The 57671-nt window shown below is 63.6% G+C and carries 48 protein-coding genes and 2 pseudogenes (1 of these 50 running past the window's edge); 33 read left to right on the plus strand and 17 right to left on the minus strand.

Going from position 1 to position 57671, the window contains the following annotated elements; genetic code table 11:
* Positions 1–693: 693 nt before the first annotated feature.
* Both K6T50_RS16590 and K6T50_RS16595 read left to right on the plus strand, forming a co-directional pair.
* Complete coding sequence (locus K6T50_RS16590) at positions 694–1584, plus strand: ParA family protein (RefSeq protein WP_222609358.1); 891 nt, start codon at positions 694–696, stop codon at positions 1582–1584.
* The gene (locus K6T50_RS16595) at positions 1584–2048 is read left to right on the plus strand and encodes a DUF7970 domain-containing protein (RefSeq protein ID WP_222609359.1); all 465 of its coding nucleotides are present in this window, start codon (positions 1584–1586) and stop codon (positions 2046–2048) included. The genes K6T50_RS16590 and K6T50_RS16595 overlap by 1 nt, the downstream gene beginning before the upstream one ends.
* A 111-nt stretch (positions 2049–2159) precedes the next feature.
* Here the strand turns inward: K6T50_RS16595 and K6T50_RS16600 are convergent, their stop codons facing one another.
* Positions 2160–2516 carry a YbjQ family protein gene (locus tag K6T50_RS16600; RefSeq protein ID WP_222609360.1) on the minus strand — a complete coding sequence of 119 codons (357 nt, stop codon included), beginning with the start codon at positions 2514–2516 and terminating at the stop codon, positions 2160–2162.
* Between the two features lie 148 nt (positions 2517–2664).
* Between K6T50_RS16600 and K6T50_RS16605 the strand changes: the two genes are divergently transcribed.
* The 4 genes from K6T50_RS16605 (at position 2665) to K6T50_RS16620 (ending at position 6038) form a co-directional block, all read left to right on the plus strand.
* Complete coding sequence (locus K6T50_RS16605) at positions 2665–3129, plus strand: alpha/beta fold hydrolase (protein WP_222609361.1); 465 nt, start codon at positions 2665–2667, stop codon at positions 3127–3129.
* Positions 3130–3748: 619 nt separating this feature from the next.
* A complete protein-coding gene (locus K6T50_RS16610) occupies positions 3749–4570 on the plus strand; it encodes a CPBP family intramembrane glutamic endopeptidase (protein WP_222609362.1) in 822 nt (273 codons plus the stop codon).
* Positions 4571–4602: 32 nt separating this feature from the next.
* A complete protein-coding gene (locus K6T50_RS16615; protein ID WP_222609363.1) occupies positions 4603–5256 on the plus strand; it encodes a sensor domain-containing protein in 654 nt (217 codons plus the stop codon).
* 122 nt (positions 5257–5378) lie between these two features.
* Positions 5379–6038 (plus strand): helix-turn-helix domain-containing protein, encoded by a 660-nt coding sequence (locus tag K6T50_RS16620; protein WP_222609364.1) that lies wholly within the window; start codon positions 5379–5381, stop codon positions 6036–6038.
* A gap of 61 nt (positions 6039–6099) precedes the next feature.
* Here K6T50_RS16620 and K6T50_RS16625 read toward each other — a convergent pair whose 3' ends face one another.
* Entirely contained in the window at positions 6100–6522 is a 423-nt protein-coding gene (locus tag K6T50_RS16625; RefSeq protein ID WP_222609365.1) for a rhodanese-like domain-containing protein, read from the minus strand.
* A gap of 352 nt (positions 6523–6874) precedes the next feature.
* Here K6T50_RS16625 and K6T50_RS16630 point away from each other — a divergent pair, with 352 nt between their 5' ends.
* Complete coding sequence (locus K6T50_RS16630; protein WP_222609366.1) at positions 6875–7897, plus strand: ABC transporter ATP-binding protein; 1023 nt, start codon at positions 6875–6877, stop codon at positions 7895–7897.
* Positions 7894–8748, plus strand: a complete 855-nt coding sequence (locus K6T50_RS16635; protein WP_222609367.1) for an ABC transporter permease subunit — start codon at positions 7894–7896, stop codon at positions 8746–8748. Before K6T50_RS16630 ends, K6T50_RS16635 begins: the two co-directional genes overlap by 4 nt.
* Before the next feature lie 133 nt (positions 8749–8881).
* Here K6T50_RS16635 and K6T50_RS16640 read toward each other — a convergent pair whose 3' ends face one another.
* On the minus strand, positions 8882–9265 hold the full coding sequence (locus tag K6T50_RS16640) for a DUF4260 domain-containing protein (RefSeq protein WP_222609368.1): 384 nt from the start codon (positions 9263–9265) through the stop codon (positions 8882–8884).
* A 298-nt stretch (positions 9266–9563) separates the two neighbouring features.
* On the opposite strand from K6T50_RS16640, the gene K6T50_RS16645 reads away from it, so the two are divergent.
* The 6 genes from K6T50_RS16645 (at position 9564) to K6T50_RS16670 (ending at position 15892) form a co-directional block, all read left to right on the plus strand.
* Positions 9564–10337 (plus strand): CPBP family intramembrane glutamic endopeptidase, encoded by a 774-nt coding sequence (locus K6T50_RS16645; protein WP_222609369.1) that lies wholly within the window; start codon positions 9564–9566, stop codon positions 10335–10337.
* 91 nt (positions 10338–10428) lie between these two features.
* Positions 10429–11238: a CPBP family intramembrane glutamic endopeptidase gene (locus K6T50_RS16650; protein ID WP_222609370.1), complete on the plus strand. Its 810-nt coding sequence runs from the start codon at positions 10429–10431 to the stop codon at positions 11236–11238.
* A gap of 36 nt (positions 11239–11274) precedes the next feature.
* Positions 11275–11697: a hypothetical protein gene (locus tag K6T50_RS16655; RefSeq protein ID WP_222609371.1), complete on the plus strand. Its 423-nt coding sequence runs from the start codon at positions 11275–11277 to the stop codon at positions 11695–11697.
* Between the two features lie 74 nt (positions 11698–11771).
* Entirely contained in the window at positions 11772–12323 is a 552-nt protein-coding gene (locus K6T50_RS16660) for a hypothetical protein (protein WP_222609372.1), read from the plus strand.
* Between the two features lie 222 nt (positions 12324–12545).
* A complete protein-coding gene (locus K6T50_RS16665; RefSeq protein WP_225935476.1) occupies positions 12546–13403 on the plus strand; it encodes an alpha/beta fold hydrolase in 858 nt (285 codons plus the stop codon).
* 47 nt (positions 13404–13450) lie between these two features.
* Complete coding sequence (locus K6T50_RS16670) at positions 13451–15892, plus strand: amino acid permease (RefSeq protein WP_222609374.1); 2442 nt, start codon at positions 13451–13453, stop codon at positions 15890–15892.
* A gap of 315 nt (positions 15893–16207) precedes the next feature.
* Here the strand turns inward: K6T50_RS16670 and K6T50_RS16680 are convergent, their stop codons facing one another.
* Complete coding sequence (locus tag K6T50_RS16680) at positions 16208–16642, minus strand: DUF488 domain-containing protein (protein WP_222609375.1); 435 nt, start codon at positions 16640–16642, stop codon at positions 16208–16210.
* Positions 16643–16956: 314 nt separating this feature from the next.
* Positions 16957–17664: a hypothetical protein gene (locus K6T50_RS16685; RefSeq protein WP_222609376.1), complete on the minus strand. Its 708-nt coding sequence runs from the start codon at positions 17662–17664 to the stop codon at positions 16957–16959.
* Positions 17665–18012: 348 nt separating this feature from the next.
* Between K6T50_RS16685 and K6T50_RS16690 the strand changes: the two genes are divergently transcribed.
* From K6T50_RS16690 to K6T50_RS16705, 4 genes are all read left to right on the plus strand, one after another.
* Complete coding sequence (locus K6T50_RS16690; protein ID WP_222609377.1) at positions 18013–18819, plus strand: DUF7847 domain-containing protein; 807 nt, start codon at positions 18013–18015, stop codon at positions 18817–18819.
* Positions 18820–18908: 89 nt separating this feature from the next.
* Complete coding sequence (locus K6T50_RS16695; RefSeq protein ID WP_222609378.1) at positions 18909–19361, plus strand: ArsR/SmtB family transcription factor; 453 nt, start codon at positions 18909–18911, stop codon at positions 19359–19361.
* The gene (locus K6T50_RS16700; protein ID WP_225935477.1) at positions 19358–20263 is read left to right on the plus strand and encodes a DUF7847 domain-containing protein; all 906 of its coding nucleotides are present in this window, start codon (positions 19358–19360) and stop codon (positions 20261–20263) included. Before K6T50_RS16695 ends, K6T50_RS16700 begins: the two co-directional genes overlap by 4 nt.
* A gap of 299 nt (positions 20264–20562) precedes the next feature.
* The gene (locus tag K6T50_RS16705) at positions 20563–21636 is read left to right on the plus strand and encodes a DUF2249 domain-containing protein (RefSeq protein WP_222609379.1); all 1074 of its coding nucleotides are present in this window, start codon (positions 20563–20565) and stop codon (positions 21634–21636) included.
* A gap of 108 nt (positions 21637–21744) precedes the next feature.
* On the opposite strand, the gene K6T50_RS16710 is transcribed toward K6T50_RS16705, so the two are convergent.
* Both K6T50_RS16710 and K6T50_RS16715 read right to left on the minus strand, forming a co-directional pair.
* A complete protein-coding gene (locus tag K6T50_RS16710) occupies positions 21745–22053 on the minus strand; it encodes a hypothetical protein (protein ID WP_222609380.1) in 309 nt (102 codons plus the stop codon).
* 504 nt (positions 22054–22557) lie between these two features.
* Positions 22558–23781, minus strand: a complete 1224-nt coding sequence (locus tag K6T50_RS16715; RefSeq protein ID WP_222609381.1) for an RNA-guided endonuclease TnpB family protein — start codon at positions 23779–23781, stop codon at positions 22558–22560.
* A gap of 269 nt (positions 23782–24050) precedes the next feature.
* On the opposite strand from K6T50_RS16715, the gene K6T50_RS16720 reads away from it, so the two are divergent.
* Complete coding sequence (locus tag K6T50_RS16720) at positions 24051–25094, plus strand: hypothetical protein (protein WP_222609382.1); 1044 nt, start codon at positions 24051–24053, stop codon at positions 25092–25094.
* A 44-nt stretch (positions 25095–25138) separates the two neighbouring features.
* Here the strand turns inward: K6T50_RS16720 and K6T50_RS16725 are convergent, their stop codons facing one another.
* Positions 25139–26881, minus strand: coding sequence for a cytochrome c oxidase subunit I (locus K6T50_RS16725; RefSeq protein ID WP_222609550.1), 1743 nt, complete (start codon positions 26879–26881; stop codon positions 25139–25141).
* A gap of 731 nt (positions 26882–27612) precedes the next feature.
* On the opposite strand from K6T50_RS16725, the pseudogene K6T50_RS16730 reads away from it, so the two are divergent.
* Positions 27613–27934 (plus strand): annotated as a pseudogene (locus K6T50_RS16730) (type II toxin-antitoxin system death-on-curing family toxin); the annotation flags it as partial.
* A pseudogene (locus K6T50_RS16735) lies at positions 27932–28165 on the plus strand (hypothetical protein); the annotation flags it as partial. The pseudogenes K6T50_RS16730 and K6T50_RS16735, both read left to right, overlap by 3 nt.
* A 562-nt stretch (positions 28166–28727) precedes the next feature.
* On the opposite strand, the gene K6T50_RS16740 reads toward K6T50_RS16735, so the two are convergent.
* Positions 28728–29984 (minus strand): RNA-guided endonuclease InsQ/TnpB family protein, encoded by a 1257-nt coding sequence (locus K6T50_RS16740; protein WP_222609383.1) that lies wholly within the window; start codon positions 29982–29984, stop codon positions 28728–28730.
* A 436-nt stretch (positions 29985–30420) separates the two neighbouring features.
* Here K6T50_RS16740 and K6T50_RS16745 point away from each other — a divergent pair, with 436 nt between their 5' ends.
* From K6T50_RS16745 to K6T50_RS16755, 3 genes are all read left to right on the plus strand, one after another.
* Complete coding sequence (locus K6T50_RS16745) at positions 30421–31482, plus strand: TAXI family TRAP transporter solute-binding subunit (protein ID WP_222609384.1); 1062 nt, start codon at positions 30421–30423, stop codon at positions 31480–31482.
* A 244-nt stretch (positions 31483–31726) separates the two neighbouring features.
* The gene (locus tag K6T50_RS16750) at positions 31727–32188 is read left to right on the plus strand and encodes a DUF1850 domain-containing protein (RefSeq protein ID WP_222609385.1); all 462 of its coding nucleotides are present in this window, start codon (positions 31727–31729) and stop codon (positions 32186–32188) included.
* 19 nt (positions 32189–32207) lie between these two features.
* Positions 32208–34946, plus strand: a complete 2739-nt coding sequence (locus tag K6T50_RS16755) for a TRAP transporter permease (protein WP_222609386.1) — start codon at positions 32208–32210, stop codon at positions 34944–34946.
* 70 nt (positions 34947–35016) lie between these two features.
* On the opposite strand, the gene K6T50_RS16760 is transcribed toward K6T50_RS16755, so the two are convergent.
* The 4 genes from K6T50_RS16760 to K6T50_RS16775 form a co-directional block, all read right to left on the minus strand.
* Positions 35017–36099 carry a sugar ABC transporter permease gene (locus K6T50_RS16760; protein WP_222609387.1) on the minus strand — a complete coding sequence of 361 codons (1083 nt, stop codon included), beginning with the start codon at positions 36097–36099 and terminating at the stop codon, positions 35017–35019.
* On the minus strand, positions 36096–37052 hold the full coding sequence (locus K6T50_RS16765; protein ID WP_222609388.1) for a carbohydrate ABC transporter permease: 957 nt from the start codon (positions 37050–37052) through the stop codon (positions 36096–36098). Before K6T50_RS16765 ends, K6T50_RS16760 begins: the two co-directional genes overlap by 4 nt.
* Positions 37053–37055: 3 nt before the next feature.
* A complete protein-coding gene (locus K6T50_RS16770; RefSeq protein ID WP_222609389.1) occupies positions 37056–38351 on the minus strand; it encodes an extracellular solute-binding protein in 1296 nt (431 codons plus the stop codon).
* Positions 38352–38462: 111 nt separating this feature from the next.
* Entirely contained in the window at positions 38463–41192 is a 2730-nt protein-coding gene (locus K6T50_RS16775; RefSeq protein ID WP_222609390.1) for a glycoside hydrolase family 15 protein, read from the minus strand.
* A gap of 104 nt (positions 41193–41296) precedes the next feature.
* Here K6T50_RS16775 and K6T50_RS16780 point away from each other — a divergent pair, with 104 nt between their 5' ends.
* Together K6T50_RS16780 and K6T50_RS16785 are read left to right on the plus strand one after the other, a co-directional pair.
* Positions 41297–42451 (plus strand): ABC transporter ATP-binding protein, encoded by a 1155-nt coding sequence (locus tag K6T50_RS16780; RefSeq protein WP_222609391.1) that lies wholly within the window; start codon positions 41297–41299, stop codon positions 42449–42451.
* Between the two features lie 126 nt (positions 42452–42577).
* Entirely contained in the window at positions 42578–43234 is a 657-nt protein-coding gene (locus tag K6T50_RS16785) for a lactate utilization protein (protein ID WP_222609392.1), read from the plus strand.
* Positions 43235–43365: 131 nt separating this feature from the next.
* Here K6T50_RS16785 and K6T50_RS16790 read toward each other — a convergent pair whose 3' ends face one another.
* Positions 43366–45498: a DUF7997 domain-containing protein gene (locus K6T50_RS16790; protein ID WP_222609393.1), complete on the minus strand. Its 2133-nt coding sequence runs from the start codon at positions 45496–45498 to the stop codon at positions 43366–43368.
* Between the two features lie 102 nt (positions 45499–45600).
* Between K6T50_RS16790 and K6T50_RS16795 the strand changes: the two genes are divergently transcribed.
* The 4 genes from K6T50_RS16795 to K6T50_RS16810 all read left to right on the plus strand — a co-directional run bounded on the left by K6T50_RS16795 (position 45601) and on the right by K6T50_RS16810 (position 51327).
* Positions 45601–48003 carry an alpha-amylase family glycosyl hydrolase gene (locus tag K6T50_RS16795; protein ID WP_222609394.1) on the plus strand — a complete coding sequence of 801 codons (2403 nt, stop codon included), beginning with the start codon at positions 45601–45603 and terminating at the stop codon, positions 48001–48003.
* A 120-nt stretch (positions 48004–48123) separates the two neighbouring features.
* Positions 48124–49455, plus strand: coding sequence for a response regulator (locus K6T50_RS16800; RefSeq protein WP_222609395.1), 1332 nt, complete (start codon positions 48124–48126; stop codon positions 49453–49455).
* A gap of 38 nt (positions 49456–49493) precedes the next feature.
* Positions 49494–50060 (plus strand): hypothetical protein, encoded by a 567-nt coding sequence (locus K6T50_RS16805; RefSeq protein ID WP_222609396.1) that lies wholly within the window; start codon positions 49494–49496, stop codon positions 50058–50060.
* Between the two features lie 166 nt (positions 50061–50226).
* The gene (locus tag K6T50_RS16810; protein ID WP_222609397.1) at positions 50227–51327 is read left to right on the plus strand and encodes a TrmB family transcriptional regulator; all 1101 of its coding nucleotides are present in this window, start codon (positions 50227–50229) and stop codon (positions 51325–51327) included.
* Between the two features lie 103 nt (positions 51328–51430).
* Here the strand turns inward: K6T50_RS16810 and K6T50_RS16815 are convergent, their stop codons facing one another.
* Positions 51431–51730: a DUF7521 family protein gene (locus K6T50_RS16815; RefSeq protein WP_225935259.1), complete on the minus strand. Its 300-nt coding sequence runs from the start codon at positions 51728–51730 to the stop codon at positions 51431–51433.
* Positions 51727–52113 (minus strand): winged helix-turn-helix domain-containing protein, encoded by a 387-nt coding sequence (locus K6T50_RS16820; RefSeq protein ID WP_222609398.1) that lies wholly within the window; start codon positions 52111–52113, stop codon positions 51727–51729. The genes K6T50_RS16815 and K6T50_RS16820 overlap by 4 nt, the downstream gene beginning before the upstream one ends.
* Before the next feature lie 111 nt (positions 52114–52224).
* Here K6T50_RS16820 and K6T50_RS16825 point away from each other — a divergent pair, with 111 nt between their 5' ends.
* The 3 genes from K6T50_RS16825 to K6T50_RS16835 all read left to right on the plus strand — a co-directional run bounded on the left by K6T50_RS16825 (position 52225) and on the right by K6T50_RS16835 (position 56973).
* Complete coding sequence (locus K6T50_RS16825) at positions 52225–53376, plus strand: multicopper oxidase domain-containing protein (RefSeq protein ID WP_222609399.1); 1152 nt, start codon at positions 52225–52227, stop codon at positions 53374–53376.
* 241 nt (positions 53377–53617) lie between these two features.
* Positions 53618–54952, plus strand: coding sequence for a hemolysin family protein (locus K6T50_RS16830; protein ID WP_222609400.1), 1335 nt, complete (start codon positions 53618–53620; stop codon positions 54950–54952).
* A 197-nt stretch (positions 54953–55149) separates the two neighbouring features.
* Positions 55150–56973, plus strand: a complete 1824-nt coding sequence (locus K6T50_RS16835) for a formate/nitrite transporter family protein (protein ID WP_222609401.1) — start codon at positions 55150–55152, stop codon at positions 56971–56973.
* Between the two features lie 26 nt (positions 56974–56999).
* Here the strand turns inward: K6T50_RS16835 and K6T50_RS16840 are convergent, their stop codons facing one another.
* A protein-coding gene (locus tag K6T50_RS16840) for a TIGR04053 family radical SAM/SPASM domain-containing protein (protein WP_222609402.1) crosses the window boundary here: on the minus strand, positions 57000–57671 show its 3' portion. Its footprint extends 414 nt past the window's final position; 672 of the gene's 1086 nt are visible here — the last part of the coding sequence; its start codon lies off the right edge, out of view; the stop codon is at positions 57000–57002.

Below are 57671 nucleotides of genomic sequence, written 5' to 3' on the forward strand. Positions count from 1 at the left end.
ATAGTCTTCCTCTGTACACTGCTTGTCTCGGGTTTGCGGGTATCAATGCAGATCTCGAACTTCTGGTCCATGTGTCTGTTATGATGCTCTCCCACCAATCGTCCGATAGGTAAGGTACCTAAGGTAGATATCTCACCTATTCTTCCGTACCCTCTGTACTTGCCTCTGACCAATATCTGTCTCGGGTGCGTGGCTGACGCCGCGAGTCTCACACTTCCGTACCAATTCACGGGTTGTGAATCCCTCTCACCAACGAACAATAGCTAAGATACATCAGATAGCTATCCCACCTATCTTAGCTCTTTCAGAATGTGTGGCTGAACGATGCGTGCCTTGCGTGGTTGGCTCACCTCCTGTACCTGCGATTGATATCTTCTCTATTGGAGGTGACTTACCTGTTGAAGGTGAGTTACCTATCGTAGCTACCTTAGCTGAGATAGGTAGCTTCGATGGTTCACCTCGGGTTTCTGGCTCAGATGTCTTGCGTACCTTCTTGTATGATCCGCTGATACCCCTGACTACAACACGGTAACCGGGCAGATCGATGTCGTCCCGTCGATCCAACGGCCGGTGTGGAACACAAAATAGGCACAAACTTCGGAATAGGTGCCTATTTTGAACGAGGTGAGGTACCTCGCTCAGCTACCTGTCTCACACTGGCGTCGTCGCTCGGTGGCCGACGAAGGTGATCCCATGTCAGAACACGACACTCAACCTCGCGCCGTCGCGGTCGGCGTTCTCAAAGGTGGCTTCGCGAAGACGACGACCGCGATCAACCTCGCGCGCGAGTTGGCACATCGGAACGAGTCCGCGCTCGTCATCGATCTCGACGACAACGGTCACATGACGCAGAATCTCGGCTTTATCGAAGAGTACGAAGCCGAGACGAACCACGTTCACGAGGTCCTCCTCGAAGACGGGGACGTACGCGATGCGATCGTCTCTGTCGTCGACGGTCTGGACCTCCTTCCGGCACATCAGGACCTCGAGGACGTACAGACCCAACTGAAGAACGCGATGGGTGGTTCGACGCGGTTGAACACCCGTGTCGTCGAGCCGTTGCTCGGCGACGAGTACGACTACATCGTCGTCGACTGCCCCGCCAACCAGGGGAAACTCAACGAAAACGCCCTGTACGCGACGAACAACCTCATTATCCCCGTGCGTCCGGAGACGGGATACGACTCCGGCATCCACAACACGGTCAATCGGCTGGTGAAAGAAGCGCGCCAGTACTTCGAGTTGGACATCCTCGCGGTCGTTCCGTCGGGCTTATCGCAACGACTGGACCAGGACCGACGCGATCGCGCGCTTCTGGAGGAGATCAACTCGATGGGGATCGCCGATTCCGTCGTTCCGAACTTCTGTCGGATCTCCGACGAGGACTGGGCGGCGATCGACGGGGGGACGTACGACGGTCCGCTCCCCGGGATCCGCTATCGATCGGCGATCGACGACGCCAACGACGCGGGGCTCCCGTTGCGCGATTACGACGCCAGCTGCGATCAACTCTCCTGTTACGGCGAACTGGCCGCGATCGTCGAAACCGGCGGCGTGGTTCGCGAGCGTGAGGTGGTGGCCTGATGGCGTTCGACGATCTGGACCAGGCAGAACAAGCAGAGGACGAGAAATCCGAAACCCAGGATGCAGCGGAGGAACGAGACGCGTCTGAACCGGTCGACGCGTCGGTCACAGAGGCCGATCTGACCGCTGATCCGGGCTCACACTCCGAGAATCGCCGCCAGGACGAGACGGGAACCCGTGGATCATCTTCCAGTACAAGTGAGGACACTTCGCCACATTCCGAACCAGCGTTCGGGTTCGAGGAAGCGAAACAACGTCCGCTGTACGCCCGACAACGCGCGTGGGACGAGTTCGAGGACGCGCTGGCGATAGACGTTGAGCCCACCCTACGGCGCCACGACGTCCGCGATACGTCGAAGCGAGAACTCCACGACGCAGCGCTTCGTGTCCTCGCGGATCACGCCGAAGAGGTCGCGAATAAGGTGCTGGAAGCTCGAGGACTCGGTTCGAATCTCGACGAATGACACTCTCGATAAATCAATAATCGCTATATCAAGGAGTCCCCTCCTGGTAGTTGAGACCGGCGCTCTCAATGCATATGGATCGTAGGCCGGGAAAGAGCGACACGGAGTATTTTAGGCGAGTTTGACAGCTGTGCCGTAGGCGATCACTTCCGACGCGCCCTGGGTGACCTCCGACGTTTCCATGCGGACGTTCACGACGGCGTCCGCTCCCATATCAAGTGCGTCCGCTTCCATCCGCTCGATTGCTTGATCTCGGGCATCGGCAAGCAACGTCGAGTAGGCCTTGAGTTCGCCGCCAGCGAGATTCCGAATCCCCTGGGTGATATCGCGTCCCACATTCCGTGCCCGGACAGTGTTACCCCGGGAGATACCGAGCACCTCCATGATCTCGTGACCCGCGACAGTCTCAGTGGTGACGGTGGCGACGAGTGACTGCTCTACATCTGTCAAAACGGCTTCTGAGGACATATCCACCGCTATGAGGGGGGGTAGAGATGATAAACCAGTAGTGATCTAGGCGTACACGTAGCGCGGCTACAGTCTTGATCGGGGGGATAGGTCACTATGCGTACTACTGGCCACGCAACTATATCGCGTCGCTCGACGTGTCTCTGGTATGAATACACGAGTTCGCTCCGGTCACGAACTGATCGCCACCGACAACACGGGAGTCTCCGAGCCAACTGCTGGCGCGGTCGACGGTGGTATTCGGCCTGCCAGCGTGTCTCGGTTCGGGGACCTCTACGACGACGCCATCAGCGCACTCCTCGACGTTCCCGTTACCGACCGGTGGGTCGAGACCAGTGCAGGCCGAACGCACGTCCTGACTGCTGGGGATGCAACTGCACCGCCGGTAGTGGTGTTCCAGGGCGGCAACGTCACGAATCCGGTGACCCTCGCGTGGGTTCAGGAACTTTCCAGCGAGTACTACCTCATCGCGCCGGATACGCCCGGACAGCCCGGCTGGAGCGACCCGCACGAACCCGACGAGTACGGTCCGTGGGTCGTCGACGTGACCGATGGTCTCGGAACCGATCAGGCAGCCATGGTCGGGATCTCTCACGGTGGGGGAGTTCTCTAGGAGGCGGCAGTTCACGCCCCTGACCGAATCACTGCAACCGTACTGGTCGCTCCCGCAGGGTTCGGCACTCCCCTCTCTTCGGCTCTCGCTCGAATCGTCGTTCTGTCGCTGGCATATCGGGTGGTCCCACGACGAGGGCTGTTGACTCGTGCCCTGGCCCCTAGTTTAGTGATCCGATAGAAACCGTCGACGACGTCGTCATCGAGACTGTCGGGCAAACACTCCGGACGGGCGATCTTCAGGCTTCATTCGCCGGTCCGGACGACCCGGCAGACCTGGCCACGTTCAACACGCCGACCTTGGTCATCTTGAGAGAACGGGACCCGTTCTTCCCGGCGAGTCGAATTCGTCCGCGTGTCGAGCAGACGTTATCAGCACTCGTGGAATGTCTCACCCAGACTGGCGAACGGCACTACCTCTCGACCACTGGCCAGGAACGTGTAACCGACCATATCCGGGGGTTCCTGGCTGAACAGTTCGGCCCTGGCGAGGACTGAAGTTACCGCTCGAGATATCCGTCTTTTCGTTGTCGGACGGCACGGATGGTGCCAACCGAGTATATAAAACACGGACGAGTACGGTGCGAGAACACTTGCGCTGTTCAGACGTCTCTATTCCTATGACAACCTTCGTCGAGCGTCGCCCGCTGAGCTTCGCGGTCGGAACCCTCGGGTTCATCGTCGCCTTATTCATCGCCACGCGATACATACTGGGCGCCGTATTCCCGAGCCTCACGCTCGATGGCGTCTCCTTGATCAACAACTGGATCTTGGTCGCATTCGTCATCGGGCTCGTCGCGTGGCTCGGCTGGTGGGGCAAGATCCGTCTGACCGCACCGATCAATCGCCGTGCGCTAGTGTATCTCGTGCCGCTATTCGGGTTCGTGGCCCTCCCGTTCGCGTTTGGGATCGCCATTCCCGATGTTTCGCTCACTGAAGGGGCGACACTGTCCGGGTGGGCCGCGTTGCTCGTCATCGTCGTCGGGAGCGCACTGGGTGCTGGTCTCAGCGAAGAACTTCTTTACCGAGGAGTGTTACTCTGTGCGCTCGAATCGAGGGGACGATTGTTCGCCGCCCTCGTGACTGCGGCGCTATTCGCACTATCCCACATTTCGCAGGTGATCTTCGGTGCATCGGTCGGTGACTGGCTGATCGGGGTCCTCCTGATGATTCCGATGGCGATCGGGCTGGCAGCTGTTGCGTTCCGACTGGGGAGCCTCTGGCCGCTCGTCGTCTGGCACGTTGCTGCCGACATCACTCTTCCGCTGGTCCCCGCCACGATCGGTGCTGAGGCAACAACGATGTTCGTCCTCGCGTATCTCGGCCTGTCAGTCGTGGTCGGCCTGATGGGGCTATGGCTCCTCTGGCAGGATCGACGTGCCGCTCAAGCTGGTGGTGAAGCCGAGATCAGTCCTGATACTCTGGAACGGATATCTGGGTAGGACTGATATTTAGAGGTATACCACAAAACATCATGTCACGAACAATTCACACGTCCGAGGATCGCCGACAGCAGTCACTATTGAGTCAGACGCTCGGATCAGTCATCCACCCCCAGACATACCGAAATCTCCTCTATCTCCTGCTGGCGTTCCCCTTCGGAATACTATATTTTGTCCTGTTAACGACTGGATTGGCACTCGGAATCGGCCTCGTAATTACGCTACTCGGAATTCCACTCTTGATCGCTGTCGTAGTTGGGAGTCGCAGGCTGGCATCGTTTGAGCGCGGTCTTGCAAACGACCTCCTCGGGCTTACCATTCAACCGCCCGACGATGTGGATACTGGGGCCGAAGAAGATATCTGGCCACGAGCGAGGACTTGCTTGCTGGCGCGTTCAACGTGGATGGGGCTTTGCTATCTGTTTGTGAAGCTCCCAATCGGAATCGCATCGTTCGCGCTCGTCGTGACAGGGCTGACCCTCTCATTCGGGCTGCTTACGGCCCCACTCACCTATTCCCGTGTCGAACCAGGCCTTCAGCTCGGTGTCTGGACGATCGATACGTTCCCGGAAGCGATCGTAGCAGTTCCCATCGGCATCGTTACACTCGGGGCTACCGCCTACGTCTTCAACCAGGCCGCTCGATTATTCGGCAGAATCACGACGGTATTTCTTGGAGTGTCGTGAGCCCCCGGTGACGATCTCCGACGAGAGGGACTACCCATCGCGGCACCGAACCAGGCCCCCTCTTTCGCCACTGCAGGCACGCTCCCGAACAGTTATTCAGCTTGGCTGAGAAGTTTTTCTCCATGAGCTTCTTCGGAGAGTTTCGCGTTCCACCGAGCGCCCTTGCACTCTCCGAGACGTTCGCGGCCGAACCAGAGACGGTCGTCGATATCGACCAGGATGTCGCCTCGAACAAAGAACACCTGTGCCCGTACTTCGCCGTCTCAGGCGTGTCGAACACTACCTTCGAAACTGCCGCCCGCACGGACGACTCGGTCGATTCGCTCCAGAGTGTTCATGAAGCGAAGCAGGGAAGAATATACCGGGCACAGTGGCGGGACCGAGTCGAAACGCTCGTACACGAATACACGAGGGATGGGGCCTCAATTCTCAACGCGAGTGGCGATGTGAGCGGATGGCTTCTCCGGATGCGTTTCGATGCTCACACACAGATCAGTACATTCACCACAGCCCTTCGTGACCACGACTTCTCGTTCGAACTGGTACGTCTGCACGAGATGACCTATACCAAGGCAGGCAGTCGATTCGGGCTCACTACCAAGCAACAGGAGGCGCTGATTACGGCCTGGGAAATGGGCTTCTTTAATCTACCTCGGGACGTTTCGATGGCCGACGTGGCCGAGGAACTGGGGATTTCAGCTCAGTCGTTCTCCGACCGCCTGCGCCGGGCACAGCATACCCTGATCGCCGATGCGTTACGCGTGAGTCAGAGCAAAGAGTGACGACTTTCCGCTTGGCGAGGAGGAGAACTGAGTCACGACCGGTTAAACCTGTAATCCTGTATCACATCGACGGACGGGGCTCGTCGACTGGGCCACCCGCCTCTTTCCAAGCGTTGGCCCCTCCCTCAATGGTCGCAACTCGACCCAGTCCCATCTCTTTGGCACGTTGGGCGGCAAGTATCGACCGACTCCCGATGGCACAGACGAAGATGAACTCCGAGTCCTCTCCGAACGAATCGATGAAGAAGGGGTTTTCGGGGTCAATGTGAAATTCGAGCATCCCTCTCGGTGCATGGATTGCGCCCGGTATCTCACCATTTTCGATAATCTCAGTCGTGTCACGAACGTCGACGAACGTTACGTCATCGTCACCGAATCGATCGATAGCATCCGCTGTCGAGTACGTGTCAACCTCCTCGGCCGCTTCGCTAATCAACTGCTTGTAGCCCTTGGTGATTCGACTCGTCCCCTGTTCATTAGTCATAATCTATCGTGTTATACATCTCACAAGACGATAACCTCACCGGTACATCTGACCTCCGGTTCAACAACACGTTTGTGTTGGTTCCTGCCTTTGATGGCTCTACCACCGCGTCTAGTGATCTCTGGCCAGACAGATCCCGCTATTTGCTAAATACGTACTCTACACTTACCGCCCATGTCGGAACCATCGTTGAGGATTTCAACAGAGCTACCCACTCGATACATCGCTTGAGCCAAAACGGTGTGTCGCGGCGAAGGAGCGATCCGGATCAGATGCTCGTCTTGAGAGGGATATAAAACACGGATAGATACGGTGAGCGATGCCTTGCAGTCACCGATCCTATCTGTTGCGTATGAGTGAACCAGAGTATCGACGTGATACCCTCTCGGACGAAGTAGCCATCGAGCTCGTTGGACTGGGCAAGCAGTACGGCGACGTCACTGCCCTCGATAACGTCTCGCTCACAGTACGTAAGGGCGAAATATTCGGATTCCTCGGCCCCAACGGTGCCGGGAAGTCGACGACCATCGACATTCTCCTCGATTTCGTCCGCCCATCGGCAGGGACGGCGACCGTCTTGGGCTACGACGCACAGACCGATTCACTGGCTGTGCGCCAGACGGTCGGGGTGCTTCCGGACGGCTACCACCTCTACGATCGCCTGACAGCCCGACAGCATCTCGACTTCGCAATCGCGTCGAAAGGCAGTGACGACGATCCGATCGAACTGCTAGAGCGCGTCGGTATCGCCGACGCGGCCGATCGGAAGGCCGGCGGCTTCTCGAAGGGCATGAAACAGCGGCTCGTCCTCGCGATGGCGCTCACCGGCTCGCCAGAGTTACTGATCCTCGACGAACCATCGACAGGGCTCGACCCCAATGGAGCCCGCGAGATGCGTGACATCATCCGCGCCGAGCGCGACCGTGGGGCGACGGTGTTTTTCTCCTCGCACATCCTCGAACAGGTCGAGGCTGTCTGTGACCGCGTCGGGATCCTCCGAGACGGAAAACTCGTCGCCGTCGACACGATCGACGCGCTGCGAGACGCCCTCGGGACCAACGCTCGACTGATCCTCACTGTCGAGTCGGTGACCGACGACGTGGTCGACGCGGTCACTACCCTTCCGGACGTGACCGGTGTCCAGACCGACAGCGAGACTCGCCTGACGGTGACCTGTGCGCCGGCCACGAAGACGGCCGTGATGCACGCCGTCGAGGCGGCTGGCGGGACCGTCGTCGACTTCGATATCGAAGAGACCTCTCTCGAGGAGATGTTCGCGGCCTACACGACGGACGACGTCACGCCCGCGAGCAGCGACGACGATGATCCCGAACTCGCGACTTCCTCGACCGACGGCACGGAGGTGCGCACATGAGCTGGGCTGTCGTTGCCCGGAAGGATTTCCAGGACGCGCGGCTCTCGAAGGCCCTCTGGGCGATTACCGGCGTGTTCGTGCTCCTCTCGGCCGGGATGGCGGTCCTCTATGCGACGGTTCCGGCACTCAGTCAGGATATCGGCGAACTGAGCACCCTCGGCTACCTGACGCTCCTGCTGGCCGCGATGACGCTGTTCGTCTCCATCGCGGCGATCGTCATCGGGGCGGGAGCGATCGCCGGTGAACGCGACCGTGGCTCCAGCAAACTGCTACTGGGCTTTCCCCACAGCCGCGCGGACGTTATTCTCGGAAAGCTCGTCGGGCGCACCGCAGTGCTCGGGGTCGCCATCCTCGTCGGCCTTGCCGTCACGCTGGCGGTGATCGTTGCGCTGTTCCCGACGTTCTCGCCAGTCGACTACGCGGTCTTCGCCGTGGTTACGCTCCTGTTCGCCCTCGTGTACGTGGGCATCATGGTCGCCGTCTCCGCGACGACCGGGAGCGGTGGACGGGCAATGGCGTTCGGAGTCGGGGTGTTCGTCCTCCTCGAGTTCCTCGGCGACCTCCTCGCCCCGGCGGTCATGTTCGTCGTGAACGGGTTCTCTTTCGACGGCCTCACGACCGTCCCGGGGTGGTATGCCTTCCTCAACATCGTGACACCCTCGGCTGCCTACCAGAACGCCCTCGGATGGTTCCTCGGGGACGGCACTTCGGCAGCCCTGAGCCTCGGTGGAATGCTGAACGGTCCGGTCCCGTTCTACCTCACGGGATGGGCCAGCGTCGCCGTGCTCGTGGTCTGGCTCGTCGTTCCGCTGGTGCTCGGATACCGGATATTTGCCGCCGCAGACCTCTGATCAGATCGTCCTGCTTTCGCTATCGTATTCGCACTACCCGGATGGCATCCTGGTTCTGCGACTCACCGATTAGCGTAGATCAACCCTCAAGACGGCCAGTATAATGACAGAATTAGGTTGTTCCCCTCGATTATCAATCAGATTTGGTGAAAGCTTCCACCGGAGCAGGCTGGGTACTGAGATGTGTGTTTTTGAATCCGGATTCGAATTTCAGACCATATCCCACGAGACGATCAGCTCCGATGTGTCCTGCCCAAATCAGAGCGACAAGGAGAGCCATTCGGATGTCAGCCCAGAAGCCGAGGGCACCGAGGGCGAGCGGTAATGTGTACGTATGGACGATATTATAGCTCAGACTGCCTACTCGAGTACCAGCGAGATACCCGATCATCGATAGGTCGGGGGCCAGCGCAAGAATGAGAAGCAACCAAACTGATCCATCGAGGGTAAAATATCCAGCCAGCGCAATCCCCAAGACAGCCAGTCCTTCGACACGCAAGAAATTCCGTGGTTCCATACGGTATCCACTCAGACTTAACTCTTGAATCCAGGGTCGATTGCTGTATCTGCGCGTTGAATCATCGCATAGTTTCAAAAACACGAGTTGAATTCGATAGTTTGGTCGCAAGATGATGTACTCCCGAGATCACAGTTGAAGCGGCACTATTCTGCGGTCTGGTCACACCGTTGTGAGTCTTCAATCCCAATTGACGTATTTAACCCACGGACTGGTACGGCGTACCTCTTCAGTACCGGTGCCCACATAGATAGAAGCAAGCGAAACAGGAGCATCGTGCATCGTCGCTGCGTTCATCATGTCCACTACTATACACGCTCAGGCAGACGGAGAGTCCCCCGATACCGATAGCCCACGACAGGCGATTCTCGTCGCCCTCGGACTGCTATTTGCCGCAGCAATTCCCCCATTAGCCATCGTCGAGGGCTTCAAGCTCGTCCAGGCACAATTCGGGTACGGTGGGGACCTCGCGGTCACGTTCATCGGCGGGGGACTCCTTGCAACTGTAGCTGTCGGCCTGCTTGGCGTCGCGTACCACCGCGTCCGACCGGTTACCGTCCACATGCCACGATGGCTCCCGACGGTGCGCGAGAGCGGCTGGATCGTCGCGGGTATCGGTATCTTGGTTGTAACCACAATCCTGATTCAGGTCGGGATGCAAGTGTTCAACGCCGCACCGCCAACGAACTTCAGTGGCGCTGCGGCCGCTGAACGTCCGGTTCTCGTGTATGGACTGGCGATCGTTGGCACCCTGTTCATTATCGGGCCCATCGAGGAGTACTTCTATCGGGGCATCGTCCAGGGTCGCCTTCGCGAACAGATGGGGCCGGTGCCAGCCATCGCCATCGTTTCTGTCGGCTTCGCGCTGGGACACGTTCCGAGCTACTGGATTGGCGGATCTGATCTCCTCTCCCTGGGCGTTTTGTTCGCCCTCCTGAGCATCGGTGTCGCGTCGGTCATCTTCGGTGCGATCTACGAACGCACACAGAACCTCGTCGTGGTCATCGTGATCCACAGCTTGATCAACGCGATCGGCTTCAGCTTGGCCTTGGTCGCTGCTCTCGGAGCGTGACTTGGGAGATGCAGCTGAGTCCCAAGACGGTCGGTTCGTTTCGGACCTCTCCGAACGAGACGCCCTTGTGCGAGCTGGTGCGTTCGTCGGCTTGACACTCGCGCTCGCGCTGGCCATCTACCTTCCCGTCATCGCCTCGGCCCGTGGGTGGATCGGTGTGGCAGTACCGTCGGGAGTATCGGTACTCGCGATTTTCACGCCTGCAGTGGTCGCGATCGTGTTGCACGTCTACGATAACGGTATCGGCGGCCTTCGGACCGCGTTCCGGCCACTCACTGCGTGGCGGTTCGGTCTCCGTTGGTGGATCGTCGTACTCGGGCTTGCACCAGCCATGCTTGGTGTGAGCTACGCAGCGTATCTCTCCCTCGGAGGGGCGTTCGAGCCTGCACCAGCGCTGGCACAGCTGGACGGACCACTCGGTCTCGCTATTGTCCCGATTGCACTGCTGGTGACACTCGTGCTCGCGCTGGGCGAAGAACTCGGCTGGCGTGGCTATCTGCTTCCCCTCTTGCAGACGCGGTTCGGGGCGGCCGCCGCGAGCCTCGTCCTCGGGATCTGCTGGTTCGCCTGGCACATCCCGCTCCAGTTCGTCCCGGGAGACGCCAACAGCGGATTCCCACTCGCACTCTGGGGCCTGTCGATCGTCGCCACCGCGTTCGTCTTTACGTGGCTGTTCAACAACACCGGCGGAAGTGTGCTCGCAGTCACGGTCTTCCACGGGCTGTTCAACACGCTCGGCCCGTTCATCGCGCTGCATCCGAGCGTGACGGGGAATCCCCTCTCCGTGTACGTTCTCGTCGGAGTGAACCTCACATTCGCCATCGCGATTCTCGCGGTGTACGGCACGAAGTCCTTTACCCGTGCACAGAAAACGGGCATCGTCTCGACTGGAGGGCGGTGAACGACCGTGTCGACACTGAAGCGCTGCTCGCAAGCCATGAATCGCCGTCGCTTCCTCGGCGCCGTCGCTGGACCCACCGCTGCCGGCGCTCTCGTCGCACTGGCCGGTTGCGTCGGCTCCGAGGACGGAATCGGCGACCTAACAATTACTGTCACAAACGAGGAAGAAACCACACACACGGTCGCAGTGACCGTCACGAACCAAGCCGGTAGCGTCGTCGAATCGCTCGCCGGCGAGGACGTCGAACCGGGAATCGGGCGGTCGTTCACCAGTGCGGGGTATCCCGATGACACCTATAAGGTCGCGATCGAAGACGATCGGGGTGGGCTTCCTGCTTGGAAGCAGACCACGCGGTGGTCGAACCTGTTCGAGTGTCCTTCACTGGTGTTCGAACTCCGGTTGACCAGCCAGAACAGCAGCAGGAACGTCGTCACGTCGAAGCGGTGCGAGTCAACATGAATGTGCGTTGGATTCTGAGAGCGGGGGCGAAGCCACGAGGACTCGTCTGGAACGCCACTGAAGACCGTCCCCGGATGCCGCTACGAATCATCGCCGGACTCGCCCTCTGGTGGATCCTCGGAATCATGATGTCCGGCCTCCTGGGAACGGTCGTTACGGGCCGGTCACCGCTCTTCGAACTCCGAGGCACCCCCTTTGGCAGTATCGCCGTGAACGCGATCGACCTCGTGGTCGGCGCGATTGCCACCCCGGTGGCCGTCTACCTGACCGGTCGGTACGTCGATCGGCGGCGGTTCCGCGATTTCGGCCTCCGCGTAAATCGGGCGTGGTGGACCGACCTCACGTTCGGGTTCGTGCTGGGCGGCACGCTGATGACGGCCATCTTCGTGGTCCAGTTGGCACTCGGATGGATCACGATATGCGGCGTTTTCGTCGTCGGTGGCGTCCCGCAGTGGACGTTTCCGTACTGGTTCCTACTCTCGGTGGGCTCCTACCTCGTCGGATCGGTGATCGAGGAACTGCTCTACCGGTGGTTCCTGTTGACGAACTTCGCCGAGGGGTTCCAGGTCGGGCCAGTCGACGCCCGCGGGGCCCTCGTGACGAATGTCCTTTCTAATATAGTATAACTAACTGGTAACCAACTAGACGGCAAATACCCATGGCTTTGAATCCCGACAGGTGGTCCGTTCCGATGGATAATAATAGCCCTCCGGCCGTTTGCTGTGTTCAGTGCAGTGACGCCGTCTCGCCTCGCCACAACGATCGGTTGAACTGAAAAATCGCGAACTCGAACTGCGCCCCTCCCGAATACAATGCAACACTCTGTCCCCGATTCGCCGCGCGACTCAGTGGAACACCCCGGTGACCAGTTTCAGACAGTTACCCTCGCAGACGATAAACAACTCGCCTACGCTCAGTATGGTGATGCTGACGGGACACCCGTCCTCTTTTTCCACGGAACGCCCGGTTCACGTCTGCTTGGTTCACTCCTTGAACCGGCCGCACGTGAGCGAGGTATCCGAGTGATTGCTCCCGATCGGCCGGGATTCGGCCGCTCCGATCCGTGGTCGGACCGCTCGATACGCGACGCGGGATCGGTCGTTCGTGCAGTCCTTGACGACGTCAACGTAGAAACAGCCGGGATTATCGCTTTCTCGGGTGGTAGTCCACACGCGCTTGCAGCCGCCACCACACACGGAGACCGTGTTCGTGAGGTCGACATCGTCGCTGGTGCCACCCCATCGAGCGTCACCGAGGAACCACCTTTCATCCAACGACTCCTCTCGGGATTGGCGACGACGGCGCCCCTTGTCCTCCGTGGACTCTTTCGCGGTCAGACATGGCTCGCCAGGCGATCCGATCCATCGTTTGTCGTCGAACAGTATACGGCGTCGGGAAACACCGATGCCATCCCCGAAGACGCCGCCCGGCTTGTCAAGGCAGATTTCCTTGAGGCCTTTGCCCGTTGTCGCTCCGGCGCAGTAACCGAGTTCAAGGCTGCAGCGACAGACTGGGAAGTTCTACTGCAAGATATTGACACGAAAATCCGGTTCTGGCATGGCGACACTGACACCAATGTTCCAATCAAAAGTGTTCGACGGCTCCAATCACAACTCCCGACCGCGCAGCTTCGGGTGCTCGATGACGCTGACCACATAGAGACGCTCCTCCGGAGTGTCCCCGACGTATTGGAACACCACCGCTGACAACGCTGTATATGTAGGTATTTACCAATCCAAGTTAATGCGCTCCAATGGCCGATGAGCCGACTTCCTCCTCTACACAGGCAGAACATGGCCAAAGCGTAACCGAAGAACTCAATCCCGAAATCGGTCTGCTCGGTGCGCTTGCCATCGGCGTCGGGACGATGATCGCGGCGGGAATTTTCGTTCTCTCCGGGCTGGCTGTGAGCAACGTCGGCGCGGTCGCCATCGGTTCGTTCCTGCTCGCGGCGGTCGTCGCGGGCTTCACGGCCGCCTCCTACGCGGAATTCTCCTCGATCTACCAGGAGAGCGGTGGCGGCTACATGTACGTCGCCAATACATTCGACACTGACATAACGTACATCATGGGGTGGACGATGATTCTCGGCTACCCCGCCAGTGCGGCGTTCTACCTCGCTAGCTTCTCCGAGTGGTTCCACCGCTTCATGTATCCCGTCCTCTCTATTCCGGAAGCCCTGCCGTTCTGGATTCCTGGGCTCGTCATTCTCGGGCTCCTCGTTGTCCTCAACCTGAAGGGGACCGAGGAGTCGAACCAGTTCCAGATCACCGTGACCGGGCTGAAGATCGCCCTGCTCGCACTCTTTCTGTACGGCGGCCTCCAGACGCTCGACGCCGGCGTCATCACGACGTCGGTCGCCGAGAACATCGACGACGTCGCCCAGATCGGGTTGACTAGCGCGCTCGTGTTTATCACCTTCTTCGGCTTCTCAGCGATCACGACCAACGCAGAAGAGATCAAAGAGCCCGGCTCGACGATTCCCCGGGCGATCTATCTCAGCATGGGGATCGTGACGGTGATCTACACCCTGGTCGTGCTCGTCATCGTTCTCGCCATCAACGATTCGGCCTTCCTCAGCTTCCTTACGGACAACGTCCAACTCGACGGAGTACCACCCGCGGAGTACGTTGCCGATAACGGCGAGGTCTCGATGGGCTATGCCGCCCAATACTACCTCGGGCCGCTCGGCTTCTACGTCATCGTTGTGGGAGCGCTCGTCTCGATGCTCTCAGCGGCGAACGCGACCATCATGGCGGGGTCACGGGTCAAACTCGCTATGGCGCGCCGAAACCACCTCCCTCGGGGGTTCGAAGACGTCCATCCCGAGTTCAACACACCGTACAAGGCCGTCCTGCTCACGGGTGGCGTTATCTGCACGTACATCGTCGTCTTTGCGGTGATCTTCGGTGAAGCGGCCGGTAGCGAGCCGCTGTTCGGATTACATCTCGGCATCGAGGGGCTCGCCCAGTTCGCTAACTTCCTGCTCCTCTCCGGGCTGAGTCTCGTGAACGTCGCGCTGATCCAATCCAGACGGAAGTTCCCCGACATCGACCGTGGCTTCCGGGTTCCGTTGGTCCCAGTTGTCCCGGCGATTGCAGTGCTCGCAAACCTAGGCTTGCTTTTCAATGTTGGAGTCACAGCGTTGCTGATCGGCCTCGGTGTGGAAGCACTCGGTGTCGCTGTCTGGTTCGCCTGGAAGCGCCGGACGCCGCCGGTCGAGGAACTCGAAGAAGAGACGCCGACTGCGGTCGCGGAGTACCGGTCGTCGGGTGAGGGGTATCAGGTCGTCGTCCCGATAGCGAACCCGCGCAACGTCAAGCAGCTGATGCGGACGGCGATGACGCTCGCCGAAGACAACGATGGCGAGATACTGGTCATGAGCGTCGTAACAGTCCCCGACCAGACACCGCTCTCACGAGGCCGTGAACAGACCGACGAGAAACGAGAGGTGCTGGATCGGGCGATGTCGATTGCTGAGGAACGTGATGTGCCTGTGAGCGGGACAATCCGGATTGGACACAACGCTGCCGACGCAATCCTGAATACGATCACCCAGAACGACAGCGACGCGGTCATCGTCGGTTGGAAAGGACGCCGATCGAAGCGACGCGACGTCGTCCTCGGAACGAACGTCGATCGGGTCGTTCAGGAGGCCGACTGTGACGTGTTCGTGGAGAAGTTCGGGATGGACGCGGATGGAGTGGTCGACTCGATCTTCGTCCCGATTGCCGGGGGGCCACACGCAGAACTCGCGGTCGAGACGGCAGGCGCGATCGCCAGGTATACTGGAGCGACCGTTCATGCCGTGTACGTCATCGACCCTGCTGCATCAGGGACACCTCGCCAGCAAGGGGAATCGATGCTTGCCGACCGGACAACGTCACTGGAAGACGTTACGGTCGAAAAGACGCTTCTTGAGAGTGATGATGTCGTTTCCGCGCTCGTCGAGGAAAGCGGTGATCACGACCTTACGATAATCGGCTCGACGAGGGAAGGCGTGATACAACAGTTCGTGTTCGGGACGATTCCCGAAACCGTCGCGGAGCGTGCGCCGACGACCGTCATCATGACCAAACGGTGGCTTGACGTCGGAACGCGGCTCCAGCAATCGGTAGACAAGCTCCGAGAGCGGGTGACTGGTTCACCGAACGCGATCGAGCGAGAAGACAGAAACGGAAATTCGCCTGAGTGAACTACCCTACCCTACTCGCTCACGGCTGACGCCGTTCGCTCCTTGAGGGTAGGGCTTCCTGCTTCCACGACGCGCTTTGCAGACACGCAGGTATCCACAGGGAGCGCAGTCTCCACAGGCGTTGATTGGCATTCGTAGTTGTTTATTCTGCGTATTCTAATGAGCAATGGGCACCTGCTACGTCCCAGAGGTTCCTACGAGTATGAACTGAAAAAGAGATCTGCGGATATCACTGCACTGAGAAAAGTCCGCTGGGGAGCAGTCGTACGTCAGTTGCGAACGGGCCATCCCAATCTGGTGACTGAGAGGCTAGGTTCACAGCTCAGCAGCAATATGTTCTTTCAGAAGCGTTCGATGGCACCGTTTCTGGTCAGTGTTCTCGAAACAGACGAAGACGATCTGTTCCCCATCCTGCAATCGGTCCGTGAGTTCACCGACTGCCTCCTGGGCCTCCTCGGCGTCGGTCAGATGTGATCGGTACCGGTCCGTAAACCCGACTTCGTCCCAGGCCGCATTATGCGCGCCCTCATCACACATTCCCTGCATCTTGAAGTCCTCGTGGCGCTGTTTGAACTCGTCGAGAAGGTCATCTGGAGGGCCGAGTGCCGGGTAGTTCTCGTCGACCGTCGTTCGGAACCAGCCCGTCGGTCGCCGAACGACTCCAACCAGCGTTGCCTCTGCGGGAACCTCCACGAGATCGTGTTGCAGCGCCGCTACGTACGTATCCTCGAGAGGGTTCGAGGAAGTCATCGTCTATGAAATGTCTGTTCAACATCCAGCGTAGTGAACTTCCCGGTGGCTGTCTGTGTCCCCCAAACTAGCAGCCTCCCCTGGTGGTGACAGCCCGCGTATCGCACTCTTGACCAGTCTTTGTCGTTTTTGTTCAAACTATGCAGCTAACTAGCTCTGAGACGGTATCGAAATTTCCTAGGCCATCACCCCGTTGTGAACGGTGAGGGGGATGTCAATCGTTCTCATCAAGACACAAGCGGGAAACCCCGCCGTTTACGGCGGGGAAGGTGACGGGAAGCCCGTTTGATGCTACGTTCGTTCGAACATCCGTATTAATCCCCGAGCGCTGCTGTTAGCGCCCGAAGTTGCACCCATCCGTTCTGCAGGAGTGCTGTGGGGAACTGCCGCCGCGCACCGGCGAGCGCGCTGTTCAGGGCAGTCGGAGCGTCAGCGAACAACCCGGTTCCATGCCCGACGAGGATTCGCTCAGGAGATAGATCTTCAAATTCGCCGCGAGGTGGCGCAAGACGGCACAAGAGGTACATCCCCAGTCGCTCGTCTCCGACGGTGAACACCGGTGCTGTTCCCAACACGTCCGGGATGTACAGCGTTCCGTCGGCTTCGCGGTACGCGATGGCTTCGTCCCATCCCGGAAATGGCGCACACCGACGGAGTTTGAATCCGGACGATCCGAACTCGTCGACTACGAACTCGGTGGGACGCTCGATTTGCTCGGCTACCCGCGATAGCCACCGGGGGACGAAGACCGGAACTTCGTGGCGGGCAGCGAAGGTATCGGCATCCCGGGCGTGGTAGTTCGAGAGGACAACAACGCCGGCCACCTCCCCGAGGGTCGCGAGTTCGTCGTCGATACCGGGGGCGTCGAGCGGGTCGATGAGCCAGACACCGCCCTCGTCTCCGACGAAGGCATGACTTGCTCGCAGCCCGGTTTCATCGGGATGTGCGAGCCACCCGACGCCGCCGGACCACCGGTCAGTGATCAGGGGCTCTTCCGGCGCTCCCCGTTCGTACATCGACATCGTCACTTTTCTGAAACGAGTGAACTTGGTTCACTGGATTCGGACGAACCGAACCGTTCACCCGTCGTCGCGTATCGATACTGGACGATGGCTCTCACGGTCGTGATGTCAAACCCCCGACTGTACTTGGAGGGCATGTTGTTGACTACGCTTAATGATAAAATAAAACATGGGTAGAGACAACCGGTCACGAAGAGCCTCCCGATTCACGCGTGGCAGCGGGGTTCAGCACGTCGGTTGTCAAAATCGAATTCTCTCACGAAACAGGGTAGGAGGACGTAGGATGGTTAAATCTAGTTTTGATACTACGTTCGAGCTAATATGTGACAGCCGTACTCAGTAGATACGATGGTCACAGTCTCCGCATTCAAAGACGGACTTACCGCCCTCCGTGCGAATCCGATCCTACTCGTCGTCGGCCTCCTCGTCGGGGCCGGAAGCCAACTGCAATACGTCGATCGCCTGATCGAATCGCCGCTACTCTCGGCGGGTGCGTCGCTCGCCTGGTTGGTTGTCTTCCCGTTCGTCCTCGGCGGGTTCATCGGCACTGCCCGAGCTGCGATTGACGGGACGGACGCGTCGCTGACTCACTTTTTCACTACAGCCCGGACTCATTACCTCCGACTGCTCCTCGCAACTGTGCTGTTCGTGCTACTGTTCCTTGGAACCGCTATCGCACTCGGAGTCATCACGTTCATCCTCGGTATCGGAACGATGGCGATCGCTGCGATCAACGAGATGGCTGCGTTCGTCGCAAGCGTCGGCTCGCTGCTCCTCTGGTTGGTGTCGATCCTCGTTGTCATCATGTTCGTGCAGTTCTACGACACGGCGATCGTCATCGAAAACGAGAGCGTCACTGATGCATTCCGCAGAAGCATCGGGCTCGTCCGTTCAAATCTGAAAAGCGTCACCGGGTTCTCGTTGGTGTGGGTCGGCCTCCTGAATGTCTTCTACATCCCCGAATACCTGCTTGAATGGACGATGACGGACACTGGACCTGCCGAGATACTACCGATCGACCTCGGGTTGCCGATCGCCGTCCTGCTTCCGGTCGGGATCGCCTTCTCGGCGGTCGGCTTCGCGTACTTCTATACGGTGTACACGGCGTACTATATGCGGTTGATCGCGATCTCACCAGCTGCGGAATCGACATAAACACCTACCAACAATTACGTACGATAGGTTCGAATACCGCCGATCGAACCGGGTCCCCGTGACCGCATGCTACAGAAGCTACCTCACCTATGGCACAACCCTTCCCGACGCAAACCGACGCCACTGTCGAACGAAGCGATACCCCGGCCGTACTGAGTCTCGACGACGACGAGACCCGGGGCGTGATCGAAGCGTTGTCCTCCGAGACCGCCTACGACATCTTTCGGCTGCTCAACGAAACGCCAGCGACGCCCTCGCGGATCGCTGCGCAACTCGACCAAAGCGTGCAGAACGTCCACTACCATTTGGAGAACCTCGAATCGGCCGGCGTGATCGAAGTCACCGACACCTGCTATTCGGAGAAAGGCCGTGAGATGAGCGTCTTCGTCGTTTCCGAAGACCCGACGCTCCTGTTTCTCGGTACCGAGGACGATCGGCCGAGTCTCAAACGCGCGTTCAAAGCCTTCGCCTCGCTCCTCGGTCCCCCGTCGATTCTGCTTGCGGCCGGCGAATCGCTCTCTCAGTTCATTACTGGTGAATGAGCGATTCCACCGACTCACCGACCCGAGGCACTTCTACCGGCCACGTCACACCCCCGGGTGACGTAGCACCGACGATCAAGGCCCGGGATGATGTCGATGGCTGTGGGTGTCTCGAATGCCGCAACATCGAGACTACCACCACCAATCGAACCGTCCTCGACGCACTCGTGTGGTCGGTTCGCCTGTTTCGGTCCTACCGGTCCATCCCCGCCTTCGCCGGCGTGATCATCCTCGCCAACCGTCTTCTCGAGACGGACACCATCGAGCTACTCCCGACGCCCGCGGTCGGGATGATCGAGGCTGTAACTGCGTTCGCGTTCATCATCTCGCTCCGCGCCTACGTGGGAACGATCGTCGCGGGCGAACTGACCGGCGACCCCGTCACGATACGCGAGGGACTCTGTCGAAGCATCGCCCGCACACCGGCGTTGGTTGGCGTCATCCTCCTAACCGTGTTTTCGGTGATGACGATTCCGTTCTTTCTGTCGCTTCCGCTGCTCGTTCTGGTCGGCGCGCTCCCGATCAACCCGGTGGGGATGGTCAGTTTCCCTGTCGCGGCAGCGGTCGGTGTGATCGTGTTCGTCGTACCGATCCTCTTTCTCCTGTTCAAGTTCTGGTTCGCGCCCGAGGCGTGTGTCATCGGTCAGTACGGCCCTGTCGAATCACTACGGGTGAGCTGGCGAATCACGACGAACTACCGAACGAAGTTCTTGCTTGTCGGTGTCATCGCGATCGGAAGTGCGCTCAGCCTCTATTTACCAACAGTTGTCCCCCAGCTCGAAACTGAGGTGGCGTTTGTGCATCCTGTGTTGCGTGTGATCTCGTCGAGTGCCGGGGAACTGCTGTCGATCGTGTGGGCAAGCGCGTACGCACACATCTACGTCCAAGGAGTAGTGTCGTGAATCCGATGTTGTGGCGGGTTTTGGATTCCCTTGCATCGCTTCGGAGACGATCGCTGCGAACACAACCGGCTAATCTAGCTGTCGTGTGCCTTCGTGGCGGACACTGGTTCCCTTGTCGGCTCACACGTGTTTGTATGGGTATTCGCAGCGCGTTGGAAGTTCTAATAATGTACATGAACGCCTCCGGACGATTGATTCGCCTGCGTTTACGGCGCTTCTCGTCGAGCAATCTCATCGAGCTATCCGAACATCTTCGACGCAAGCACCATGCGGACGGCGCGAGTGGTTCGGACGTACCGATGCCAACGGACATCGATCTGCGTGATTGGCCTCAGGAGAACCACCGTGACCAGCTCTTCGACGCCCTGCGGGCCGCGGAGAGCGGCGACGAACTCGAGATCGTAGCTCCCCGAGATATCGATCCCGATCTGGTCCGGTTCCAGATCGAGAGTGCTCGGGCCCTGAGCTGGGAGTATGCTGATCCCGATGGAGAACCGAGGAACCTAGATGTAACTGTCGAAGAACCAATCGATGCTGATGAACCCGCCACAATCGATGTCCGGGACCTGAAACCGCAGCGGCGACACCAGGTTCTCCTCGAAATCTTCGACGACTTGGCTCCCGGAGAGGAGTTCATTCTGATCAACGACCACGACCCGAAACCGTTGTACTACGAGCTCCAATCGATGCATGGCGAGGTTGTCGGGTGGGAGTACGGTAGCAGGGGGTCCGGCGAGTGGCGCGTCATGGTCACCAAGACTGGCGCCTCTGCGGCCGACAACGGAGATGTCGTCACGCAGTACGACGTCCGTGAGATTCCGAAACAGGAACGGCATACGACGATCCACCATCGCTACGGAATGATCCCTGACGGCGGAACGATGGAGATCATCGCCCCGCATGAGCCACGGCCGCTCCGTCAAGAGTTCCGCCAGCGATACGACGACTCGTTCAGTTGGAACGTCGTCGAATCAGACCCGGGCCGCTGTCGTGTCCAGATCACGAAAACCGAGTCCGTCGACGAACGGGGAGAAGAGACACCTCAAACCGGCGGGGAGGAGGCATCCTCGACGGCGACAATGGACGAGGAGATCGAGATCACCGAAGAGCTAGATGTCAGAGATCTTCCACCAGCTCAACGTCACGAACAAATATTTGATACGTACGTCGGGTTGGATCCCGGCGAGGGGTTCGTTCTGGTCAATGACCACGATCCGAAACCGTTGTACCACCAGTTCGAAGCCGAAGCGGGGGACGAATTCCACTGGGAGTACCGTCTGCAAGCGTCCGGCGAGTTCAGGGTCCTCATCGGGAAAGAGAACGGTACTCGAACGGATCGCTCTCGAGACGAGACGCCGAGCGCGCCGTTTTGATCGGCTGGCGATCCGGAATATTGGGCGTTCGCCTCCCGGATCGATGTTCTGTTCGAGAACTGAGCCAGTCGAACTGCCTCCCAGGAAGGCTCGCGAGTAGCTGTCCGCCTACTCGACTTCGACGACGTACGACTGGTGAGCCCCTCGAGTCTGCATATCGAGAAAGTGATGACGCGTGCTGTCACCGACGCTCCCCGCAAACGACTGCCCCTCACCGTCCGAGTAGACGCCGTCGGCCCCACGGAGATCGTGGTCTGCCAGGTGTTCGACCACATCCGGCGGAACCTCGTCGGCGCCGTCGATGTCTACGATCACAAGCCTGTCTGTGAAGCTCTTCGCGACAAACGCATCCACAACAGCGTCGTGGTCCCGAAGATCGGAAACAACGTCCTCGAGTTCCTCCCTCCTGTCGCTCATTGAATCGGTGAACGCACTCAACGAGAAAGTACGTGACTGCGAACGTGTTCGCAGGACGAGATCCGGACCATCTCACGTTCGTCGAGATCGGAGAACCGTCGTGTCCTCCGTTCTATCTCGTTCGTCAGCAGTTGGAGCGGTTTCCGATCGATCGAGTAGAGCTGTGAGCTCTGCTCCCTGAAAATCGAAACGAACGGCCGAGGCGAGTCCCCTTCACGAAATACTGAATGGCCCATCGATCGAACTCCGACATATATGGTGTCAGGGGGCAGCAGTCGCTGGTCGCGTCGGTTCGTCGTCTTCAGCGCGATCTCGCTCGTCCTGTGGCGACTCGGGGCACTGGCGGGAGTTCCGCGCCGGACGGAGGTCGTGCTGGCTTTGTTCGGGTTCGTGTTTCATGTGACATCCTCCCCGTCGTGAACGACGGGGCTTCCCACACGGTGGGAATGCCAGTTAGTCGTCGCTGGCAGTGAGTTTCGACTCTTGAAACGGCGTAAGTGTCATCTACGAGGGTGTCTCGCTCTTCTCACACTGAGTCGTGGCCGTGTCACAACGGCTTCCGTCCTGTGGCGAGTCATCGCCTACCTGTTTCCACGGCAGGCTCTCTCCCCACGGGTCTACGCGATGTGCGATATTCGCACTCGCGTTGATGTCTGCTTGAAACGTCGAAACGTGACACTCTGGGTTCTTACACTTGAACTCGGCTTGATGAGGCCGATACCCGAGGTGCTTGCACGAGTGGCACGTCTTACTCGTGTATTGAGGATGAATGTATCGGACTGGAATACCAGCGTCCTTCGCCTTGTCCTCGATTCGTCCCTGCAAGCGAGCGAATGCCCACGAGTGCAGGCGTCGGTTCATGTACTTCCCGTAGTCCAGTGACTCGCGGATGTACGCCAAGTCCTCCATCACGATAACGGGGTTCTCGAACTGTTGGGCGTACTCTACAGACTCACGAGAAGCCTTCTCGATGATGTCCGTGAGTCGGTTCTGGTAGTACGAGAAGCGTTCTTCGACGCGCCACTCCGAAGCGTCTCGCTCTTGGAGACGCTTGAGCGTCGTGAACATCTCCTTACGGATTCGTTTGGCTTCCTTCCCGTTGATGAGCAACGGTTTGGTGGGAGTGTCGTGTTGGAGGGCACAGCCCGTGACCAGCATCGACTCGCCAATATCGAACCCAACCCGAGTCGGATTCTCGGGAAGTTCGGAGGTGTCTTCGACTTCGTATTCGACGGAGACGTGGAGTGTCCACGTCTTTCGGTGTTTCTGCAAGCGAAGTTCGCCCACTTTGGTACTCGATTCATCATCGAGGAGGTCGTCCCACAATTCTTGCTGGTCTGGATTCCGTCGGAGTGGAATCCAAAAGTTGGTTCCGCGACCGGGCTGGGGAACGTTCCAACAGATTTCGTACTCGCGCGACGAATCGCTGTCGAACTTCCCGGCCCGATTGACGAATCTGAGCGGATGTTCGTCGTCCAACTCTTTCGCGTTGTACGTGTTATGGAGTTTCGGGACGTAGGATTTGAGGGCGTCTTTCGCTTGGTACGGCAGGTTGTACGGTGTCACCACGTCGTTCGTGGCACTCATCGTCGTACAGTCTTGATCGAAGGCGTCGTCGAGTGCGTCTCGGTATTCGGACAGCGTGTGCTGGAGGCGGTGCTCTTTGCACCGCGTGGGTGGTGCGAGCGTTGCCTCCAGCGTCTTATTCGCTGTCTGAGTCGTTGACATCGTAGCCTTCGGATTCGAGTGCTTTGCGGAGGAGTTCGGGGTACGCTCGTGAGTGGCGTATCCCGTGGTCGCGGGCGTATTGCTTCACGACTTCGTGAAGTGGCCCGCCTCGCTCCATATCGAAGTCGGCTCTCATCCACCAAAACGTAAGAAGTTGCGTAAGTTAAAAATAACGGTTGGCATTCAGTCTGAACATCAGAACGGGCTTAATTTGGCAGTTGTCGGATTCCCTCCCGGCCTGAAGACCGGGATTCCCTCCTCGCAGGAAGATGGTGTTCGGGATGGGGTATCTGCTGATCCCGTCCTACTTCGAACGGGTTCTGGATGCGAAGTGGCCGCCGGCGATCCAACTCGGGTTGACGGGGACCGGAACGGGACTCATGGCGGTGGCCTTCCTTCCTGTCGGTCCGCCGCTCGTCGAACGCTTGGGGGAAATTGCGTGGGTTCTGGGCGTCATCGTGTTTCTGGGAACGATCCTGTGGACGATCCGGGACAACTTAGCGGGACGCGAGACGGGGACCGGTGCCGGAAAGGAGGAGTTGGAGTGGGTCGACCGGTATGCGAACCCGTTCATGATAGTGGCCCTCGGGTACGTACTGGTCGGATCGTACGAACTGCTCGCGCACGGATCTCCGCTCCCAGGGATCACAGATGGATACGTTCCGCGGGTCAGCCACCTCCTCGCTGCCGGAGGTGCGACGTTGCTCGTGTTCACGCTCGGCGTTCGTATCGCCCCGCGATTCCTCGGCGTTCCGGCGCGGAAGGAACTCGTCGCCGTCGTCCTTCCAGCGGGTGCATTCGGCCCGGCATTGCTGGCGTACGGACTCGGCGGCGGGCCGGCATTCATCGCCGGTGCTATCGCCGAAGCGACGGCGATGGTCGGGTTCGGGGGTGTGTACGGCCTGTTGTTCGCCCGATCGGATCGACGGACTGTCGGTCTCTTCGGCGTTCTGGCCGGGGTTGGTTGTGGGATCGCGGGGGTGTCACTCGGCCTCTCGTTCGCGTTCGGAACGGTCAGTTCCGAGCTGGTCACCTCGCACCTTCAACTGAACCTCCTCGGGTTTCTCGGGTTGTGTATCATCGGCTTCGCGATGCAGTTCTTCCCGCCCACTGCGGGTCGGTTCAAGGGCGCGACCGAGACTACCGTGTGGCTGGTGATCGTCGCCCTGTTGGGCGGGCTCGTATTCATCGTGGTCGGGACGCTTGCGGAGGTCACAATCTTGGCGACTGCGGGCAACGTACTCGCTCTCACGGGTGCGGTCGTGTACAGCTATCTCGTCATTCGGCTGATGATCGCGGTGGGATCACGGTGATCGGTCATCGCCGAGGCCGATCGAGTCGACCTGGGGACCCGGCGTCAATCGTCCGTGGTCGACGTTTTCTCGGACGACTCTGAATCAGTATTTTCCGACCCGCCGTCGACGAGCGCCGTCTCTCTATGCTGTTCGAGCCAGCCCCATTCGTTGGTACGCAGTCCGTGTTCGTCGAGGTTCCAGGGGTCGCTGTCCTCGATCTGGCGTCCCTCTAGCCACGAGGTGACGAGATTCCACACGAAGATCAGTTGTCCGATCGCGAGGATGTAGACCCCGAGGGTGGCGAGTTGGTGGAGGTCAGCGAAGTAGCCAACCGGACCGACTGTGATGTCGTATCCGGCGTACCGACGGGGCATGCCGCCGTAGCCGAGCAGCACCATCGGGAAGAACGTGATGTTCGTCCCGATCATGGTGAGCCAGAAGTGCCACTTCCCGAGCGTTCGCTGGTACCACCGCCCGGTGACCAGCGGGAACCAGTAGTAGATCCCGGCGAAGATCGCGAACGCGATCCCGCCCATGATGACGTAGTGGAAGTGGGCGATGACGTGGTACGTGTCGTGGAGCACGAGGTCGACGGGGATCGCCGCCTCGAAGACGCCCGTGACGCCGCCGATGATGAAGTTCGCGATGAATCCGATACAGAACAGCATCGGCGTTACCAATCGGATCTTTCCGCCCCACATCGTCGCGATCCAGTTGAACGTCTTGACCGCGCTGGGGATCGCGATCGCGATCGAGACGGCCATGAACGACGCGCGGAGTCGCGGGTCGATCCCCGTCGCGAACATGTGATGTGCCCACACGCCAAAGCTCAGTACTCCGAGTGCGAGCGTGGAGTAGACGACGAACTTGAACCCGAAGAGCCGCCGGCTAGCGAACCGCGGGAGGATGTAGCTGATAAGTCCCATCGGCGGGAGCACGAGGATGTACACCTCGGGGTGGCCGAAGAACCAGAACAGGTGTTGCCAGAGGATCGGCCCGCCGCCCTCGACGGCGAAGAACGTCGTCCCGAAGTTACGGTCGAGCAGCAGCATGACGAGCGCGCTCCCCAACAGCGGGAACGCGAAAAGGATCTGGCCGGATTGGACGAGGACCGTCCACGAGAAGATGTCCAGGTTCGCCCAGGTGACGTCCTCGCCGCGCTCGGTGAAGATGGTCGCGATGAAGTTGATCGCACCCATCGTCGCGCTCACGCCGGTCAGATGGAGCCCGAGGATCATCAGGTCGACACCGGGGTTCGTTTGCTGGACTGAGAGGGGCGCATAGAGCGTCCACGCGGTCTGGGCGCCTTCGACGCCGACCTGAAACGGCTCGAGGATCAGCCCGCCCCATATGAGCAGCGCCCCGGGCGGTAACAACCAGAACGCGATGGCGTTGATTCGTGGGAACGCCATGTCGTCGGCGCCGATCAGCAACGGGATCAGGTAGTTCGAGAACGCGGCCAGGATCGGCGTGCCGAACAGGAACAGCATCGTGATCCCGTGGGTCGTCATCAGGGCGTTATAGAAGGTCTCGCTGAGCAGGTCAACTGGCGGCGTCGTCAGCTCCGTCCGCATGAGGACGACGGCGATCCCTCCCCACGCGAACGAGAGCACCGCAAACACCCCGTACATGAGTCCGATATCCTTGTGGTCGACAGTCGTTATCCATCGAATGAGTCCGCTCGGTTTCTCTACGTGCTCTTGTTCGTGATGGCTGGCTTTGGACCCGCCGGCGGAGAGAGAGTACGACCGCCAGTTTTCGATGCTGACCAGCCACCGAACCACAAGGAGCAGAAACACGCCCATTACTCCGGTGAGGGCGATTTGAGTGGTTCCCGTAGCCATGCTACGTGGATCCTGGTAGTGTACCGTAAGCGCCATCGCGAACATCTTCGATCGGAGCCGAACGGCGGTGCCCAACGGAAGTGCGCACGGCCCACACGTTGCCACCGTGGGTCGGTAGCCACACTCTCAACTGGAGTGTCTCCGGGCGTTAGGGTGGGTAGGAGCTCAAGGTTCCATTCGAAGGGCGTGAAGTACCTCGGGGGCAAGCCCCGAGGCTTCACCGTTTAGGGACTGCACCGCGCCCGCAGGCGAATTTAATTCCCCTCGACCTTCCCCGAATGGAGTCGGTTGGAATTAACACCCGAATACGTCGTTCGTATCCGTGAGGGTCGGTCGCTCCACCACGACCCGATAGCGTCCGTCTCACCACGTCGAAGACGTGGGTTTTGAGAGACGCCACATTTCCATATCGTGTCTCAGTCAGCGTTGGATTAAGGTCTTTAACCCGTCTTTGGGGGTCTCTGACTGTACTTTCTGCTACGAACCGTGGTTAATTAAAACCACGTGTCGACTTCACCCTCGGGGTCAAGCCCCGAGGCACTCGCCTTGAACAACCTGTAGAGGATTCAAAACAGCCCTATGAGCTCCAGCGTCTGGTTATCCGATGACTGCGACACTCCACGCCAATGATATCGTGGTCTGATCCCGACGGTAGAGAAACGATTATCGGGTGACGTGTGAACGTCGGAAACGTGACCGGAGATCTCGCGTATCCCTCTGCCGAACTCATTCTATCTCTCCACGAACAAATCGTGGAAGAAGGCGAGACTACATAGCCAGGCGTTCGGTCAGAAGACGCGATAGCATCCGCGGTGCAGTACATCTCGGAGGGGTTCTTCGGCGAGGTACCCGACCCGAGGAGATTCACCACAAAGCAGTCCATCTGATGCGACTTCTCGTAGCGGAGCATCCATTCGTCGACGGGAACAAGCGAATAGCGCTCCGAACAGTCCTCGTCTTCTATATGATGAACGGGTACACATTGGCTACGGTGATGAAATTCGCGCGCTCTTGCTCGCGCCCGGGAGGGCGCTCGCGAAGGCGCAAGCGAGAGCGAGTCGCAAAGTCGTTACGGTGGATGAACAGGCATTCGAAAAAGTGGGCGAACAGGCAGTCGATGAAGACGGCTTCCCGGTCGGCGACGAGACGCCGGAGTTTGAGGCGGCAGTCGAGCAGGAGACGCAGGCGAAGGTGGACGCGAACCACCCGGACGGGATCGCGGACACGAGCGAGGACCGGATTCACCTGGGTGGATTCAGCCGATGTACTCACCACCGAGAGGAATATAGGAATCTGATATAGATGCGAGCGCATACCCGCGTCTTCAGGCGGGGGTTAAGCGGACAACAGCCACGCTTGTTCGGTAGATTCAACTCGGTGGTCCCTGTTCTCACGGATGCTACGGATTCGGTGAGATGCCGTCCCCGAACCATACGGGGTGGCGAACCGTCGGTGGTTCGCACGGCGATGACATGGAATCCGACGGGGCCTCATTGGCCGGGCCACAGCCCTCCAAGGGAGGTAAACGATAGTTCCCCCGGGGTGTCGCCGGTTCCCTCCGAGTGCGGGTTGGAACCGAAGGGCATCGACCGCCCGAATCCGATGGTCGGATTCCTCCGTCTTCAGGCTGAGGAGGAGGTCAAGAGGAATAATCTGCGATGCTGGGGAATCCAGAGGCGCAGAGCTATGGGAGTTCCTCAGTCACGCTGACGAGCTCTTCTTCGGTGTGCCATCGATACAGCCGCCCATCGCGATCGATTGACATCCTCCTCCGGCTAAAGCCGGAGGAATCCCGAGCGTTGGGATATTAGGGTTTGCAGTCTCCCTGTTCTCTCGTTTTGAACGTCCCGCTCTCGCGGTCGAACAGGAAGACTCCGGGCTGTGCCAACCAGCCGTTACTCATATCCCCGGTCGGGGGACTCTGAGTTATCTTTCTCCGGATGTTCACCGCACCATTCACATCTGCATTCATCGTCGTCTCGCACGACTCACAGACGTACAGCCCTCGCTCCACGCGGTTGCTGTCTCGAATTTGCCCGCAACACGAACACGTCTTCGAGGTGTTCTCCTCGTCTACACGATCAACGAGGATGCCGTGTTCCTCGGCCTTGTATTCAAGAAGGCGGGCGAACCGGTCGAACTCCCAGCCGTGCAACTTCTTGTTCCCCGACGCACCCCAGTTCTGCGAGTCACCGTTCTCATCCTCGCGGATGTCACTGAGGTCGCCAACCGCTATCTTCTCCACGTCTTCTTCGACACACCGCTGAACGATGTGTTTGCTGAGGGTGTGGAGGAAGTGGTCTTTGCGTCGGGAGAGTTTCTGCCGAGCCTTCCGCGCTCTCTTCGACGGGCCATTCTCGCCTTCAGTCTGGTACTCCTCACGAGTGAAGTAGTGCTTATCCTCTTTCAGCACGTTCCCCGGATACAACTCACTCACGCCGTCTTCGTAGTCGATGGCGAGATAGTTGCTGATTCCGAGATCGATACCCGCTGTCTTGTCACCGGGTGCGTCTTCGACGGAAATCTCTTTCTTGCAGACGAGATGGAGTTCCCACTCGTCGTCGTTCCAGACAGCACGCACCTGCTGGATGTTCTCAACTTCTACGTCAGGGCGGGTTTCGTACTCGGCGAGGATGAAGTCAGACCGACTCTCTTTCAGATTGAAGCCTTTCGAGAGGCGAAGTTGGTCGTGTTTGTCGTCGTACTTGATGGCCCGTTTCTTCCATGTGACGGTGGAGCGTGGGTGGTCGTCGCCACGTTTCCGGTAGCCCGGTGGGTTGTTGCCGTCGTCGGAGTTGTACCAGCCATTGAACGCCTCAGCAAGTTCTTCAAGAACTCGCTGACTTGACTGAGAATGCAGGTCACTGTAGCGTTCGTGGTCTTTCAACTCCGACTTCAATTCGGCTTCGTCAGGTATCTCACCATCGTCATCCCACCGTTGTTGGATGTAGTAGCGTCCGACGTTCCACAGTTTGGATGCGGAGAACCCACACTGGTTGAGATCGTCACGAACCTGTTGGTGGTTCGTGATTCGGGCGACGTAGGTGCGGGTTGTCTCTAGCATCGAACCGACTTCATAACACGTTATTAGAGAGTTCTTATTAAAAACAACGGCCGAGTGTGGAATATCCGGTTGGAATGTCGTCGGTGGATTGTCGGTCAGAATGTCGGATTCATCCCGGGCCTAAAGGCGCGGGTATTCTCCTTGTTCTTTATAACGGGGTTCTCGAACTGTTCCGCGAATGTGATGAAACTGTTGGAATATCAGGCCGTGTATCGTCGGGGGATTGTGTATCAATTATTGGATTCATCCCCGGCCTTCAGGATGGGGCTTTCTCCTCGCACTTCCGTAATTTCGTAGACGATAACAGATATCGATTTACCGCCATCCGTGATTACTCGATAACCTTACGGATTCAATAACATCAATATCGGAGTAATTTTAATCATATATAGCTCGATTAGAGATATACCTCTCTGGTACGTTGTCGTGAATTGGTATGTCATCCGAAGAGACAAGACGGAAGTTCCTGCAGACGACCGGCATCGCGAGCGTCGCCGGAATCAGCGCGCTCGCCGGCTGCGCCGGAAACGGCGGCGGAGACGGGAATGGTAACGGAAACGGGGGTGACGGTGATACGCCGACGGAAGGCGACGGTGATGACACTGAGACCCCCACTGAGGAAGACAACGGAAACGGGGGAACCAGCGATCGCCTGAGCTGGCACGCCGGGGGTACCGGCGGCACGTACTACCCGCTCTCCAACGAGATCAAAACGGTCGTCGAGGCCAACACTAACTTCTCGCTAAACGTCCAGTCGACGGGAGCGAGCGTTGAAAACGTCGGGAGCCTCGCGAACGGGACGGCGGACTTCGCGTTAATCCAGAACGACATCGCGTACTTCGCGAAGAACGGGACCGGTATCGACGTGTTCCAGGACAACGCGATCGAGAGCCTCCGCGGCGTCGCGACGCTGTACCCCGAGACGATCACGGTCGTCACGCTCCAGGAGACCGGGATCGAGACACTGAGCGATCTCAGCGGCACCACGATCAACACCGGCGACCTCGGCTCCGGGACGCAGGTAAACGCGAACCAGATACTCGAGGCGGTCGGCATCACCGACTACACCGAGCAGAACGCCGGCTTCGCGCAGGCGTCCGAACAGCTCGCGAACGGCGACATCGACGCCGCGTTCGTCGTCGGCGGCTGGCCCGTCGGCGCGATCGAGGACCTCGCGAACACGAACGACATTCACATCGTGCCAATCGACGGCGACAACCGCGAGGCAGTCAAGGAAGCGGCCTCCTGGTTCGCCGACGACACGATCCCCGGCGGCACCTACAGCGGCGTCGAGGAGGACGTCCCGACCGTCGCGGTCCAGGCGATGATCGCCACCCACACCGGCGTCGAGGCCGGCACGGTCGAGACGATCACGGCGGCCATCTTCGACAACCTCGACGAACTGTCGATCAAGACGGACTTCATCTCCGTCGACAGCGCACAGGACGGCATGTCGATCGAACTCCACGAGGGAGCCGCCGCGTACTTCGACATGTAACCCGCCGAGTGACCCGTCACAGAACCGCGTTCGGGCCGACAACCTCGGTCCGGCCGGGACGGACTCGACGACGCGCGAGTGGGAGTCTAAGCACTCCTTCACGCGCGCACGCGACCTCGACCGTCCCATCGGTGCCGTCAACGAGCACCGTCCCACCGGTGCCGTAAACGAGCCGCTCAGATTCGCTCTCACGGTGACTCTCCCCACGATACCCCGACGGCGCGCCGTTTCGATCCTCGTAGCGATGGTGACGGTCATCGCGGGAATCGTCGGCGGAGTTGCCATCGCGGCCCCGACCGGGCAGGTCCTGGTCGTCGAGGACGTCGAGACGGGCGAACACTACCTCACCCAGCCCGTCGACGACGGGAGCACGGTCGCCCTGGAGTACATGCACAGCGTCGAGCGATCCCGCGTGTACGACGAGTACCGCATCGAGGGTGGGACGCTGGTGAACACCCGGATGGAGTTCGAATCGTACGGCTGGGGGCTGCCGTCCGGGGCGAACGTCACGAACAGAAACGGGACGCTGGTGTACGAGCCCGAGGGGTCGATAACCGAACTCGATACGCTGTTGGTGTCCCCCGGCCGGATCGCGGGTCACACACTGATCGTCGACGGTCGGCGGTACGATCTGGTCGCGGAAACGAACGGCAGCGACGTTCGGATCCACGTCGAGCAACGCACCCTGACGGACAGGTTGCTATGAACACGAGCGACGCACTCCCATGAGCACGAACGACGCACCAGACGACGACACGACCGCCGGAACCGGGGACGTGAACGACGAGGGGATCGAGGAGATATCCGCGGAGGAGGCCGAGCAGCTCATCGACGAGATCGAGCGCCGACGATCGCTGACGGGTCTCGCGGCCGTTGCGGTGTCAGTCGTCGGGATCTGCTTTTCGGTGTTTCAGCTGTACCTCGCGGCCCGGAGCTTCACGTTCACGATCCCGATCCCGCTCGTGGCGGACATCCAGGTGTCGCTGCAACTGCTCCAGGCGAACGCGGTCCACGTCGCGTTCGCGTTGGTGCTCACGTTCCTGCTGTTCCCCGCGAGCATGGGCGACGGGTTCGTCTCACGTGGCTTGGGAGGCGCCGTCGAGACGGTCGCCGATCGACTGGGTCGCGAGAACCCCGCCTCGCGCGCGTTAGAGGGTCTCCGAGGCGCGTTCCGGTGGGCGTTCGTCGACCCCGACCGAAGCCGGGTCACCCCCTTCGACGTTGCCTGTATCGTCACGGCGGTCCTCTCGGCCGTCTACTTCCTGACGGAGTTCTCGGAGATCCGGGACATCCGCTTCTTCGGACTCAGGGCGGGCCGCCCGGTCACCGAGGTGTACCCGTTCCTCGACCCCGTCCTCGGGGGCGTCCCCGTGGTCAGCGAGTTCCCGTACGTGTTCGCGCTCGGCATCGCCGGCGTCCTTCTCGTATTGGAGGCGACCCGACGAACCCTGGGGCTCCCGTTAATGATCATCGTGGCGACGTTCATCGTCTACGCGCGGTGGGGCTACCTCATCAGCGGGAACACGCCGTTCATCGGTCTGCTCGCGATCCCTGAACTGACGTGGCCGCAGATCGTCCAGAACCTCTGGTACAACACCGAGAACGGCGTGTTCGGGATCCCGGTCACGGTCTCGGTCAGCTTCATCTACATCTTCATCCTCTTCGGATCGTTCCTGGAGATGAGCGGAGCGGGCCAGTGGTTCATCGATCTCGCCTACGCCGCCACCGGTGGGCGCAAGGGCGGCCCCGCGAAAGCAAGCATCCTCGCCAGCGGCTTCATGGGCACCATCTCGGGGTCGTCGATCGCGAACACGGTCACGACCGGCGCCTTCACGATCCCGCTGATGAAGCGGTCCGGATACTCGCCGGAGTTCGCCGGCGCCGTCGAGTCGTCGGCGTCGTCGGGGGGCCAGATCCTCCCGCCCGTGATGGGCGCGGCGGCGTTCCTCATGGTCCAGTACACGGCGACGCCGTTCGCGGATATCATCATCCTCGCGACGATCCCGGCGATCGTCTTCTTTTTCGGCGTCTGGGTGATGGTCCATCTCAAGGCCGTCCAGGAGGGGATCGGCGGGATGCCCGACGCCGACCGGGAGTCGATGGTCGTCCACCTCAAGCGTGGGTGGTTCTACCTGGTGCCGATCGTCCTCTTGCTGTACTACCTCATCATCGAGCGTCTCTCCGTCTCGCGGTCGGCGTGGTTCACCCTCGTCGCGCTCGTCGCGCTGATCACGGTGATCGCGGCCTACAGCGACGAGACCCGCGTCACCCTCGCCGGCGCGCTCGCGCTCGTCGTGGGCGCCGAGTTCGCCAGCCACGTCGTCGCGGGCGTCCCCGTCATCGGTCTCCTCGGCGGTGGCGGCGGGGTGGGACTCCAGCCCGCGGAAGCGGCATCGGTCCTTCTCGGCCGGATCGGGTGGTACGCGATGCTCGCCGGCGTCCTGACGATGGTGGTCCACAGCGACGTGCAGTCGACGGTGCTCGGTTTGAACCCCACGGTGCAGAACGTCGCGGAGTCGGCCGGCGAGCGGACTGGCCGCGACCTCGGCGACAATCAACTGTTCCGCGTGGGCACGTTCGTCGTCACATCGATGGAGGAGGGCGCACGGACGGCCGTGCCGGTCGTCGTCGCGGTCGCGGCCGCGGGCATCATCCCCGGCGTCATCAGCGTCTCCGGGCTCGGCCCCAACCTCACCTCGCTGCTGTTGGCGCTGTCGGGCGGGTCGATCGTCGTGATGCTGCTCGTGACGGCCGTCTCGAGCATCATTCTCGGGATGGGGATGCCGACGACCGTCACGTACATCATCCTGATCTCGATGCTCGCGACGCCGCTGGTGGAGTTCGGCATCCCGCTGCTGGCGGCGCACCTGTTCATTCTCTACTTCGGGGTCATCGCCGACATCACCCCGCCGGTCGCGGTCGCCGCCTACGCCGCCAGCGGCGTCGCCAAGTCCGACCCGTTCGAGACCGGCGTCAAGGCGTTCTCGCTGTCGCTGAACAAGGCGATCGTGCCGTTCGCGTTCGTGCTCGCGCCGGGGATCGTCCTGCTGCGCGAGAAGGCCGACGCGGGGGAGCTCCCGCTGCGCGAGCGGTATCGCGTCGTCGAGTTCGCCGACCTCGCGGAGCTATCGTACTCGGTGCCGGAGATCCTGGTGCCGGTCGTGGGGGTGTTCCTCGGCGTCGTCGCGCTCGGCGCCACCGTTATCGGGACGCTGTACACTCGCGTCGGCCGCACCGCACGCGTCGGCTTTGCGGTCAGTTCCCTCCTGTTGATGGCGCCGGGGCTGCTCTCGGCGAGCGTCTTCGACCTGCTCGGGCTCGTCGGGGTGACCGTCACCGTCGACGGGCTCCTGCTCGATCTGACGCTTCGGGCCGCGGGCCTGATCGTGTTCGTCGCCCTCGCGGCGCAGAACCGTCGGAAGCTCCCGGCGGCACGCGAGCGGGCGGAGCCGACCTCGGCGTAGACGGAGGCCGGGGGTCCCGGCGCCGGCGCGTGACCGGCGGATCACGTCATCGGTACCCGAGGGGGGAGGGCTACCCCTCCATCCCGGAGAAGGAGAGCCCGCCCTCGATGTACCGCTGTGCGAACAGGTACACGAGCATGACCGGCGAGGCGAACGTCAGCGCGAACGCCGAGAAGCGCGCCCACGGGATGGAGTACTCGTCGATCAGGGCGAACAGCCCGACGGGGAGCGTGAACTTGTCGGCCGACAGCATCGTCTGTGCGACGACGAACTCCATCCACCCGGTGAGGAAGGTGAAGATGGTGACCGTCGCTAGTCCGGCCGCCGACAGCGGCAGGATGATCTCGGTGACGACGCGCCACGGCGGGGCGCCGTCGACGAGGGCGGCCTCCTCGTAGCTGACGGGGATCCCGTCCATGTACGTCTTCAGCAGCCACGTGTTGAACGGCACCGCCGTCGCCGCGTAGTAGGCGGCCAGCGCGAGCCGGTTGTTGTTCAACCCGACCTGCACGAACATGGCGTACAGCGCGATGAGCGAGGCGATCCCGAGCCCGCCGCCCACTTGGGTGAACAGGACGTAGCCGAACAGCACCTTCCGGCGCATGATGAACTCACGGCGAGAGAGCGCGTACGCCGCGGGCACGATGACACACATCGCGAGGACGAGCGTCGGCACCGACACGATGACGCTGTTCACGAAGTACTGTTTGAAGTTCGATGGGTTGTCGACGCCGTAGTCGCTGGCGTCGAGGAACGCGATCTCGGGGGTATCGAACACGAGCGCGAGATCGCTGAACGGCACGTTCACCGAGATCGTCAACCCCGGAACGATGAGATCGCCGAGCACCCACACGAACGGCTGCAACGACGGGTTCTCGGGGAAGAAGCTGAAGCCGCCGGCGGCGTAGACGCTGCCGCCGGTCCCCGAGATCGCGGACATCGCGATCCAGTAGATGGGGAACAACAGCAGGGCGACGACGAGCACCGCGAACCCCGTCGCCCCCGCGGTCCGGCCGATCTGGACGGCCGAGAGCTCCCCCCGGCGGTACGCCCCAACGGCGTAGCGCGCTTCGACGGCGAGCTCGCGCGGCGTGTTCGCGACTTTGCGCACGTCGTCGGCGATCTTCTCGGCGACGAGCGAGACGAGACTCACGCCTCGTCCACCCCGTCGGCGAGCCGGCCCTTCTTCACGTTCAGCCACATGAACGCGCCGATGAACGCGACGGCGACGAGCATGATCGCGGCGCCCTGGCCGTACTGGCTGAACTGGAACGCCTCGCGGTATCCGTAGACGATGATCAGCTCGTTAAGTCGTGCGGGGCCCCCCTCGTTGAACGCGTACGGGATGAGGAACTGCTGGAACGACGCCGCGGCGGTCAGGATCGAGGCGAACAGGACCGGACGCTTCACGCTCGGCAGCGTCACGTGGAAGAAGCGCGCGAAGTACCCGGCGCCATCGACCATCGCCGCCTCGTGGAGCTCTCGGGGCACGTCCTGGAGCGCGCTCACGGTGATGATCACCATGAACGGATACGCCAGCCACATCTCGGTGATGTTGTACGCGAAGAAGGCGGCCCAGCGCTCGTTCAGCCACGCGACGGTGCCGGCACCGAGCCAGTTCAACAGCTGGTTAGCCAGGCCGAACTGTGCGGAACTGAAGATCCCGCGCCAGATAGTGATCGTGAAGATCGCGGGGAGTCCCATCGGGATGATGAGCAGTGAACGGAGGAACCGCGCCCCGCGGACACGCCGATTCGTGACGACGAGCGCCACGCCGAGCCCGAGCCCGATCTTCAACACGAGGCTCGTGGCGACGAACAGCCACGTCGACCCCAGCGAGTTCCAGAACGCCCCGTCCGCGAGCACCGTCGCGTAGTTCTCGAGCCCGACGAACGTCGCCTCGCCGAACGTGAGAAAGCTCCCGCCGGCGAAGAGGTTCGACGGTCGGGCGTTCGTGAACGAGATCCCGAGCAGGTACAGCATCGGGAAGAACATGAACGCCGCGAACAGGAACAGCCCCGGAAGGACGAGCAGCAGCGAGACGTCCTCGCGTTCGATCGCCGGGAGCGCGGCCGCCCGGTCGGCGATTCGGCTTGTGGTGCTCATCGCCTACTCCCAGTTGCTCCGGATCGTCTCCTCGGCCTCGACCATGGCGTCATTCACGGACATGTTGCCGTTGAGCGCCTTGCCGAATCCGGTCTCCAGCGGCCCCCAGACGTCGCCCATACGCGGGTGTGTCGGCATCGGGACGCCCTGCTGGACGGCCTGCGAGAAGCCCTGCACTGACGAGGGAAGGTCGTCGTCGCCGGCGAGTTCCTCGTGGACCGGGATGAAGCCGTGACTTTCGGCGTTGGCAAGCAGCTGCTCCTCGTTGGTGACGTACCACTCGACGAACTCGCGAGCGGCCGTGGCGTCGGCCTCGGAGCTGCCCATCCCCTTCGCGAAGTACCACAGCTGGATCCCGGTGTAGGGGCTCGGCTCCGACCCGTCGGCGGTCGGGAGGCTCGTGACGCCCACGTCGACTCCCTTCTCGCGGGCCGTGCCGAGGTACCACGGGCCGTTGATCGCGAACGGCGCGTTCCCCTCGGAGAAGGCGGCCGCCTGCGGACCGTACTGCGTGTCGTTCGGCATGTACGGGACGAACGTGTCGAGGATGTACTCGAACCCCTCGACCGTCTCCTCGTTGGCGATCCCGAGCATCTCGTCGGCCTCCGGGTCGAAGTAGTACCCGCCGAACGCCTGCGCGAAGCCGCTCATGAAGTAAGCATTGAGCGGGTAGCCGAGCCCGTAGGTGCCGTTCGAGGGGTTATGATGCTCCTCCATCACGTCGACCATCTCGCTTACCGATTCCGGCGGCGAGTCGACGTACTCCTCGTTGTACAGCAGTGTGACTGTCTCGGCGGCGAACGGGAGGCCGACGACCGCGCCGTCGAACTGTGCGGCCTCCGCGGCCGCGTCGGTGAACGTGTCCATGCTCACCGAGAGGTTCCCGCTCTGGTCGGAGAGGAACCCGCGCTGGTAGTAGTCGCCGACCCAGTCGTGGGCCCACTCGAATATCTGGGGTCCCTGGTTCGCGGGGATCGCCGACTGCGTCTTCTGTTCCAGGTCGGAGAGGTCCGACCCCTCGACGGTGTGTCGCGACTGGGAGTTGAATTCCTCGATCACGCCCTTCAGCGTCTCCCCCTCGGCGGACGAGCGCGCGTACCACGTGGTTGCGGTCCCCGGATCGACCGCGGGCTCGGTCGTCTGTGTCGCGCCCGAACCGCCGCTGTCCCCCGACCCGCCGGACCCGCCCGAACTCCCCGAGGTCGGAGTTCCCTGCTCCTCCACGCCGACGCAGCCCGCCAGTGCTGCCGCGGCCGCCATGCCGCCCATCTTCAGCAGCTTCCTGCGATCAGTTGCCATGGTGTGAACACTGGATGAATAAGTAGTTCATACCTTAAACCTTCGGGTACGACCGTGCAGGATCGGTAGGATCGGCCTACCACGCGGACGGACGGCTCGGCGACGGACGGGTCACTCGACGACCGACACGACGGTCCGAGCACCCGCGACGCCCGTTTCGCCAGCGGAGCCGCCCGGATCCCCGGCGGCGACGACGAGGGTGGTTCGGCCGGAACCGAGCGACACGGTCGTCTCGAACGCTCCGTCGTCGATGCCGACGAGTTCGGCGTCGCCGTCGACGGCGACTGCGACGGCGGGGGCGTCGGTCTCGCCGATGATCGTCACTTCGGCGCCGTCGACGGTGCTGTCGGGAAGCGACACGTCGAGCGACGGTTCCGCCGGCGGACCGGCAGCGTACCTGTCGCGAACCGCCGCGGGGGTCCCGACGGGTCGCCCGGCGTCGATGCCGTTCGCGAGCCGGACGAACGCGGCGTGACTCCACGACAGCGGCGTCGCGCTCCCCGTCCCCTCGCCGATGGTCCAGCCGTACTCGGTCGGGTCGTCGCTGTCCCACACCTGTTCGGGGAGCAGTCGCCCCTCGTTGGCGAACCCGGCGAGCGTCGACAGGAGGGCCGCCGGCCGAACCGGTCCCGAACCGGTCCCGGCGGCGAGTTCGTACTCGCCGCGCTCCCCCGTCAGCAACGGCCACAGCCGGCCGCGGGTTGTCGTTCCGACCGGGAACGGCGCGCCGTTCTCGCCCTCGCCGTAGCCGTCTCCGGTGTACCGGTAGAACGCGGGTCCCTCGGGGGTCTCGACGCGGATCGCATCGTCGACGACCGACACGGACCCCTCGATCACCTCGTCGTCCGCCGGGAGCACCCCCAGCCTGACGAGTTCGAGGAAGCCGGCGTCGATCACGTTCCGCTCGTCGAACGTCCGGCCGCCGTTCGCCAGCGAGCGCTCGGTGCCGTCGTCGGGGTCCCGGTTCCCGTTGACGCGGAAGTAGTACGGCGGGTCGTGCCGATCGGTTCCCTCCCGGGTGACACACCACTCCCGGACGCCCCGTCGGAAGCCGTTGGCGGTCGCGAGCCACACCAGCGCGTCCGCTGTTCTGCCTCGGTCGACCGCGATGTCGGCGGCCGAAACGAGCCCGGCGATCTCGGCGGCGATGGTCGAGGGGGAGAGGCCGCTTTCCTCCTCCCACCGCTCCTGTCCGGTCCCCGGCCCGTTTCGCATGACGTAGTCGGCGGAGGCGGCAACGTCGTCGTAGCCGAACGCGAGGTCGTCGAACCCGCGGCCGTGTTCGCCGGTGACGCGTCGCGCCAGCACCAGTGGGAAGGCGACCTCGTCGAGCTGTTCGTTCCCCCAGCGCGTTCGTCCGTCGAGAAAGGTGTTCTGTGGGACGAACCCGCCGCTGCGCTGTTGGACGGCGAAGAGGTATTCCGCGGCAGCGATCGCCGCCTCCCCCTTCCCCATCGCCTCCAGCGCGGTGAACGACTGGTAAAGGTCGCGCGCCCACACGTAGTGATATCCGACATCGGACGGGTCCCTCGCGGGAACGACCTCCCCCCAGGGGACGCAGGGACTCGCGACGCCGGCGCCGGGGAACGTCGCGTCCTCGGCGGCCCGAAGCGTCATCGCGCTCGTTCGATACAGCGCCGACAGCCCGTCGTCGCCGGCGACGCTGTCGGGCACCTCGATGCCGTCGAGCCAGGAGCCCCACCCGTCGCGGTACGACTCGCGCACGGCGTCGAAGCCGGCGCCGGCGGACTCTCTCGCGACCGCGACGGCGTCGGTCGGTTCGCCTCCCTTAGCGAACCCGAGCGCGAGCGTCGCCTCGGTCGACCCGGTCGCCAGGCGACCGACAAGCGCCGCGTTGCCCGCGGCCTCGCGGGACCGAGCGGCCTCGATCCCGCGTTCCAACAGCCGCGCGGTCGCGGGCTCGCCGACGGGCGTCGCGGTTGCCCACTCGAATCCCGGATCCGCGGCGACCGCGAGCGACACGTCGTATCCGTCGCCGTCGCTGTCGCGGACGACACCGCCGTCGCTCGGGTCGGTTGTCGACAACACGGCGTCGCCGCCGGCGGTGCCCCGGGCGTGGTGATCCTCGGCGGTTCCCGTCGTCACGGCGGGCCGGCAGACGGCGTACAGCGCGAGGTCCTCTCCGGCGGCGTCGAACGACACGTCCGCGACCACGGCGTCGCGCTCGGGGTCGGCGACGTACTCGACCTCGAGCGTCCACGCGCGCGTGTCCGATGCGAACTCGTGGCGATAACAGAGCGCGTCGTCGGCGGTCGGCACCGTCGTTCGTTCGATGTCGTCGTCGCTTCGGCGGTCCGACTCGGCGGTCCGGGCGGCGTATCCCTCGCCGTCGGCGACGAGGAAGTCGAGGCGGCGGACGTTCAGCAGGTCGACGCGCGGGAACCGGACCCCGGTGAGCGCGCCGCGGGACAGGGTGTACCAGACGCGGCCGTCGTCGTCGGTGCCGGCCGACCCGTCCCCGGATCCGTCGCCGATCGCCGTGCCCACCCCGACCTTCTCCCCGGTCGTCCAGAACGGCGCGAGTTCGACCGGGTCCGGCTCTGGCCGCGGGGTCGCGGTGCCCGCCACGCCGGTGTCGGTCGTCGTTCCCTCGGGCGACTCGGTGGCGTCCGCGGCGGCGTCTCCGTCGCCGGAGCCTCCGCAACCCGCGAGTCCTGCCACCCCGGCCGCGGCCGCCCCCGCAAGGAACCGCCGACGGGCCGGACCGGTGTCGCGCTCGTACCGGCCGCCGTCGTCGTTGCCGTGGCAGTCTTCGGCGTCATCCTTGCCGTGGCAGTCCCCGCCGCGATCACCGGCTCGGTCCGTGTCACGTGTCGGCATGACGTGCCCGCCGACGGCCTCGGTAAAAAGAACGACGAAATACCACTTCACAAATCGGCGTTCGAGGGAAAGAGCTAAACCGTGGTACCCGATCACATCGGACCATGGCTACCGTCCGATTGGAGAACCTGCGGAAGACCTTCGACAGCGGTCGGCTCGTAGCGGTCGACGATCTCTCGCTGTCGGTCGACGATGGGGAGTTCCTCACGGTCGTCGGACCGTCGGGATGCGGGAAGTCGACGACGCTTCGTATGATCGCGGGACTGGAGCGTCCCACCAGCGGGAGCGTCGTCATCGGCGACGAGGATGTGACCGACCGGCATGCCCGCAAGCGCGACGTGGCGATGGTGTTCCAGAACTACGCGCTGTACCCCCACAAGACGGTCATGGGGAACATGGAGTTCGGGCTCCGCATGAGCACGGACCTCTCGAAGGAGGAGCGACGCGAGCGTGTCCGGGAGACGGCCGAGATGATGGACATCGAGGAGTTGTTGGAGGACAAACCGAGCGAGCTCTCCGGGGGACAGAAACAGCGTGTCGCGCTCGGGCGGGCCATCGTCCGCGAGCCCGACGTGTTCCTGTTCGACGAGCCGCTGTCGAACCTGGACGCGAAGCTGCGCACCACGATGCGTACCGAGATCCAACGGTTACAGGACGAACTGGACATCACGGCGATCTACGTCACCCACGACCAGGAGGAGGCGATGACGATGGGCGACAAGATCGCGATCCTCGACGACGGCGAACTCCAGCAGACCGGCCGCCCGACCGACGTGTACGACGACCCGGCGAACGAGTTCGTGGGAGGCTTCGTCGGGTCGCCGTCGATGAACGTGCTCGACGCGGTCGTCGACAACGACGGCGACGGCGTCACCATCCGCGGGACGACCGCGGACTTCGCGTACGACCTCTCCCCGGAGTACCCGGACGTCTTCGAGGGCGTCGAGGAGGTTCGGATGGGGATCCGGCCGGAGGACGTTTACGTCGCCGGCGAGGGCGCCTCCGGCATCGCGACGACCGTCGACGTGGTCGAACCGATCGGCTCCGACAACTACCTGTATCTCGATCTGGGACCGGAGTTCATCGCCCGCGTCGACAGCGGGATCACCCCCACCGCGGGCGAGGGGATCGGTATCACGTTCGACGAACTGGACGTCCACGTCTTCGACCCGCGGACCGGGGAATCGCTCACCCACGGCGTGAACGCCGCGGACTCGGCCGCGCGCGCCGTCGCCGAAGCCGAACCGACGGCGGACTGATGGCTTCGTCCCCGAACGGTCTCCTCCGTCCGGATCGCCGGAAGTAACACCGGAGTAACCCGCTGACACCGGCGTCCGCGAGCGCTTATGCCCGTCTCGACGGTACCAACGGGTACGAACGTTCCAATGTCTCAGCAGAAATCAGACTACGCGGCGGACACCGACATCGACGCGACGCTCGACGACACCCCCGACGAGGAGACGGTCGACGAAACCGTCCGACAGCTTCGATCCAACGGGTTCGAGGTGGTCGTGGTCGACTCCGCCGACAAGGCCCTCGAAACGCTGCAGTCGCACATTCCAGCGGGCGCGTCCGTGATGAACGGCCACTCGACGACGCTCGAGGAGGTCGGGTTCGCCGAGTACCTCTCGGAGGGCGACCACGAGTGGGAGAGCCTCGCCGACGAGATCTGGGGGATCGACGACGACGAACGGCGGCAGGACGCCCGTCGGGAGTCGCAGACGGCCGACTACTTCCTCGGCAGCGTCAACGCGATCGCCGAATCCGGCGAGCTCGTCGCGGCGGACCGCTCGGGGAGCCGGATCGGCGCGTACCCCTTCGCCGCCGGCAACGTCGTCATCGTCAGCGGGATCAACAAGATCGTCCCGACGCTCGGGGACGCGCTCGACCGGCTGGAGTCGGTCGCGTACCCCCTGGAGAACGAGCGCGCGAAGGAGGCCTACGGCGTCGAGTCCGCGATCGCGAAACAGCTCATCTTCCGGCAGGAACTCGAGGAGGGCCGCACGACGGTCGTGCTCGTCCGCGAGCAGCTGGGGTACTGAGCCCGCGGGGTAGCGAGTAGCCGGATACCGACCAGTCTCGTTCTTCCACCGCCGATCGACGGTCCACCGCCGTTCGATATCCGCGCCGGTTCGCAAGCGACCGTGGAACTGCCCGCGTGCGGATGGTCGCCTCAGTCGTCCGCGGGAACCGGGTCCTCGTCGCGACCGACGGGCACGCCGAGGTCGTCGAGCAGCGCCGTCGTCGCCAGCCGGATCGCGTGGGGCCACCCGAGCGGCGTCGCACTGTCGGGCGTCCCGTCGTCGAAGAACTGCTCGGGAAGGAACCCGCCGGAAACTGTGAGCGGTCCGTCCGGACCGACCAGATCCAGCAGTTCGACCGATCGCCGGGCGAACTCGTCGCTGCGGGCGTCGCCCGCCTCCGCTAGGAGCCCGGCCACCTCGCCGGCGGCGTTGGCGCCCCACGCCGTCGAGACGGTCCAGACCTTCTCGTGGCCCTGCCCGCGCTGGCGCCAGCCGTCGCCCTCGTAGCGGATCAGCCCGGCGACCTCGCTCTCGGCGGGATCGTGATACAGCCCGTCGATCGTCGCGTCGACGTGGGAGACGAGGCGGTCGCGACGGACCTCGTCGACCTCGCCGATCGCCGCGTACGCCCGGTGGGCGTCGGCGAGCGCGAACGTCGCCGAGTCGAGTCGGTCGTCGAGCGTGCCGTCGCCGCGTTCCCGCACGGCGAACGTGCCGCGCTCGGGGACCCAGAGATCGTCGAGCGCGTCGTACACAAGCGCGGCGCGGTCGGTGGCCTCGACGGCTCGTTCGAACCGTTCGGCTCCCAACGCCCCGACGGCCGAGAACGCGTCGAGGAAGCGCGCGACGGTGTGTGTGAACCGTCCGCCGGCGTCCTCCCACGCGTTCTGACAGGCGACCGGACGCCCGTCGTCGGCCAGCGACGCGATCATCCCGTCGAGACCGTCGTCGATGGCGGCCGCGACCTCGTCGGCGAGCGGATCGTCGGCGGGCAGGCTGTCGAGCAGCCGCGCCAGGAACGCGACGACGCTTGCTGTCTGGTCGGCTTGGTACTCGGTGTCCTCGCCCGCCTCCATCCGGGCGTTTGCCCATCCCGGCGCGAGCGCGCCGTTGCGGGGCCACACGCGGTGGGGCCAGGTACCGTCGGGGAGCTGCGTGTCGACGTACGCGCGTGCGCTCCGGCGGTGCCAGTCGCCGAGGCCGAGGTCGAACGACCTGTCGGCCTCGAGCAGGAAGCCAGATATCTCCGCGTCGTCGCGGAACCAGGTGTAGCCGTACCCGCCCGAGTGAACGTAGTGAGGGTCGAAGTCGGGGCCGGCGATGCGCAGCCCCGTCTGCGCCGACAACAGCGACAACACGCGCAGGTCGTCGACGGCGGCGTCCCCCCGCGGCACCTCCTCGGGGAGCGACACGGCGTCGTCGCCGTCGGCCGCGAGATCGGACAGCGCGGCCCCGGCGGTCGCCTCGGCGAGGAGGGCGTCGAGATCGTCGAGCGCGGCGTCGCGCTCGGTCTCCTCGCGGTCGGTAAGCAGCGTCGCGACCGTCGCGGCACCGTCCAGGAAGCCGGTCGCGGCGGCGACGTGGCCGCCGAGGTGGTCCTCCTCGCGGCGGTCGCCGAGCGCGTCGGCCCCCCGCTCGTGGGGCTCGGATGCGAGGACGGCGTCCGGGCCGGCGGGAAGCCCGCCGCCGATCACGTCGAGGCCGGCGGCGCCCGCGAGGAAATCGCGCTCGCGGTCGTGAAACACCTCGATGGCGTCCTCGTGATGGAGCTGTCCGACCCTCGCGTCCCGCCCCTCGGGCGCGAACGTACAGCCGACGAGCAGCGACGCGTCCAGTGCGTCGGCACGGTCGGCGTCGTCGAACGCGACGCGCGTCACGTGCGCCTCGCCTCCGTCGGTCTCCACCGCGAGATCGAACCGGCGGACCGGCCCGACGGTCGTCTCGTAGTCGGTCACGACCAGCGATGTCGAGTCGTGGTACGACTGGTCGCCCTCGACGAGTTCGATCACGGCGCTTCCGTCGTCGGTGCGTCGAACCGCCGGGTCGTCCAGGTCGAGGTCGGCCGGCGGGACGTCGAGGCGCAGCGCGAACCGGGAGTCCGCGAGGCCTGACCTGCCGGAGAGCGGATAGCCGAAGTCGCGCAGCGTGCCGTCGGGCGCGACGTGGAGCAGGCGCCCGCCGGCCCCGGAGAACAGACCGGCGGTCGTGCGTCGCTCGCCGGGGAACCGGGTCGGGTGATCCCGGTTCCGTTTGTGGTCGTCGAGTGCGTCACGTAATCGCATGTCCTGATCGGAGCGGTCGTGGGTGATAATTCTTGTTGTAATCGTATTTCATTCGTTCACTAATCCGGAACGCTCATGCGCCCCGGGGAAGCGAACTCGCCCATGACCGACCGCACGAACGCCGACGCACGGGAGCGTGACCGGCCGATCGCGGACCCCGACGACCCGACGCACCACCCCGGACCGCCGCGCGCGACCAGCGTGGGCGAGTCGATCGAACTCGCCCCCCGGAACCTCGACGCCGTCGTCGACGTGGGTCCCGACGGCGCGGCGACCGGAACCGACGGCCGCGGCCGCTTCACGTGGCGCGTCGTCGACGCACCCGAGGACAGCGACGTATCGTTGGGCGACGGCGCCGTCGTCCACTTCACCCCCGACTCCCCCGGCACGTACCGCGTCGAGTTGACCGCTCCCGACGCGGTTCACGAACAGACGGTTCGGGCGTACCCCGACGAGCGCGCCGACGCGACGCTGCGCGTCGCGAAGGGGGACTTCGACGCGCCGACGGCGCGGGTGACTCCCGACCGGGTCTCCGTGGCCGGGCCGTTCAACGACTGGACCGTCGCCGGGATCCGACCGTACGACGACGGCGAGTTCCTGGCTCTAGATGTGCGTCTCCCGCCAGGCGAGCACATCTACTCGTTCGCGCTCGATGACCGCCTCGCCGACGGCGTAATGGGCGAACACGTCGTCCCCGGGCCCGGCCGCCCTCGACTCCACCTCGACGCGATGGTCGAGAACGACGCGGCCGACGGGCCCGCGGTCGTCGTCTCGGCGGACGCGAAGGCGGCGCCCGCGGGGCTGGACCCCGAGTCGACGCCGGCGGGCGAGGAACCGGCCGTCGAGTGGCTGTTCGACGGCCGCGACGACCTCTCGGCCGACCACGAGGCGGTCGCGATCGACGGCGACACGCTTCGCGTCGACCGGTCGGCCCTCCCCGGCGACGGCGTGGCACGCGTCCATGCCGTCCCCGTGGCGGACCGGTACGGCGTGATGGACACCGTCGAACTCTCCGGGGCGAACTCCCCATCCGACGGGGCCGACACGGGAACCGTTACCCGCCCGAACGACCCACCCGCGTGGGCGGAGTCGCCGACGATCTACGAGGTGTTCGTCCGGTCGTTCGCCGGCGAGACGCCCGACACGACGTTCCGGGAGATCGAGCGACGCGTGCCGTACATCGACTCGCTGCACGCCGACGTGTTGTGGCTCACGCCGGTGCTTCAGAGCCCGACGACCCACGGTTACCACATCACCGACTTTTCGCGCACGGCCGACGACCTCGGCACGCGCGAGGAGTTCGAGTCGCTGGTGGAGACGTGCCACGACCACGGCATCCGGGTCGTGTTCGACCTGGTGATCAATCACACCTCGAGGGACCACCCGGCGTTCCAGCTTCATTCGGCGGGCGTCGACGCGTTCGCGGACCACTATCCCCGACGACCGGCCGCGGAGAACCCCTCTGACGTCGAGTGGGCGGGCGAGGGAACCCCGTCGTTCCGGTTCAACTGGGTGCGCATCCCCGACGTGAACTACGACTCGCCGACCGTGCGCACGTGGATGCTATCGGTGATCGACGAGTGGGCCGACGTTGTCGACGGCTTCCGCTGTGACGTGGCTTGGGGCGTGCCGCACGGCTTCTGGAAGGAGGCCGCCGAGCGACTCCGCCGACGCGACCCCGAGTTCCTCCTGCTCGACGAGACGATCCCCCGCGACCCGTTCATGCACGAGGCGGAGTTCCACATGCACTACGACACGACGCTCTACGAGGCGCTCCGGGGCGTCGGTTCGGGTGACCTCGACGCGGACGCCGTGCTCGACGCCGTCGACGCCTCGGCCGTGCAGGGGTTCCCGCGCTCGGCGGTGCAGATGCGCTACGTCGAGAACCACGACGAGGACCGCTACCGCGCCGAGTGCGGGACCGACGCGCTGCGGGCGGCCGCCGCGGCGACGTTCACGCTCCCCGGCGCGCCGATGGTGTACTACGGTCAGGAGCGGGGCATGACCGACTACCGCGGGGAGATGGCGTGGCACGACGGCGACACCGAACTCACCGACTACCACCGGCGGCTGTCGGCCGCCCGCCGCGAGCACGACGCGCTCCGCGAGGGGATCGTGACCCGGCTCGACTACGAGGTTCGCGCCGGCGACGGCTCCGGGGGTCCGGGCAGCGGCGGCGGGCTCGGGATCGTCGGCGGGGACGACGCCGGCGGGGGCGGAGCCGCCGGCGCGGACGCGGTTACGGCGTACGCCCGAGAATCGGATGGCGAACGGCTGGCGGTCGTGCTCAACTTCGGCGCCGATCCCGTAACCGTCGACCTCGCGGGGTCGGTCGACCCGACCGACCTGCTCGGCGGCGACGACGTGGGTGTCGCCGCCGACCACGGTTCCTCCGTCGGCGTCGACCCGGGGGACCCAGGTAACAAACGCGACACGGACGAGGCCGACACCGACGGGACGCACGCCGTCCGCGTCGACGACGCGGTCGTCTGCCGGCTCCGTTGAATCCGGGCGCCGACCTCGCGGACCCCGTTCCTCCGGATAGCGAACGGAAACCGCGGCGGCGACGGGGTAGAGGGATGGCTGCCCGATACTATTATTTTCCCCACCTCGTATGGAAACGGGATGACCGGGTCGGTTCGACTGTTGTACGTGGACGACGACTCGGCGTTCGCGGACCTCACGGCGACGTTTCTTCGACGTGTGAGCGAACTCCTCGACGTAACCACCGTGACGGACGCGGACGAGGGCATCGACCTGCTCCGTGAGTCCGACTTCGACTGTGTCGTCTCCGACTACGACATGCCGGGGACGGACGGGATCGAGTTCCTCCGGGCGGTCCGCAGGGAACACCCGGACCTCCCGTTCGTCCTGTTCACCGGGAAGGGAAGCGAGACGATCGCGAGCGAGGCGATCTCGAACGAGGCAAGCGACTACCTCCAGAAGCGGCCCGGAACCGAACGCTACGAGCTGCTCGCCAACCGGGCGATCACCCTCGCGGAGAAGTACCGTGCGGAGCGGCGCGCCGAGCGCCGTCGCGAACGGAGACGCCGACAGCGTGCGGTCCTCGGCGACCTCGCCACCGACGAGACGATCATCGGCGGGGACTTCGACGCCGCTGTCGAGCGTATCACCGAGATCGCCGCCGACGTGCTCAACGTTGCCCGGGTGAACGTGTGGATCCGCCACGATGACGACCGGCTCGTCTGCGTCGACAACTACGACCCCGACCGCGACGAACACTCGCGGGGGGCCGAGATCACGCGGGAGGCGTATCCGGCGTACTTCGACGCGCTCGAACAGCACCGGCTGATCGACGCCGACGAGCCGGCGGCGGACCCGCGGACGTTCGACTTCGCCGAGGGCTACCTCGACGACCACGACGTCGCCGCGCTGCTCGATGCGACGCTCAGATCACAGGGGGAGGTGATCGGGGTACTGTGTCACGAATCGGCCGACGAGGCCCGTGAGTGGGCTGACGACGAGATCCAGTTCGCGGGCAACCTCGCCGACCAGATCCACCGGGCGCACCGCAACCGGGAACGGCGTCGCGACCGCGAGGAGATCGAGTACCAACGTTCGTTGCTCGCGGCGAACCACGAGGCCGTCCCGTACGGGATCCTCGTGGTCGACCCTGACGGGGAGGTGATCTCCCACAACAGCCGCTTCCTCGACATCTGGGGGATCGACGACTCGGTCGTCGAGGCCGGCGACGCCGCCGCGGTACTGCGGCGGACACGCGCAGAAACCGAGACCACGGACGGCGAGTGGAACCCCGCGGACCAGTTCCGCGCCGGGTCAGACACGACCACACGCGCCCGGATCGAGACGAACGACGGCCGAACGATCGACTGCTTCACCGCGCCGGTCGTCGGCTCCGACGGGACTCGGTTCGGGCGGTTGTCGACGTACCGGACGCTTCAGGAGGACCGCGTGCAACCCGAGCCCGACGACTGATCGAACCCACTTTTCCCCGTGGGGCCGAACCCCTTCGCATGCACGACGCGGACGGCGGGGACCCCGGAGGAACCGACGGCGACGGCGCCGACGGGCGCGCGGACGAGTCGGACCGAACGGTCGAGGAGCTCGTCGAGTACTGCCGCGTCCAGGCGGGGTTGCTCGCGGGGCGCGTCGAGACGATGGCCGAGGAGGCGTCCGAGCGCATCGACGAGATCGACGAGGGGATCGCCGCCCTCCGGGACGATCTCGATGCGAGCGAGCACGACGCCGGCGACGTAAATGCGCCGGAGTCGACGGAAACGGCGACCTCGGTCGATCCGCCGGATCAGGAGGTCGCCGCCCTCGCCGACGCCGAGGCGGACCTGCAGCGCAAGCAAGCGATGGTCGAGGCGACCGAGTCACGGATGCGGCTGTTTCAGGAGCTGTCGGCCGACTACCTCGAGATCGCCGACGACCTGATCGCCCAATTGGAGTCGGGCGAGGCGGACCCCGACGAGGCGGTCTCGCGGGTGATCTCCTTCGAGGCTGAACGCGACGCGCCCGCGTACTTCGAGGAACGGGAGACGCTCGTCGAGGTCGCTACCGGTCGCGACGAGGAGTGATCCGGCAGGGTGCCGGGTAGCTCGGTGTCCGCTTCAGGGAGTGTCACCGAAGTCGCGACCGGTGACGAACACTGGCTCAAACCGGCGACAGTGGAACGGTCGACTCCCGGACGCAACCGGGACACAGACCGGGAGCTATACGGTCCCCCGCCGGCCTGTGTGAGTCATGACCACGGGCCCGGGCGACCCTCCTGACGCCGCCGCGGCCGGCGACGTCGACGTGGAGGAGCTGTTGAAGCGGTTCGGCCTCTCGGACAAGGAGGTCGACACGTATCTGACCCTCCTCGAACACGGCGAGGCCAAAGCCAGCACCGTCGCCGAGGCGGCCGGCGTCTCCAAGCGGTACGTGTACAGCGCGAGCGAGGAGCTGGCGGCGCGCGGGTTCGTCACCGTCAACGACCACGTCACGCCGACGACGATCCGTGCGAACCCGCCGGGCGAGGTCGTCGACAGACTCGCCAACGACGCCCAGTCGATGCGACCCGCGCTGGAGGCGAGGTTCTCTCGCGCCGAGGCGGCGACCGAGCCGTTCGAGGTTGTGAAATCCCGCGTCACGGTCGTCAAGCGGATCCGACGGGCGATCGAGGACGCGACCGAGGAGGTGACGCTGTCGTTCCCGCTGGACCGGCTCGACGAGGTCGCCGACGAGCTTCGCGACGCCGTTGACCGCGGCGTGCTCGTCCTCCTGTTGCTCACCGGAGTCGACGAACCGGTCGCCGGGTTCGAGGAGCGGTACGCCGGCGTCGCCAGCGCCGCACGAACATGGGGGCAGCCGATGCCGTCGATGCTCACCGTCGACGGACGGACGGGCGTCGTCGCCCCCGCGGAGATGGTCGCGCGCACGAACAGCGGGACGCAGGCGATCGTCTTCTCCCAACAGCAGCTCGGCCCGGTCATCGTCGGCTCGTTCATCGGGAACTACTGGCCGGCCGCCTCCGAGGCGCTGCTGGCGGATCCGGCGCCGCTGCCGGCGACGTACGAGAACTTCAGGCACGCGGTATTGCAGGCCGAGCTGCATCGTCGCTCCGCCGACGCGGTCGCCGCGCACGTCTCCGGTCGACGAACCGACACCGGCGAGTCGGTCGAGGTGACCGGCGAGGTCGTCGAGGTCAGACAGGGGCTCGTCGAGCCGGCGAACAACGAGTTCCCCGTCCAGCACACGCTGACGCTGGCCCTCGACGACGAGCAAGTCACGGTCGGCGGAAAGGGGGCATTCGTCGAGGACATCGAGGCCGACGAGGTCGAGTTGACGACACCGACGGCGTAACGCGCGTTCCGTCGCGTCGACGGTCCCTCCGGGACCGAACCCTGCGGACCGAGGATCGCTTCGGTAGCCGATGGCGTCGGCGCGTCCGCGCGCCGGTCGTGTCTCATTCCCGGTACAGCGAGTACGTGATGAAGCCGAACCCGATCATGGTGAGAACGCTCTGAACCAACACCCCGTAGAGGATGACCGGCTCGGACCCGGCGATCGGAAGCAGGTCGCCGATGAGATCGACCCCGCCACCCAGCACGCTCCCGGCGGTGACGATCGCGAATCCCACCGCAAGCGAGCGGAGGGCGGCCGCCCGCGTTCGGCGGTAGGCGGTCCACGAGAGGTACGTGATCGTCGCGCCGAAGACGAACGTCAGGGTCTTGGCCGCCGCGATGGCGATGGTGAGGTGGCTCATCGGTCGGCCCCCTTGCGGACCTCGCCCCACATGCTCGCGAGGCGATCGGCGGCGTCCTCCGCCGGCCGTTCGATCTCGACGTCGAGGGACCGTTCCTCGGTCAGCGCGACGATCACCTCCTCGAAGTCCGTTCGGTAGCGGGTCGCGTGGTGGCCGTCCTGACGGACCTCCACGCTCTCGGCCAACAGCTGTGCCTCCGAGAGTAGGTCGAGCTTTCTGTATGTCGTCGACATGGGAATATCACACTCCTCGGACACCTCTCCTGCCGTCAGCGGTTCGTCCAGGTGTTCGATGATGGTCCGGCAGTCCGGGTCGTCGAGCGCGTCGAGTACCGGCTGGAGGTCGGGTTCGGGGTCGGCCCCCGGCCGGGTATCGCGCACCATAGATGGTGGTTTCGGTGTTCACCTCTTAGGATTCCCGGTTGCGGGACCGGATCCCAGCTGCTGGGAACCAGCGTCTCCCCCTAATCCGGTGTGCCCCCAACGTGTTCGTGTATGACGCAGATCGGCGCTCCCGGATCCGAGATGAGTCGACGCGAGTTCCTGGCTGCCACCGGCGCGACCGGCGCGACGGCGGCGTTCGCGGGCTGTAACGCGCCGACCGCCGCGAGCGGACGGACGGCGGTCGGGACCGACGAGGCGTCACCGCAGACCGACTCGGAGCTTCCGACCACCTCGCCCCCGGAGGTCGTCAACGTCGACGAGCAGGGCGGGACGGTGAGGATGAAGACGCTTCCGGCGCGTCACGAGGTTCACCCCGGCGAGGCGATGGGCGGCCCCGTCGAGTTCCCGCAGGTGTGGGCGTTCCAGGCCGACGACCGAGACCCCTCCGTCCCGGGGCCGATCCTCCGGACCACCGAGGGAGAGGACATGACGGTCGTCCTCGACAACACCGACGGGAAACGTCCCCACACGCTCCACTTCCACGGCACGAGCAAGTCGTGGGAGAACGACGGCGTCCCGACGACAACCGGTATCACGGTCAACCCGGGAGAGACCCACGAGTACGAGATCCCCGCGAACGTGCCCGGCACGCACGTGTATCACTGCCACTACCAGACCCACCGGCACATCGACATGGGGATGTACGGCATCTTCCGGGTCGACCCCGAGGGGTACGAGCCGGCCGACCGCGAGTACTTCATGACGGTGAAGGACTGGGACTCGGATCTCAACCGGATGATGGCCGGCGAGGACGTGAGCTATTCGCCCCGTGATCGCCACCCGGACGTGTTCACGATCAACGGCAAGTCGGCGCCGCGGACCCTCCACCCCGAGGACGGATCGCCGATGATCGTCTCGCAGGGGGACACCGTCCGCGTTCACTACGTCAACGGCGGATACATGAATCACCCGCTGCACATCCACAACCACCGGTTCCAACTCGTCGAGAAGGACGGCGGCACGATCCCCGAGGCCGCACGCCACGAGATGGACATCACCGACATCGCGCCCGCCGAACGCCACACCATCGAGTTCACCGCCGACGCCGACCCGGGGATCTACCTCATGCACTGCCACAAGGTGAACCACGTGATGAACGGCACGAGCTACCCCGGCGGGATGCTCACGGGGATCGTCTACGAGGAGGCGATGGACACCGACATCTTCGCGCAACTGATGGAGTACGCCGGCTACGAGGGCTGACGCCCCGTCGTCGCCCTCGGAGGGGGCGTCCCGCCCTCGCGATCGCTCCTCGATCTGTTCTCGCCTCCGCGCACCGATTTCGCGCCCCCACCCACGCTTCGCGCTCGGGCTCCCGTTTCCGTCCGACAACCCGTCCCGTGCGGTCTGGTAATTAAGTACCCCGCCGGCGGTGTGATCGTATGTCGATTCGTTCGCCCGCCCTCGCGGGTACGCAGGGTCCCCCACGTAACCGAGGTGGCGCATGGTAGACGTCGTCTTCGCCGCCGGACGTCTCCTGGTGGCGCTGGTGCTCGTGGTGTTGAACGGCTTCTTCGTCGCCGCGGAGTTCGCCCTCGTCCGCGTACGGTCCACCTCCGTCGATCAGCTCGTCGACGAGGGCCGTCCCGGTGCGGAGACGCTTCAGGGTGCGATGGGGTCGCTCGACGACTACCTCGCGGTGACACAGCTCGGGATCACCCTCGCCTCGCTCGGGCTCGGATGGGCCGGCGAGCCCGCGGTGGCGTCGCTCCTCGAGCCGGCGCTGGGGCCGGTGCTTCCGCCGGACATCCTCCATCTCGTATCGTTCGCGCTCGGGTTCGGCTTCATCACCTTCCTGCACGTCGTCTTCGGCGAACTCGCGCCGAAGACGATCGCGATCGCCCGCGCCGAGCGGATCGCCCTGCTCGTCGCGCCGCCGCTGAAGCTGTTCTACTACGTGTTCTATCCGGGTCTCGTCGTGTTCAACGGGACGGCGAACGCCTTCACCAGTCTGATCGGGATCCCGCCGGCCTCCGAGACGGACGAGACGCTGGAGGAACGCGAGATCCGGATGGTGTTGTCGCGGGCGGGCGACGAGGGCAACGTCGACGCCCGCGAGGTCGAGATGATAGAGCGGGTGTTCGACCTCGACGACACCGTCGTCAGGGAGGTGATGGTGCCGCGTCCCGACGTGGTCGCCGTTCCCGCCGACGCGACGCTGTCGGCGATCAGGTCGACGGCACTCTCGGCCGAGCACACCCGGTATCCCGTCGTCGACGCCGACGACGCCGACCAGATCGTCGGCTTCGTCGACCTCAAGGATGTCCTTCGCGCAGGGGAATCGGAGACGGCGGCCGACACCACCGCCGCCGATATCGCACGCGACGTGCTCGTCGTTCCGGAGACGATGCCGATCGACGACCTCCTGCTGCAGTTCCGTGACGAACGCCAGCAGATGGCTGCGGTCGTCGACGAGTGGGGGAGCCTCGAGGGGATCGCGACCGTCGAGGACGTCGTCGAGGCGGTCGTCGGCGACATCCGCGACGAGTTCGACACCGACGAGCGGGAGGCGTCGATCCGCCGTCGCGCCGACGGCGGCTATGAGATCGACGGCGGCGTTCCGCTCCGAACGGTTAACGACGCCCTCGGCACGTCGTTCCACACCGACGAGTTCGAGACGCTCGCCGGGCTGGTGCTCGATCGACTGGACAGGGTGCCGGAGATGGGTGACTCGCTCGACGTGGACGGCCACGTCGTCGAGGTCACCGCGATGGACGACAGCCGGATCGAAACGGTCACGATCCGCTCGACGTCGTCGCCAGCGGAGGGAGGGGAGTGACGGTGGAGGCCCCCACGTGAGCGTCGCGGTCGCCGTCCTCACCAGCTGACCGGCGGACGCGCTCCATCCGTCGCGGTCACAGCGGGGGTCGCGACCATCGGATCACGCAGTTGGCCCCACGATGCTGCCCGCGTGTCCCCGTCACGAGTCAGTGGACGAAACCAAGATTCATTGTTCCGGTGTCGCTGGTAGAAACAATGGCTGATCCGCACGACGGCTCGTCGCCAGCGTCCGGCGATGACGGGCACGATCACACGGACAACGGCGTTCCGGAGTCGGGATCGGTCGTTCCGGACCGCTTCTCCTCGGACGAGGTGTTCCAGCGGATCGTCGCCGACGCGGACCACGAGATCACGTCCGGTGCCCGCGAGTTGTTCTTCGCTGCGCTGGCCGGCGGGTTCGCGATCACGATCACGCTGTTGGTGTACGCCTCGATGTATCCGCAGACGGACAGTAGCGTCGTCGCGGCGATGCTGTACCCGATCGGCTTCATCTACATCATCATCGGCGGCTACCAGCTGTACACCGAGAACACCCTCCCCCCGGTCGCGTTGACGCTGGAGCGTCTGGCGTCGGTGCCGTCGCTGTTGCGCCACTGGACGATCGTCGCGCTCGGGAACTTCACCGGCGGTGCGATCGGCGCCATCGTGCTGGCGTACGGCGGCGTGTTCTCCCCTGAAGCGGCGGCAGTGGCCGCGGATCTGGCGGCGACGGGCGTGTACGAGACCACCAATTGGGAACTGTTCTTCAGGGGAGGATTCGCCGGGCTGATCGTCGCGGGCGTCGTCTGGATGAACTTCGCCGCACAGGACACCATCTCCCGGCTGGTCGTCGTCTACCTCGCGTTTCTCACCATCCCGCTGGGGAACCTCAATCACAGCGTCGTCTCGTTCACCGAGGCGGTCTACCTCATGCTCGTCGGCGACCTGGGGTTCCTGTTGGCGATGACCGACTTCGTGATCCCGGTGTTGGTCGGCAACACCGTCGGCGGGGTCGTGCTGGTCACGATCGTCAACTACTACCAGACGACCGAGGAGCGCCTGGAGACGGCGCGCTTCGAGAACGTCCGCAGGCTATCGATCCGCGAGTCGCTGCTCGGGAGCCTCGCCGGGCGCTCGTACGTGCCGCTGTTCGACACGGTCGAGGAGTTCGTCCGCGACCCCGATTCCTTCCGGATCCTCGTTCCGATCACCAATCCCCGAACCGAGTCCCGGCTGGTCGAGATGGCCTGTGCGCTCGCGTCGACCCGGGAGAAGGGCGTCGTCCACGTGGTCCACATGGTGCAGATCCCATCCGGACCAAGCCACGGCAAACGTCGAGCCGATCACGACCGGATCACCGCCGAGTCGAGCAAGCTGCTCGGGGACGTGCGCGACCTCGGCGAACGCTACGAGGCCGACCTGGAGACCTCGACGCTCGTCACGCACCGATCCTTCGAGGACGTCTTCGACCGCGCGAACCGCACCCGTCCCGACCTGGTGATGATGGGCTGGGCGGACGACGGAGTCTGGGCCTCGGCTCGGGCCGAACGCCCGATCGACGAGCTGACCAACCGCCTGCCGTGTGACTTCCTCGTCGTCAAGGACCGCGGACTCGACTGCTCTCGCGTCCTGCTCCCGACCGCCGGCGGTCCGAACTCCGTGTTGAGCGCCGAGGTCGCCCGCGGGCTCCGCGAGGCCCTCGACGCGGAGATATCGCTGCTTCACGTCGCGGACGGTCCCGGGGACCGCGAGCGCGGCGAGACGTTCCTCGCGGAGTGGGCCGCTGAGAACGATCTGGAGGACGCCGACCGCATCGTCGACGAGTCCGGCGACGTGGAGGACTCGATCGAGCGGGCGGCCGAGGACAACACCCTCGTCCTCATCGGCGCCACCGAACAGGGGCTGCTCTCGCGGCTCGTTACCGACTCGCTTCACATGAACATCGCCGACGACGTGGAGGCCTCCCTGCTGTTGGCGGAACGACCCTCGGACCGGCCGTTGTTGAAGCGGCTCGTCGGGGCAGGCCGTCGCGAGAAGTAGTCCGCGAGCGGTCCACCGGCGACGACTCAGGCGTCGCCCACGCGGTCGGGCACCGGGCCGTCGTATCCCTCCGGGACGTACGGACACAGCGGATCGGAGGCGAGCGGGTCGCCGGCGACCGCGTACGCCCGCGACCTGGAGCCGCCGCAGACGTCTCGGAATTCGCAGGCGCCGCACTTCCCGGTGAGCGCGTCGCGGTCACGCAGCCGTTGGAACAGATCGGCGTTCCGGTACAGGTCCACGAGATCGTCCTCGCGAACGTTTCCGGCTGGCTCCGGTAGGAAGCCCGAGGGCGTCACGTCGCCGACGTGGTTGACGAACGCGAAGCCGTCGCCGGCGCGGACGTTCGGCCGGGTCGCCGGCGCCCCGACTCCGGGTGCCATCTCGGCCGGCTCGACGCCGCGCCGTTCGAGGCCGACGCGGGTGTGTTGTGGGGTCTCAGTCGTCTTGATCGCGAACGACGAGTCGTCGTCGACGCCGTGGAGCCAGTCCATGACCGCGTCCGCTCGCTCTGGCGAGACGGGATCGAGCATCGCACCCCGGCCGACCGGAACGAGGAAGAACACGCTCCAGCGCACCGCGTCGAGGTCGCCGACGAGCTCGCGGACGGCGGGGAGTTCGTCGACGGTTCGCTCGCACACGGTCGTGTTGACCTGCAGGCCCAGATCCGACTCGCGGATCCACCGCGCGGCCCGCAC

Source organism: Halobaculum magnesiiphilum (assembly GCF_019823105.1).
Classification (GTDB): Archaea; Halobacteriota; Halobacteria; order Halobacteriales; family Haloferacaceae; genus Halobaculum; species Halobaculum magnesiiphilum.

Excerpts from the sequence above, each read along its gene's own strand:
- K6T50_RS16590 (WP_222609358.1), top strand. The coding sequence starts at position 694 with ATGTCAGAACACGACACTCAACCTCGCGCCGTCGCGGTCGGCGTTCTC.
- K6T50_RS16595 (WP_222609359.1), top strand. The coding sequence starts at position 1,584 with ATGGCGTTCGACGATCTGGACCAGGCAGAACAAGCAGAGGACGAGAAA.
- K6T50_RS16600 (WP_222609360.1), bottom strand. The coding sequence starts at position 2,516 with ATGTCCTCAGAAGCCGTTTTGACAGATGTAGAGCAGTCACTCGTCGCC.
- K6T50_RS16605 (WP_222609361.1), top strand. The coding sequence starts at position 2,665 with ATGAATACACGAGTTCGCTCCGGTCACGAACTGATCGCCACCGACAAC.
- K6T50_RS16610 (WP_222609362.1), top strand. The coding sequence starts at position 3,749 with ATGACAACCTTCGTCGAGCGTCGCCCGCTGAGCTTCGCGGTCGGAACC.
- K6T50_RS16615 (WP_222609363.1), top strand. The coding sequence starts at position 4,603 with ATGTCACGAACAATTCACACGTCCGAGGATCGCCGACAGCAGTCACTA.
- K6T50_RS16620 (WP_222609364.1), top strand. The coding sequence starts at position 5,379 with ATGAGCTTCTTCGGAGAGTTTCGCGTTCCACCGAGCGCCCTTGCACTC.
- K6T50_RS16625 (WP_222609365.1), bottom strand. The coding sequence starts at position 6,522 with ATGACTAATGAACAGGGGACGAGTCGAATCACCAAGGGCTACAAGCAG.
- K6T50_RS16630 (WP_222609366.1), top strand. The coding sequence starts at position 6,875 with ATGAGTGAACCAGAGTATCGACGTGATACCCTCTCGGACGAAGTAGCC.
- K6T50_RS16635 (WP_222609367.1), top strand. The coding sequence starts at position 7,894 with ATGAGCTGGGCTGTCGTTGCCCGGAAGGATTTCCAGGACGCGCGGCTC.
- K6T50_RS16640 (WP_222609368.1), bottom strand. The coding sequence starts at position 9,265 with ATGGAACCACGGAATTTCTTGCGTGTCGAAGGACTGGCTGTCTTGGGG.
- K6T50_RS16645 (WP_222609369.1), top strand. The coding sequence starts at position 9,564 with ATGTCCACTACTATACACGCTCAGGCAGACGGAGAGTCCCCCGATACC.
- K6T50_RS16655 (WP_222609371.1), top strand. The coding sequence starts at position 11,275 with ATGAATCGCCGTCGCTTCCTCGGCGCCGTCGCTGGACCCACCGCTGCC.
- K6T50_RS16660 (WP_222609372.1), top strand. The coding sequence starts at position 11,772 with ATGCCGCTACGAATCATCGCCGGACTCGCCCTCTGGTGGATCCTCGGA.
- K6T50_RS16670 (WP_222609374.1), top strand. The coding sequence starts at position 13,451 with ATGGCCGATGAGCCGACTTCCTCCTCTACACAGGCAGAACATGGCCAA.
- K6T50_RS16680 (WP_222609375.1), bottom strand. The coding sequence starts at position 16,642 with ATGACTTCCTCGAACCCTCTCGAGGATACGTACGTAGCGGCGCTGCAA.
- K6T50_RS16685 (WP_222609376.1), bottom strand. The coding sequence starts at position 17,664 with ATGTCGATGTACGAACGGGGAGCGCCGGAAGAGCCCCTGATCACTGAC.
- K6T50_RS16690 (WP_222609377.1), top strand. The coding sequence starts at position 18,013 with ATGGTCACAGTCTCCGCATTCAAAGACGGACTTACCGCCCTCCGTGCG.
- K6T50_RS16695 (WP_222609378.1), top strand. The coding sequence starts at position 18,909 with ATGGCACAACCCTTCCCGACGCAAACCGACGCCACTGTCGAACGAAGC.
- K6T50_RS16700 (WP_225935477.1), top strand. The coding sequence starts at position 19,358 with ATGAGCGATTCCACCGACTCACCGACCCGAGGCACTTCTACCGGCCAC.
- K6T50_RS16705 (WP_222609379.1), top strand. The coding sequence starts at position 20,563 with ATGCCAACGGACATCGATCTGCGTGATTGGCCTCAGGAGAACCACCGT.
- K6T50_RS16710 (WP_222609380.1), bottom strand. The coding sequence starts at position 22,053 with ATGAGCGACAGGAGGGAGGAACTCGAGGACGTTGTTTCCGATCTTCGG.
- K6T50_RS16715 (WP_222609381.1), bottom strand. The coding sequence starts at position 23,781 with ATGTCAACGACTCAGACAGCGAATAAGACGCTGGAGGCAACGCTCGCA.
- K6T50_RS16720 (WP_222609382.1), top strand. The coding sequence starts at position 24,051 with ATGGTGTTCGGGATGGGGTATCTGCTGATCCCGTCCTACTTCGAACGG.
- K6T50_RS16725 (WP_222609550.1), bottom strand. The coding sequence starts at position 26,881 with ATGGGCGTGTTTCTGCTCCTTGTGGTTCGGTGGCTGGTCAGCATCGAA.
- K6T50_RS16740 (WP_222609383.1), bottom strand. The coding sequence starts at position 29,984 with ATGCTAGAGACAACCCGCACCTACGTCGCCCGAATCACGAACCACCAA.
- K6T50_RS16745 (WP_222609384.1), top strand. The coding sequence starts at position 30,421 with ATGTCATCCGAAGAGACAAGACGGAAGTTCCTGCAGACGACCGGCATC.
- K6T50_RS16750 (WP_222609385.1), top strand. The coding sequence starts at position 31,727 with ATGGTGACGGTCATCGCGGGAATCGTCGGCGGAGTTGCCATCGCGGCC.
- K6T50_RS16755 (WP_222609386.1), top strand. The coding sequence starts at position 32,208 with ATGAGCACGAACGACGCACCAGACGACGACACGACCGCCGGAACCGGG.
- K6T50_RS16765 (WP_222609388.1), bottom strand. The coding sequence starts at position 37,052 with ATGAGCACCACAAGCCGAATCGCCGACCGGGCGGCCGCGCTCCCGGCG.
- K6T50_RS16770 (WP_222609389.1), bottom strand. The coding sequence starts at position 38,351 with ATGGCAACTGATCGCAGGAAGCTGCTGAAGATGGGCGGCATGGCGGCC.
- K6T50_RS16775 (WP_222609390.1), bottom strand. The coding sequence starts at position 41,192 with ATGCCGACACGTGACACGGACCGAGCCGGTGATCGCGGCGGGGACTGC.
- K6T50_RS16780 (WP_222609391.1), top strand. The coding sequence starts at position 41,297 with ATGGCTACCGTCCGATTGGAGAACCTGCGGAAGACCTTCGACAGCGGT.
- K6T50_RS16785 (WP_222609392.1), top strand. The coding sequence starts at position 42,578 with ATGTCTCAGCAGAAATCAGACTACGCGGCGGACACCGACATCGACGCG.
- K6T50_RS16790 (WP_222609393.1), bottom strand. The coding sequence starts at position 45,498 with ATGCGATTACGTGACGCACTCGACGACCACAAACGGAACCGGGATCAC.
- K6T50_RS16795 (WP_222609394.1), top strand. The coding sequence starts at position 45,601 with ATGACCGACCGCACGAACGCCGACGCACGGGAGCGTGACCGGCCGATC.
- K6T50_RS16800 (WP_222609395.1), top strand. The coding sequence starts at position 48,124 with ATGACCGGGTCGGTTCGACTGTTGTACGTGGACGACGACTCGGCGTTC.
- K6T50_RS16805 (WP_222609396.1), top strand. The coding sequence starts at position 49,494 with ATGCACGACGCGGACGGCGGGGACCCCGGAGGAACCGACGGCGACGGC.
- K6T50_RS16810 (WP_222609397.1), top strand. The coding sequence starts at position 50,227 with ATGACCACGGGCCCGGGCGACCCTCCTGACGCCGCCGCGGCCGGCGAC.
- K6T50_RS16815 (WP_225935259.1), bottom strand. The coding sequence starts at position 51,730 with ATGAGCCACCTCACCATCGCCATCGCGGCGGCCAAGACCCTGACGTTC.
- K6T50_RS16820 (WP_222609398.1), bottom strand. The coding sequence starts at position 52,113 with ATGGTGCGCGATACCCGGCCGGGGGCCGACCCCGAACCCGACCTCCAG.
- K6T50_RS16825 (WP_222609399.1), top strand. The coding sequence starts at position 52,225 with ATGACGCAGATCGGCGCTCCCGGATCCGAGATGAGTCGACGCGAGTTC.
- K6T50_RS16830 (WP_222609400.1), top strand. The coding sequence starts at position 53,618 with ATGGTAGACGTCGTCTTCGCCGCCGGACGTCTCCTGGTGGCGCTGGTG.
- K6T50_RS16835 (WP_222609401.1), top strand. The coding sequence starts at position 55,150 with ATGGCTGATCCGCACGACGGCTCGTCGCCAGCGTCCGGCGATGACGGG.